Source organism: Alteromonas sp. AWJ4_197 (assembly GCF_056160285.1).
On record NZ_JBSWWW010000001.1, the window covers coordinates 576,221 to 632,308 of the forward strand.

General features: G+C 49.9%; 61 protein-coding genes and 2 pseudogenes (2 of these 63 only partly in view). 26 read left to right on the forward strand and 37 right to left on the reverse strand.

Annotated elements, in window-relative coordinates; genetic code table 11:
- The 7 genes and pseudogenes from gspH to ACXAGC_RS02505 form a co-directional block, all read left to right on the forward strand.
- Positions 1-148: the end of a type II secretion system minor pseudopilin GspH gene (gene gspH, locus ACXAGC_RS02475; RefSeq protein ID WP_474842113.1), read on the forward strand. Its footprint begins 491 nt before the window's first position; 148 of the gene's 639 nt are visible here — the last part of the coding sequence; its start codon lies beyond the left edge, outside the window; its stop codon occupies positions 146-148.
- Positions 145-516 (forward strand): annotated as a pseudogene (gene gspI, locus ACXAGC_RS02480) (type II secretion system minor pseudopilin GspI); the annotation flags it as partial. The gene gspH and the pseudogene gspI, both read left to right, overlap by 4 nt.
- Positions 517-599: 83 nt before the next feature.
- Positions 600-1,232, forward strand: a complete 633-nt coding sequence (gene gspJ / locus ACXAGC_RS02485; RefSeq protein WP_474842115.1) for a type II secretion system minor pseudopilin GspJ — start codon at positions 600-602, stop codon at positions 1,230-1,232.
- Entirely contained in the window at positions 1,229-2,221 is a 993-nt protein-coding gene (gene gspK, locus ACXAGC_RS02490) for a type II secretion system minor pseudopilin GspK (protein ID WP_474842117.1), read from the forward strand. The genes gspJ and gspK overlap by 4 nt, the downstream gene beginning before the upstream one ends.
- Positions 2,221-3,414, forward strand: a complete 1,194-nt coding sequence (gspL, locus tag ACXAGC_RS02495; protein ID WP_119503104.1) for a type II secretion system protein GspL — start codon at positions 2,221-2,223, stop codon at positions 3,412-3,414. The genes gspK and gspL overlap by 1 nt, the downstream gene beginning before the upstream one ends.
- Positions 3,414-3,887: a type II secretion system protein GspM gene (gspM, locus tag ACXAGC_RS02500; RefSeq protein WP_474842398.1), complete on the forward strand. Its 474-nt coding sequence runs from the start codon at positions 3,414-3,416 to the stop codon at positions 3,885-3,887. The genes gspL and gspM overlap by 1 nt, the downstream gene beginning before the upstream one ends.
- Positions 3,887-4,642 (forward strand): type II secretion system protein N, encoded by a 756-nt coding sequence (locus tag ACXAGC_RS02505; protein WP_474842119.1) that lies wholly within the window; start codon positions 3,887-3,889, stop codon positions 4,640-4,642. The genes gspM and ACXAGC_RS02505 overlap by 1 nt, the downstream gene beginning before the upstream one ends.
- Positions 4,643-4,726: 84 nt before the next feature.
- Here the strand turns inward: ACXAGC_RS02505 and ACXAGC_RS02510 are convergent, their stop codons facing one another.
- The 5 genes from ACXAGC_RS02510 to yrfG form a co-directional block, all read right to left on the reverse strand.
- Positions 4,727-6,103: an NAD-dependent succinate-semialdehyde dehydrogenase gene (locus ACXAGC_RS02510; RefSeq protein WP_474842121.1), complete on the reverse strand. Its 1,377-nt coding sequence runs from the start codon at positions 6,101-6,103 to the stop codon at positions 4,727-4,729.
- 243 nt (positions 6,104-6,346) lie between these two features.
- Complete coding sequence (locus ACXAGC_RS02515; RefSeq protein ID WP_474842123.1) at positions 6,347-6,742, reverse strand: HVO_A0114 family putative DNA-binding protein; 396 nt, start codon at positions 6,740-6,742, stop codon at positions 6,347-6,349.
- Positions 6,742-7,104, reverse strand: a complete 363-nt coding sequence (locus ACXAGC_RS02520) for a toxin-antitoxin system TumE family protein (protein WP_474842125.1) — start codon at positions 7,102-7,104, stop codon at positions 6,742-6,744. Before ACXAGC_RS02520 ends, ACXAGC_RS02515 begins: the two co-directional genes overlap by 1 nt.
- 97 nt (positions 7,105-7,201) lie before the next feature.
- Positions 7,202-7,747, reverse strand: coding sequence for an inosine/xanthosine triphosphatase (yjjX, locus tag ACXAGC_RS02525; protein ID WP_474842127.1), 546 nt, complete (start codon positions 7,745-7,747; stop codon positions 7,202-7,204).
- A 1-nt stretch (position 7,748) separates the two neighbouring features.
- Positions 7,749-8,432, reverse strand: coding sequence for a GMP/IMP nucleotidase (gene yrfG / locus ACXAGC_RS02530; protein WP_474842129.1), 684 nt, complete (start codon positions 8,430-8,432; stop codon positions 7,749-7,751).
- Between the two features lie 70 nt (positions 8,433-8,502).
- Between yrfG and nudE the strand changes: the two genes are divergently transcribed.
- From nudE to ACXAGC_RS02545, 3 genes are read left to right on the forward strand one after another with little or no spacing between them, the layout of a single operon-like run.
- Positions 8,503-9,066 (forward strand): ADP compounds hydrolase NudE, encoded by a 564-nt coding sequence (gene nudE / locus ACXAGC_RS02535; RefSeq protein WP_474842131.1) that lies wholly within the window; start codon positions 8,503-8,505, stop codon positions 9,064-9,066.
- 4 nt (positions 9,067-9,070) lie between these two features.
- Positions 9,071-9,907 (forward strand): 3'(2'),5'-bisphosphate nucleotidase CysQ, encoded by an 837-nt coding sequence (gene cysQ, locus ACXAGC_RS02540; RefSeq protein ID WP_303572421.1) that lies wholly within the window; start codon positions 9,071-9,073, stop codon positions 9,905-9,907.
- The gene (locus ACXAGC_RS02545; protein WP_474842133.1) at positions 9,904-10,473 is read left to right on the forward strand and encodes a YceI family protein; all 570 of its coding nucleotides are present in this window, start codon (positions 9,904-9,906) and stop codon (positions 10,471-10,473) included. Before cysQ ends, ACXAGC_RS02545 begins: the two co-directional genes overlap by 4 nt.
- 62 nt (positions 10,474-10,535) lie before the next feature.
- On the opposite strand, the gene ACXAGC_RS02550 is transcribed toward ACXAGC_RS02545, so the two are convergent.
- The 3 genes from ACXAGC_RS02550 to ACXAGC_RS02560 form a co-directional block, all read right to left on the reverse strand.
- Positions 10,536-11,759, reverse strand: coding sequence for an NHL repeat-containing protein (locus ACXAGC_RS02550; protein ID WP_474842135.1), 1,224 nt, complete (start codon positions 11,757-11,759; stop codon positions 10,536-10,538).
- Positions 11,760-11,919: 160 nt separating this feature from the next.
- A complete protein-coding gene (gene mdoH / locus ACXAGC_RS02555; protein ID WP_474842137.1) occupies positions 11,920-13,926 on the reverse strand; it encodes a glucans biosynthesis glucosyltransferase MdoH in 2,007 nt (668 codons plus the stop codon).
- Complete coding sequence (locus ACXAGC_RS02560) at positions 13,913-15,559, reverse strand: OpgD/OpgG family glucan biosynthesis protein (protein ID WP_474842139.1); 1,647 nt, start codon at positions 15,557-15,559, stop codon at positions 13,913-13,915. The genes mdoH and ACXAGC_RS02560 overlap by 14 nt, the downstream gene beginning before the upstream one ends.
- A gap of 436 nt (positions 15,560-15,995) precedes the next feature.
- Here ACXAGC_RS02560 and ACXAGC_RS02565 point away from each other — a divergent pair, with 436 nt between their 5' ends.
- Positions 15,996-16,538 carry an outer membrane beta-barrel protein gene (locus ACXAGC_RS02565; RefSeq protein ID WP_119503113.1) on the forward strand — a complete coding sequence of 181 codons (543 nt, stop codon included), beginning with the start codon at positions 15,996-15,998 and terminating at the stop codon, positions 16,536-16,538.
- Between the two features lie 178 nt (positions 16,539-16,716).
- On the opposite strand, the gene ACXAGC_RS02570 is transcribed toward ACXAGC_RS02565, so the two are convergent.
- From ACXAGC_RS02570 to ACXAGC_RS02585, 4 genes are read right to left on the reverse strand one after another with little or no spacing between them, the layout of a single operon-like run.
- The gene (locus ACXAGC_RS02570) at positions 16,717-16,950 is read right to left on the reverse strand and encodes a YheU family protein (RefSeq protein WP_303572428.1); all 234 of its coding nucleotides are present in this window, start codon (positions 16,948-16,950) and stop codon (positions 16,717-16,719) included.
- A 7-nt stretch (positions 16,951-16,957) separates the two neighbouring features.
- Positions 16,958-17,977, reverse strand: coding sequence for a hydrolase (locus ACXAGC_RS02575; protein WP_474842142.1), 1,020 nt, complete (start codon positions 17,975-17,977; stop codon positions 16,958-16,960).
- 3 nt (positions 17,978-17,980) lie between these two features.
- Positions 17,981-18,469 (reverse strand): TIGR02444 family protein, encoded by a 489-nt coding sequence (locus tag ACXAGC_RS02580; protein ID WP_161599196.1) that lies wholly within the window; start codon positions 18,467-18,469, stop codon positions 17,981-17,983.
- Positions 18,453-20,360, reverse strand: a complete 1,908-nt coding sequence (locus tag ACXAGC_RS02585) for an ATP-binding cassette domain-containing protein (protein WP_474842144.1) — start codon at positions 20,358-20,360, stop codon at positions 18,453-18,455. The genes ACXAGC_RS02580 and ACXAGC_RS02585 overlap by 17 nt, the downstream gene beginning before the upstream one ends.
- Before the next feature lie 125 nt (positions 20,361-20,485).
- Between ACXAGC_RS02585 and ACXAGC_RS02590 the strand changes: the two genes are divergently transcribed.
- Together ACXAGC_RS02590 and ACXAGC_RS02595 are read left to right on the forward strand one after the other, a co-directional pair.
- On the forward strand, positions 20,486-20,692 hold the full coding sequence (locus tag ACXAGC_RS02590) for a YheV family putative zinc ribbon protein (RefSeq protein WP_119503119.1): 207 nt from the start codon (positions 20,486-20,488) through the stop codon (positions 20,690-20,692).
- A gap of 214 nt (positions 20,693-20,906) precedes the next feature.
- A complete protein-coding gene (locus ACXAGC_RS02595; protein ID WP_474842147.1) occupies positions 20,907-22,049 on the forward strand; it encodes a DUF748 domain-containing protein in 1,143 nt (380 codons plus the stop codon).
- Between the two features lie 41 nt (positions 22,050-22,090).
- Here ACXAGC_RS02595 and ACXAGC_RS02600 read toward each other — a convergent pair whose 3' ends face one another.
- From ACXAGC_RS02600 to ACXAGC_RS02610, 3 genes are all read right to left on the reverse strand, one after another.
- On the reverse strand, positions 22,091-22,786 hold the full coding sequence (locus ACXAGC_RS02600) for a transposase (RefSeq protein WP_474842149.1): 696 nt from the start codon (positions 22,784-22,786) through the stop codon (positions 22,091-22,093).
- Positions 22,787-22,907: 121 nt separating this feature from the next.
- Positions 22,908-23,138 carry a SlyX family protein gene (locus ACXAGC_RS02605; RefSeq protein ID WP_303572434.1) on the reverse strand — a complete coding sequence of 77 codons (231 nt, stop codon included), beginning with the start codon at positions 23,136-23,138 and terminating at the stop codon, positions 22,908-22,910.
- Entirely contained in the window at positions 23,135-24,100 is a 966-nt protein-coding gene (locus ACXAGC_RS02610) for a WD40 repeat domain-containing protein (protein ID WP_474842400.1), read from the reverse strand. Before ACXAGC_RS02610 ends, ACXAGC_RS02605 begins: the two co-directional genes overlap by 4 nt.
- A gap of 221 nt (positions 24,101-24,321) precedes the next feature.
- On the opposite strand from ACXAGC_RS02610, the gene fkpA reads away from it, so the two are divergent.
- Positions 24,322-25,104, forward strand: a complete 783-nt coding sequence (gene fkpA, locus ACXAGC_RS02615; RefSeq protein WP_303572435.1) for an FKBP-type peptidyl-prolyl cis-trans isomerase — start codon at positions 24,322-24,324, stop codon at positions 25,102-25,104.
- A gap of 63 nt (positions 25,105-25,167) precedes the next feature.
- On the opposite strand, the gene ACXAGC_RS02620 is transcribed toward fkpA, so the two are convergent.
- Positions 25,168-26,250: an alkene reductase gene (locus tag ACXAGC_RS02620; RefSeq protein WP_474842152.1), complete on the reverse strand. Its 1,083-nt coding sequence runs from the start codon at positions 26,248-26,250 to the stop codon at positions 25,168-25,170.
- Positions 26,251-26,417: 167 nt separating this feature from the next.
- On the reverse strand, positions 26,418-26,708 hold the full coding sequence (locus ACXAGC_RS02625; RefSeq protein WP_474842154.1) for a hypothetical protein: 291 nt from the start codon (positions 26,706-26,708) through the stop codon (positions 26,418-26,420).
- Positions 26,709-26,893: 185 nt separating this feature from the next.
- Here ACXAGC_RS02625 and greB point away from each other — a divergent pair, with 185 nt between their 5' ends.
- From greB to ACXAGC_RS02640, 3 genes are all read left to right on the forward strand, one after another.
- Positions 26,894-27,379 carry a transcription elongation factor GreB gene (gene greB, locus ACXAGC_RS02630; RefSeq protein ID WP_474842156.1) on the forward strand — a complete coding sequence of 162 codons (486 nt, stop codon included), beginning with the start codon at positions 26,894-26,896 and terminating at the stop codon, positions 27,377-27,379.
- A 192-nt stretch (positions 27,380-27,571) separates the two neighbouring features.
- Positions 27,572-29,914 (forward strand): Tex family protein, encoded by a 2,343-nt coding sequence (locus ACXAGC_RS02635; protein WP_474842157.1) that lies wholly within the window; start codon positions 27,572-27,574, stop codon positions 29,912-29,914.
- A 105-nt stretch (positions 29,915-30,019) separates the two neighbouring features.
- Complete coding sequence (locus ACXAGC_RS02640; RefSeq protein ID WP_474842159.1) at positions 30,020-32,545, forward strand: hybrid sensor histidine kinase/response regulator; 2,526 nt, start codon at positions 30,020-30,022, stop codon at positions 32,543-32,545.
- A gap of 33 nt (positions 32,546-32,578) precedes the next feature.
- On the opposite strand, the gene ACXAGC_RS02645 is transcribed toward ACXAGC_RS02640, so the two are convergent.
- From ACXAGC_RS02645 to bioH, 3 genes are all read right to left on the reverse strand, one after another.
- The gene (locus ACXAGC_RS02645; protein ID WP_474842161.1) at positions 32,579-33,442 is read right to left on the reverse strand and encodes a putative metalloprotease CJM1_0395 family protein; all 864 of its coding nucleotides are present in this window, start codon (positions 33,440-33,442) and stop codon (positions 32,579-32,581) included.
- Between the two features lie 16 nt (positions 33,443-33,458).
- Entirely contained in the window at positions 33,459-33,791 is a 333-nt protein-coding gene (locus ACXAGC_RS02650) for a hypothetical protein (protein WP_119503133.1), read from the reverse strand.
- A 190-nt stretch (positions 33,792-33,981) separates the two neighbouring features.
- Complete coding sequence (gene bioH / locus ACXAGC_RS02655) at positions 33,982-34,788, reverse strand: pimeloyl-ACP methyl ester esterase BioH (protein ID WP_474842163.1); 807 nt, start codon at positions 34,786-34,788, stop codon at positions 33,982-33,984.
- 9 nt (positions 34,789-34,797) lie between these two features.
- On the opposite strand from bioH, the gene ACXAGC_RS02660 reads away from it, so the two are divergent.
- Positions 34,798-35,523, forward strand: coding sequence for a ComF family protein (locus ACXAGC_RS02660; protein WP_474842165.1), 726 nt, complete (start codon positions 34,798-34,800; stop codon positions 35,521-35,523).
- On the opposite strand, the gene ACXAGC_RS02665 is transcribed toward ACXAGC_RS02660, so the two are convergent.
- Positions 35,512-38,100, reverse strand: coding sequence for a M14 family metallopeptidase (locus ACXAGC_RS02665; protein ID WP_474842167.1), 2,589 nt, complete (start codon positions 38,098-38,100; stop codon positions 35,512-35,514). The genes ACXAGC_RS02660 and ACXAGC_RS02665 overlap by 12 nt on opposite strands.
- A gap of 126 nt (positions 38,101-38,226) precedes the next feature.
- On the opposite strand from ACXAGC_RS02665, the gene nfuA reads away from it, so the two are divergent.
- Positions 38,227-38,805, forward strand: coding sequence for a Fe-S biogenesis protein NfuA (nfuA, locus tag ACXAGC_RS02670; protein WP_119503141.1), 579 nt, complete (start codon positions 38,227-38,229; stop codon positions 38,803-38,805).
- Positions 38,762-39,049: a hypothetical protein gene (locus ACXAGC_RS02675; RefSeq protein WP_474842170.1), complete on the forward strand. Its 288-nt coding sequence runs from the start codon at positions 38,762-38,764 to the stop codon at positions 39,047-39,049. The genes nfuA and ACXAGC_RS02675 overlap by 44 nt, the downstream gene beginning before the upstream one ends.
- Here ACXAGC_RS02675 and ACXAGC_RS02680 read toward each other — a convergent pair.
- Positions 39,006-40,334 carry an MATE family efflux transporter gene (locus ACXAGC_RS02680; RefSeq protein WP_474842402.1) on the reverse strand — a complete coding sequence of 443 codons (1,329 nt, stop codon included), beginning with the start codon at positions 40,332-40,334 and terminating at the stop codon, positions 39,006-39,008. The genes ACXAGC_RS02675 and ACXAGC_RS02680 overlap by 44 nt on opposite strands.
- 21 nt (positions 40,335-40,355) lie before the next feature.
- Here ACXAGC_RS02680 and ACXAGC_RS02685 point away from each other — a divergent pair, with 21 nt between their 5' ends.
- Entirely contained in the window at positions 40,356-41,441 is a 1,086-nt protein-coding gene (locus ACXAGC_RS02685) for a polysaccharide deacetylase family protein (RefSeq protein ID WP_474842172.1), read from the forward strand.
- Here the strand turns inward: ACXAGC_RS02685 and ACXAGC_RS02690 are convergent.
- The 6 genes from ACXAGC_RS02690 to ACXAGC_RS02715 are packed head-to-tail and all read right to left on the reverse strand — an operon-like array spanning position 41,438 to position 45,889.
- Complete coding sequence (locus ACXAGC_RS02690; protein WP_474842174.1) at positions 41,438-42,040, reverse strand: GNAT family N-acetyltransferase; 603 nt, start codon at positions 42,038-42,040, stop codon at positions 41,438-41,440. The two genes, ACXAGC_RS02685 and ACXAGC_RS02690, sit on opposite strands and share 4 nt — an antisense overlap.
- Before the next feature lie 5 nt (positions 42,041-42,045).
- Positions 42,046-42,693 (reverse strand): SCO family protein, encoded by a 648-nt coding sequence (locus tag ACXAGC_RS02695; protein ID WP_474842176.1) that lies wholly within the window; start codon positions 42,691-42,693, stop codon positions 42,046-42,048.
- Positions 42,690-43,607, reverse strand: a complete 918-nt coding sequence (gene cyoE, locus ACXAGC_RS02700) for a heme o synthase (protein ID WP_349590776.1) — start codon at positions 43,605-43,607, stop codon at positions 42,690-42,692. Before cyoE ends, ACXAGC_RS02695 begins: the two co-directional genes overlap by 4 nt.
- The gene (locus tag ACXAGC_RS02705; protein ID WP_474842179.1) at positions 43,600-44,601 is read right to left on the reverse strand and encodes a COX15/CtaA family protein; all 1,002 of its coding nucleotides are present in this window, start codon (positions 44,599-44,601) and stop codon (positions 43,600-43,602) included. The genes cyoE and ACXAGC_RS02705 overlap by 8 nt, the downstream gene beginning before the upstream one ends.
- Before the next feature lie 14 nt (positions 44,602-44,615).
- Positions 44,616-45,173: a hypothetical protein gene (locus ACXAGC_RS02710; RefSeq protein WP_474842181.1), complete on the reverse strand. Its 558-nt coding sequence runs from the start codon at positions 45,171-45,173 to the stop codon at positions 44,616-44,618.
- A 5-nt stretch (positions 45,174-45,178) separates the two neighbouring features.
- Positions 45,179-45,889 (reverse strand): SURF1 family protein, encoded by a 711-nt coding sequence (locus ACXAGC_RS02715; RefSeq protein ID WP_474842183.1) that lies wholly within the window; start codon positions 45,887-45,889, stop codon positions 45,179-45,181.
- Positions 45,890-45,919: 30 nt separating this feature from the next.
- Here ACXAGC_RS02715 and ACXAGC_RS02720 point away from each other — a divergent pair, with 30 nt between their 5' ends.
- Entirely contained in the window at positions 45,920-46,129 is a 210-nt protein-coding gene (locus tag ACXAGC_RS02720; RefSeq protein ID WP_303572462.1) for a DUF2909 domain-containing protein, read from the forward strand.
- 21 nt (positions 46,130-46,150) lie between these two features.
- Here the strand turns inward: ACXAGC_RS02720 and ACXAGC_RS02725 are convergent, their stop codons facing one another.
- Genes ACXAGC_RS02725 through coxB form a run of 4 tightly spaced genes read right to left on the reverse strand, consistent with a single transcriptional unit; the run spans position 46,151 to position 50,368 of the window.
- A complete protein-coding gene (locus ACXAGC_RS02725) occupies positions 46,151-47,029 on the reverse strand; it encodes a cytochrome c oxidase subunit 3 (RefSeq protein WP_474842186.1) in 879 nt (292 codons plus the stop codon).
- Between the two features lie 21 nt (positions 47,030-47,050).
- Positions 47,051-47,641: a cytochrome c oxidase assembly protein gene (locus tag ACXAGC_RS02730; RefSeq protein ID WP_119503150.1), complete on the reverse strand. Its 591-nt coding sequence runs from the start codon at positions 47,639-47,641 to the stop codon at positions 47,051-47,053.
- 9 nt (positions 47,642-47,650) lie between these two features.
- Positions 47,651-49,273 carry a cytochrome c oxidase subunit I gene (ctaD, locus tag ACXAGC_RS02735; RefSeq protein ID WP_119503151.1) on the reverse strand — a complete coding sequence of 541 codons (1,623 nt, stop codon included), beginning with the start codon at positions 49,271-49,273 and terminating at the stop codon, positions 47,651-47,653.
- A gap of 9 nt (positions 49,274-49,282) precedes the next feature.
- Positions 49,283-50,368, reverse strand: a complete 1,086-nt coding sequence (coxB, locus tag ACXAGC_RS02740) for a cytochrome c oxidase subunit II (RefSeq protein WP_474842404.1) — start codon at positions 50,366-50,368, stop codon at positions 49,283-49,285.
- Between the two features lie 407 nt (positions 50,369-50,775).
- On the opposite strand from coxB, the gene ACXAGC_RS02745 reads away from it, so the two are divergent.
- Both ACXAGC_RS02745 and ACXAGC_RS02750 read left to right on the forward strand, forming a co-directional pair.
- Entirely contained in the window at positions 50,776-51,348 is a 573-nt protein-coding gene (locus tag ACXAGC_RS02745; protein WP_119503152.1) for a YceI family protein, read from the forward strand.
- Between the two features lie 109 nt (positions 51,349-51,457).
- Positions 51,458-52,597 (forward strand): serine hydrolase domain-containing protein, encoded by a 1,140-nt coding sequence (locus ACXAGC_RS02750; RefSeq protein ID WP_474842189.1) that lies wholly within the window; start codon positions 51,458-51,460, stop codon positions 52,595-52,597.
- Positions 52,598-52,698: 101 nt separating this feature from the next.
- Here ACXAGC_RS02750 and lexA read toward each other — a convergent pair whose 3' ends face one another.
- The 5 genes from lexA to ACXAGC_RS02775 form a co-directional block, all read right to left on the reverse strand.
- Entirely contained in the window at positions 52,699-53,325 is a 627-nt protein-coding gene (gene lexA / locus ACXAGC_RS02755; RefSeq protein WP_119503154.1) for a transcriptional repressor LexA, read from the reverse strand.
- Positions 53,326-53,582: 257 nt separating this feature from the next.
- Positions 53,583-54,260, reverse strand: coding sequence for a type 1 glutamine amidotransferase domain-containing protein (locus ACXAGC_RS02760; protein WP_474842192.1), 678 nt, complete (start codon positions 54,258-54,260; stop codon positions 53,583-53,585).
- Between the two features lie 41 nt (positions 54,261-54,301).
- Positions 54,302-54,565 (reverse strand): aldehyde dehydrogenase family protein, encoded by a 264-nt coding sequence (locus ACXAGC_RS02765; RefSeq protein ID WP_474842194.1) that lies wholly within the window; start codon positions 54,563-54,565, stop codon positions 54,302-54,304.
- A 61-nt stretch (positions 54,566-54,626) separates the two neighbouring features.
- Positions 54,627-55,106: an aldehyde dehydrogenase family protein gene (locus ACXAGC_RS02770; protein WP_474842196.1), complete on the reverse strand. Its 480-nt coding sequence runs from the start codon at positions 55,104-55,106 to the stop codon at positions 54,627-54,629.
- The gene (locus tag ACXAGC_RS02775; RefSeq protein ID WP_474842406.1) at positions 55,033-55,509 is read right to left on the reverse strand and encodes an aldehyde dehydrogenase family protein; all 477 of its coding nucleotides are present in this window, start codon (positions 55,507-55,509) and stop codon (positions 55,033-55,035) included. The genes ACXAGC_RS02770 and ACXAGC_RS02775 overlap by 74 nt, the downstream gene beginning before the upstream one ends.
- Before the next feature lie 15 nt (positions 55,510-55,524).
- Here ACXAGC_RS02775 and ACXAGC_RS02780 point away from each other — a divergent pair.
- Positions 55,525-55,692: pseudogene (locus tag ACXAGC_RS02780) on the forward strand (helix-turn-helix domain-containing protein); the annotation flags it as partial.
- A gap of 15 nt (positions 55,693-55,707) precedes the next feature.
- Positions 55,708-56,088, forward strand: partial view of a LysR substrate-binding domain-containing protein gene (locus tag ACXAGC_RS02785; protein ID WP_474842198.1) — the 5' portion only. 87 nt of this gene lie beyond the right edge of the window; only the first 381 of its 468 coding nucleotides appear in the window; it begins with the start codon at positions 55,708-55,710; the stop codon falls past the right edge of the window.

Sequence of the window (56,088 nt, forward strand, 5' to 3'; positions counted from 1 at the left end):
TATGTCCAGTGGTGAAATCACCCCGTTTACCCTGGTGTTCAGCTATGAACCCTCATTCAGCACCGACGCACCGGCGTATTTTCAGTTATTAAATCAGGATGTACCGCCGCTTACGCTTAATGGTCCACTGGAGCAGCCACCAGAATGATCACACCGGTAAAACAACGGGGTATGACCCTGCTGGAAGTTATGGCGGCGCTGGTGATTTTTGCACTGGCCGGTACTGCGGTAATGAAATCTGCAGCGGAACATCTGAGCAGCGTGAGCAGAGTGGAAGAAACCACCTTTGCTACCTGGGTGGCCAATAACCGCTTAAATGAGATAAAACTCACCGGCAAATGGCCCCCTGCGAATAACGCTAAAGGCACCATGGATATGGCAGATCGTACCTGGTACTGGCAACAGAAGGTCACCAAAACTACCGACAACGATTTACGTGCCGTTGAAGTCAGCGTCGGGCTGGACGATCAATACGAATTTTTTGAAACCTCGGTGACCACCTTTGTGGCAAAACCTGCTGAAATTGCAGCAACAGCCGGCTCATCAAACTCCCGCGCCACCGGCACCAGCAGCGCCTCAGACGATGATGACGGGACACCATGAGGCAACGGGGATTCACGCTGGTTGAAATACTCATTGCCATCGCTATCTTTGCCTTTATCGGCGTGGCGTCTACGGCAGTGCTGACCACGGTTATCGACAGCGATGAACTGTCTTCTGCCCGGTTCGAAAAGTTTCAGCGCCTGCAACGCGCTGTCACCACCATCGAGCGGGATATGCAGCAGGCTGTGCCACGGGCAGTACGCACCGACGGTCAGACAAACACCATTGTTATGCGTGGCGGTGAGTCAGATGAAAGCGATAATGACGGCCTCGCTTTTGTGCGCAGCGGCTGGCAAAACCCGCAAATGATGTTGCCGCGAAGTACTCTGCAGGCCGTGGCCTACCGTGTAAGAGACGGCAAACTGGAACGGCTGTACACCAATTACGTGGATAATGTAGTGGGCACAGAGCCGAAAGTGCGCGTGCTGCTGGAAGATATCAGCGATTTTAAAATTGAATTTATTGCCGATATTGATGAAGAAGAAAACTCCCTGTCAGACAACGACGAACTGAACTGGCGTGAGAGTTTTGTCGGAGCCACCCTGCCCAAAGCCATCGCGTTTGAATTTGTCAGCGATGATTTTGGCCGCATCCGCCGTGAATTTACCCTCAGCGGAGCCAGCTTATGAAGGGGCTTCAAAAGCAGCGTGGCGTAGCACTTATCATCGTATTTATGATTGTGGCTATTGTCGTGGTTATAGCTACAGACATGGGCTCCCGCCTGCAAATACAAATTCAGCGGGCTGCTAACTTAAAAGATAATAATCAGGCTTACTGGTATGCCATGGGAGCAGAAGCCTTCGCCCGCAAGTCGATTAAAACCATTTTTGATGAAACCGGCGATAAAATTGTAATTACCCAGCCCTGGTCGCAAAAATTTGCTTATCCGCTGGATAACGGCGGTATTGAGGCGCAGCTGGAAGACGCCCAAAGCTGCTTCAACCTGAATGCGCTGGGTGAAAGTGACGATAACAACAATCAGAGCAGTGCGACACAAACAACTGAAGCCATGGAAGCTTTCGGCCGTATGCTCGAGGCCACCGGCGATAACATCGACAATTACACCGCAGAAACTGTCCGCGACAGTCTGGCTGACTGGCTCGACAGCGATACGCGCATGCGTACCTACGGTGCTGAAGACAGTGAATATGAAAGTCGTGAGCATCCTTATCTGGCTGCCAACAGCTTAATGACCAATCAATCGGAGCTGAGGCTTATAAACGGTGTCAGCCCTGTGTGGTTAAATGCTATTCTGCCTCTTGTGTGCGTGCTGCCGGAAGATACCGCTCTGGCTATCAATGTGAATACGCTCACAGAAGAGCGGGCGGCCATTCTGGCGGGACTAACCGGACTGGATATGTCTCAGGCCACCAGCCTTATCAGCAGCCGGCCACAGGATGGCTGGGCAGACGTTGACAGTTTTCTGGGTGAGCCCGTGCTGGCGGCACTGGATTTAAGTGATGAACAGCGAAGCTGGTTCACCGTGACCACCGGATATTTTATTTTGCATACGAAGACCAGCTACAATAAAGCCACTTTTTCGCTCAGTACGCTGTTTAAAGCTCAGGGTGGAGAGAACGTAAGCGTTATCCGACGTGAATTTGGAGGAGTAAAGTAATGGAACAATTACTGGTCAGGCTGGGCTCCCGGCATGAAGATCCGGTGCAGTGGCTGGTATGGTCGGGCGGTGAACAGGAGATCATTGCGTCCGGCGAATTACCTGATGCCTCGCAACTTACCACCCTGAAGGAACGCGCAGGCCAACGTGCCGTTATTGCTCTGGCACCTGCCAGTGACGTGTTATTGCGTTGGGTGACACTTCCTCCCCGCGCCAGCCGTAAAGTACTCACTGCAATCCCTTTCATGCTGGAAGATGAGCTGGCACAGGATATCCACAAACAGTTTTTTGCCATGGGTCCGAAAAAAGGTGACCAGCAGGCAGTTGCTGTTGTCAGCCGTGAGAAAATGGATGAATGGCAACAATGGCTGAGTGACGCAGGGTTATTTTGCGACAAACTCATTCCTGATGTTCTGGCTGTCCCCCATACGCCGGGTGCCTGGAGCGTACTGACTATCGGTGATGCATTGCTGGTCCGTGAAGACGAATGGCAGGGGATGCAGGGGGAACTGAGCTGGTTGCTTCCGGCGTTCGCAAGCCAGTTACGTCGTTCTGATACCCTGGTGCCGGTGAAAAACTATTCCGACATCGATTTAGTCTCAGTACCAAATGCAGATATCCAGCAAACAGAGCTGGAATTGCCCATGCACATACTGGCAACGGAAGCCGTTAAGACAGACTTTAATCTGTTTCAGGGCGATTACCGCATTAAACGTAAAAAGGCCGGTCAGTGGCATCAGTGGCGGGTCGCCGCAGTACTGGCGGTTGTCGCTCTGACCACCAGCCTCATTGATAAAGGCGTGAGTATTTATCAGCTTAAGCAGGAAAATGCCCGCCTGAGTGCACAAATCGATCAGGTTGTTAAGGCCGGATTTCCCGGGCTGGGTCCTTACCGGGATCTCAGGCTGAAGATCCGCAGTGAGATGGCATCAATGGAACAGGGAGGCGGTGGCGCTTCCATGCTGGTGATGATGGATCAGCTCACTAATGCGTTCTCCTCATCACAAATCAAACCGCAAACGTTGCGTTTCGATGCCTCAAGAACGGAAATCCGTATGCAGGCACAGGGCAGAAATTTTGAGTCGCTGGAGCAGTTCCGCAGGCAGGCTGAGACCGCCGGATTCGAAATAGAGCAGGGTGCAATTAATAACCGCGATGACATGGTCATCGGCACAGTCGCGATACGGGGTTAATCATGAAGTTAATGGATAAATACCGTGCATTGAGTGAGCGTGAGCAGCGCCTGGTGATCATTACCGGTGTAGTCATGATTATCGCAATGTTCTACTGGCTGATCTGGCACCCCTTATCTGACGGATTAGCGCAGGAGAAAGCCCGTCTTGATAACCAGCAGGAGTTGCTGCTGTGGGTGCAGGAAAATGCAAACCGCGCACAACAACTTCGTCGCAGCGGCGGGATTAAAACCTTTAATGGCTCACTGCCACAGGCGGTCAATACTACCTCGGCCCGTTTTAAAGTCGCCATAGCCCGTATGCAGCCCCAGGACGAACAGATTCAGGTGACGGTGGATGAAGCGCCGTTCAATGATGTGCTGGCATGGCTGCAAACCATGGAAGAAATGGGGATCCTCATTCTTCAGGCCGACCTTACCGAAGGGAACGCCCCGGGCATGATCCGCATCCGTCGACTGCAATTGGGTAAATAATGAAATCGAAAATACTCTGGACCCTCGCTGCTGTTTTTGTGTTTCTTTTCTTTGTGGTGGCTTACATGCCCGCCGTTCACCTTATACAGAGTCAGACACTCCCGAAAGGCGTAAAAATTTATGGTGTCAGCGGTACTGTCTGGCACGGTAAAGCGCAGGCGGTAGTTGTAGAAGGCATTCCGGTAACCAACGTGGAATGGGATATTGCGGGCTTACCCATGCTGATTGGCAGCGTGCACGCCGACATTAAAGGCGGCAATTTACGTGATTCCGACGAAGTGTCGTTTAAAGGCGAACTGCGCACCAGCCTGCTGAATCCTGAAACCGTGGAGTCGGACGACTTTTTGCTGTTTCTGCCGGTAGACCGTGTGTTAGCGGAAGTGCAACTGCCACTGCCGGTTAACGCCGGCGGCCGGTTCAGAGCCAGAGTCGAAGCATTATCTTTCGGTCCCGACTGTAACGAACTCACAGGCTTCGGCGACTGGCTGAATGCCACCGTAGCCGGCACCCGTGGCCCCATCGACTTTGGTAACTATTCAGCACAGCTACGCTGCGAAGGGAAAGGTATCGGTATTACCGTTAAAGAGCCCAACATGCTGGGTCTCTCACTGGATGCTATCCTGGAACAGGGTTTCTCAAACTTCTCAATTAAAGGCAAATTTAAGCCCGACCCGTCATTACCTGAAGAAGTGCATCAGGCCGCTGCCATTTTCGGCGCTCCCGGTCCAGACGGGTATACTGAAATTCAGCTTTAGGCTGTTTAAAGAGCAAAGCCCCGGACGTCACCTGACTCTGGGGCTAATTCTTATTCAGGCCTTATTTTTGGCCGTCAGACTGGCCTACTCAGCGATGAAAATCGTTTTCTCATTCACGAATTCACGCATACCGAAACCGCCGTGTTCACGGCCATAACCGCTGTCTTTCACACCGCCAAATGGCAGGTTAGGCTGTGCCAGTGAATAACCATTAATATTCACCATACCGGTATCGAACTCTTCTCGGGCCAAACGGATAGCTTTCTCTTTATCCGTGGTGAAGATACCGCCGCCCAGACCGTAACGGGAGTCATTGGCAATGCGCATGGCATCCGCATCGTTTTTCGCACGGATAAATGATGCCACAGGGCCAAACAGTTCATCATCATACGCAGGCATGCCCGGTTTGATATTTTCCAGAATAGTGACCGGATAGAACCAACCTGTGGTGTCAGGGATCTCGCCGCCTAATGTGACTGTGGCACCGTTTTTCACTGACTCCTCAACCTGCTCGTGCAACTTGTCACGCAAATCTTCACGGGCCATAGGGCCAAGATCGGTTTCAGGATCGGTGGGGTCGCCCACTTTCAACGCTTTAAATGCAGCGACGAATTTCTCACGGAAGGCATCATAAACACTGTCAACAATGATAAAACGCTTAGCCGCTACACACGTCTCGCCGTTATTGACGATTCGCCCCTGAACACAGGCTTCCACCGCGGTATCGATATCAGCATCAGATAACACCACAAAGGCATCGTTACTACCCAGTTCCAGCACGGTTTTCTTAGACAGACCGGCTGCGGTTTCGGCCACCGTTTTACCAACGTTATCACTGCCTGTGAAAGTCACGCCGCGCACCTTATCGTGCTCAATGAGCTTGCTGGCAGTTTTGCCGTCAATCAGTAACGACTGATACACGTTTTTCGGGAAACCGGCGTCCAGATACAGTTTTTCAATAAACTCTGCCATACCAAACACATTGGCGGCATGCTTCATCACCGTTGTATTACCCGCCATGACATTGGCTGCGCTGTAACGGATGACCTGATAAAGCGGGAAGTTCCAGGGCTGGATACCCAGAATAACGCCAATCGGCTGGAAAGTAATAATGGCGCTGCCACCGTCATATACCCGGTTTTCATCTTCCAGCACTTTTTCGCCGTTTTCAGCGGTGTAGCGACAAATAGAAGCACAGAGCGCAATTTCCTGCTTACCGTGTTCAGTCACCTTACCCATTTCTTTGGTCATCAAATCAAGAATGGTGTCCGCGTTATTCTCAATCTGATCAGCGAGGTTATTCATCAATTTAGCCCGCTCGTCGAAACTGGTCTTCTTCCATGACAGAAAGGCTTCATGGGCATTATCAACGGCTTGATTCGCGTCCGCTTCGGACATCAGCGTATATTCGGCAACGGTTTCTTCTGTTGCAGGATTAATCGTTTGTACTTTATCAGACATGCTCTGTCTCCTGTTTTCAACATGAACAGAAGGCGGTGCAAAGGTGAGGCCAGGGTAAGATTAAATTATTAAATTGATTTATTTTCAGCCAGTTAGCGCTTAGGGAGAGGCAATCATCATCAAAGGCAAGTGATAACCAATTAACAGATAAGGAATTTTTTTCACACCATGTTTATGAATTATTCAGATGAAAAAACCAAAAGTGCGCTTAGAAGATTTATGGAAATTAGTCAGCACAACAAGCTATGCAGCATGCAGTTGTAACTCTGCGAGTAAATCTTCAATTTCCTGCGTAATGACGATTTCAAAATCTGTGAAGAGTGCCACAGGCTTAAGACTACGTCCCGGTCCTTTTTCAAGGCGCACAAACCCCTTGTCACTCAGACCTTTTAAAGTATTTGAAAGATTAGACTTATTACGTCCGGACAACTCAGCGAGTGCAGACACACTATCAGGACGTTCGCGTTCAATGAGCCTCAACAATGCAACATTGTCCGGATTCAGAATCTGAGATATTCCGTTAAGGGAAGTGTACCAAATTTTTGGCTCATCCTTAGCAGGTTTATATTTTCCCTGAGCAATAGCTATTGCTCTTACCCGAATGAGCTGTTCTGACATGATACCGATTCTAGCCTTCATCACCTTTTACCTTCTATTGCTTCAATGGTTTGATCAACACCAGTGAAAAAATCATTGAGCAGTGTAGCTGCGTCTTTGAAAACATAGGGTGTCCCCTTGTCAATGGCCGACTTATGCACATGATCATAATCGTAGCGTTTCCCAGTAAATCCTCTCTTTTTGACAGGCTTTACTGCATGAGCATTGTCCATACCAAACACACGTTTATTATATTTATTGTGCAAGGTCAGGTTATAACGAATACCATGGGGTCTTTCCTTACTATGCTGTACTTCCCACGCCTCGATTTTCCACCAGTAGCCATCATCTCTGTGAGCTTCGGTATTGTGTAATGCAAGAAGATTAGCTAATCCATTATCCAAATCAGTTCTCACCGCCCAAGTTATGACCAGATCATAACTTAGTAATATATATTCGTCCAGTATCGGGAGTTGTGTACAGTCCGCGCTTGTCTTGTATTTATTTTATGAACAAATCCGGATAATTAAACTTCGCCATGGCCAGTGTGATGGCGAGTTCGTAAACACTCTGGCGTGTGGCGAGGTGGTTGGTCAGCAGGCCGATTGCCCCGCCTTTCTGTTTAATGTTGTCCGTATCGAACAGCTTATCCATCAACGGGCCCAATTCTTCACCGGCCTCTAGTGCGGTGAAGACTGAGGGAGGCAAAGGCAGGTTTGCACTGCGTCCCACAGACCAGGTGCCCTGATGATAAATGGCAACAAAAGCGAAGGTGGCCGGGCCGTCGTCAAACATATCGACACCGCCTTCAATGGCGATGAACCAGTCCTGTGATTTGGACCGCTCGTCTGCTTCAGCAAGACAGGCTTTGACCCTGTTTACAGCTCCGTCGCGGGTTTGCGCGGTATTCATGGGCTGGTCCGGCACACCACTTGGCACATTCACGCCAATGGCTTCAAGGGCAGGCAATTGCAGGGATAAACTTAACGCATTACGGGCTGCATTCAGCTTTACCGGATTTTTCGAACCCACAATGCAAACCGTCATGTTAGTTCTCCACCGGAAACTGGCGAATTTCGTCCAGCAATGTGCGGTAATCGGTTACGGCAGGGAATGCGTCAATGTCCCGGACTGGTTGCTGACTGTCCGGGTTACTTACGGCCAGAAGGTGGCCGATCCCGAACTTTTTCGCCGCCTGTAAAATAGTGATGCTGTCATCGACAAATAATGTGCGGGCGGGATCAAATTGCAGTTTCGCCTGAAGCTGCTTCCATAAGTTCTGAGACTCCTTCGTCACACCAAACTCATGGGTACTGATCAACGTATCAATGTGAGCATCCAGCCGCGTATGTTCCACCTTCAATGAAAGGCTGTCCGGATGAGCATTGGTTACCAGCACCACATTCCGGCCGGTTTCATGAAGGGCATCAAGGAAAGGCAATGTATCATCGCGCATGGAAATTAAGTGCTCAACTTCCCGTTTGGCGGCCATAATATCCATGTTTAACTGCTCTGCCCAGTAATCCAGACAATACCATTGGATCTGCCCCATCACCCGCTGGTAATGCGCCATCATTGTGGCTTTGCACTCTTCAACGGGCTTTCCGCTCCGTTCAGCGATTTTCTTTGGTAAATGTTCGATCCAAAAGTGATTATCGAAGTGTAAATCCAGTAAGGTTCCGTCCATGTCGAGCAGAACTGTGTCGATTTCACTCCAGGGTAGAAATGGCAAGCGATTTTCCTTCAAATACATTAAGCTTAAGCATTGGTTGTCATCATAACGAAAGTTGTAACGGATAAACATGAGTAAAATCGATCCCGCCAAAACATTGCCGCAAATCAAACACCGGGAAATTGTTGCCCGCAGTCGTTTATTTAAAGTCGAAAGGCTGGATCTTACTTTCTCAAACGGTGCCGAACGTCAGTTCGAGCGCATGGCTGGTAGCGGCCGTGGCGCTGTAATGATTGTGCCGATGTTAGATGACAATACTATGGTGCTTATCCGCGAATATGCGGCGGGCACGCATACCTACGAGCTTGGTTTTCCGAAGGGTTTGATTGATCCGGGTGAAACGCCCGTTGAGGCAGCAAACCGTGAGCTCCAGGAAGAAGCAGGTTACGCCGCCCGCGACCTGAACGTAATTCATACCGTCAGCATGGCCCCCACATTTTTCAATGCAGAAATGACCATTGTTCTCGCCCGGGATTTATATCCGCAAACACTTGAAGGTGATGAACCGGAGCCGCTGGAGGTGGTCAACTGGCCTCTCAGCCAGGCAGATGAACTTCTCGGCCAGGAAGATTTCAAAGAAGCCCGCTGCGTCGCCGCCTTGTTCTTAGCTCAGAAGTGGTTAAAGGAGCAATAACATTATGCCAGACGACACCCGCGCCTCCTTACTGGAGATAGCCAAACGTATTGCTGTTGAAGCCGGCGAAGCGGTACTTAAAGTTTACGACAAAGGCGATTTCGACGCCTACACCAAAGATGATGAGTCACCGGTAACCAGTGCCGACTACCTCGCCAACGACATCATCAACAAGCGCCTGATTGAAGCCACCCCTGATATTCCGATCCTGTCTGAAGAAAATAAACATGCCAGCCTCGCTGAGCGCGAGACATGGGAGCGTTACTGGCTTATCGATCCCATTGACGGCACGCAGGAGTTTATCGCCCGAAGCGGTGACTTCGCCGTGAATATTGCCCTTATCGAGAACAATGAACCTACTATAGGTGTCATATTCTGGCCTCCCGGACAGTCGCTTTATTACGCCAGCAAAGACGCAGGCGCATTTAAGGAAAGTCCGGATGAACACAAACAGATCCACGTCAGGAAGCTGGATGATCCCCATGAGAGTGTGGTGATGATTGCCATCAGCCGCCGTCAGTCAAGGGACAAAGTGTTTTCCCGCATGTGTGCAAAACGGGTTTATCAAACGTTACCTCTGGGTAGCTGCTCGTTGAAATCATGCTTTATTGCCGAAGGCAAAGCTGATGTATTCATGCGTATAGGCATTACCGGCGAATGGGATACAGGTGCATCGCAATGCATCGTGTCGGAAGCCGGTGGCAGCATCCTGGCGGCGAATTTTGAGCCACTGACTTATAACCAGCGTCATACGCTGGAAAACCCGGACTTTGTGGTGCTTGGTGATCAACGGGTCCCCTGGCAGGACATTGTCCAATATGAAAAAGGAGCGAAGGAATGATGAAACGAACGTTACTGGCATTATCGGCGTGTATTGCTTTACCGGCCTCAGCGGCATGGACTTTAGACAGCGATACGTCCAGCCTGCATTTTTTGTCTACCAAGAATGCCCAGATAACGGAAGTTCACAGCTTCGATGAATTATCCGGCACGCTCAGCGATGGTGGTAAGTTATCTGTTACCGTTCCGCTGACCAGTGTGAACACCAGCATTGAATTGCGTGATACCCGCATGCAGGAAATGCTGTTTGATACCCCGAACTTTGCTAATGCCACCTTCACTGCAGATGTTCCTGCTGAACTGATGAAGCTGAAAAAAGGTAGCAGCAAGACTGGCTCTGTAACCGGTGAACTGGATTTACACGGAGTAAAAGCGCCGGCTACCTTTCAGGTGATTGTCAGCAAGCTGGCCAATGACAAGTTAACGGTATCCACCACAGCCCCGACTGTGATTAACGCTTCTTCTTTTAAACTGGAAGGCGGCATTCAGGCACTTCAGGATGTCGCCAAGTTAAGCAGCATCACACTGGCTGTCCCGGTGACATTCTCGGTCACGTTTGAAGAGTAACATTCTCTTTTTGCCATTTATAACGGACAAAGCCGGCAACACGCTTTGTCCGTTACCATTATTTACGCATCTGGCTTACTGAGCCCTGTCAGAACGAACTTCTGAACCCGCTGTCCGGTAGACACTTCAGACGTGTACAGATTGCCGTCCTTATCCGTCTCAATGCTGTGTAACCAGGTAAACTCACCGGCATAACGACCGTTTCTGCCAATACTTCCCAATACCTCGTAGGTGTCGTGCCAGAGGATCCAGATACGCCCGTTCATCATATCTGCCACGTAGAGATACTTATTGTCGGGAGAGAAAGCGACATCTGTGGCGGTGCCCAGACCGCCCGTTTCAGCGGCAATTTCCAGATTTTTTTCGAACAGAACCTGTCCTTCTTCATTTTTTCTGAAGATCTGAAGGCGGTTGTTTCGCCGGTCGCACACATAAATTCTGCCATCCTGAGATTTATCAACACAGTGGACAATATCACCAAAATGCTTAGCCCCCGTGGACAAATCTCCGTTTCCGGATGCTGCCTGAGAAGTATCAAAACTTCCTTCACGGGTACCGCCGCCGGGCGCGTTACCCCATGCCCCCCAGGCCTGTACAAAGTCCAGATCCTGTTTACCTAGCCTGACTACACGCTTGTTAATATAACCATCAGCAATCATCACATCCGTGCCATCAACCACAATGTCTGCCGGGTTGCCAAGATAGTGTTCAGACGTATTACCATCCGTTTTTCCTGCTTCCCCGAACGCCTTTACAAATTCACCGTCGCGGGTATAGCTGAAAATTTGATGATCGCTTTTCCCATTGCCGCCTATCCACACTTTGCCCTCAGCATCGACATATAAACCATGCACATTCTCAGGCCATGGACGGTCGCCTTCCGGCCCTCCCCATGAATTAAGTAACTTACCTTCAACAGAAAACTGCATGACGAAAGGTGCCGGCTCACAACAACTGGCAGAACCATTTGTCAGACCCAGTGACAGATTTGGAATAGATGCCGGGCGGTGCAATACCCAAACGGTATTATCATGTTTATCCACAGCCAGCCCCGGCACCTGGCCCGTTAACCAGGTTTCCGGTAATGCAGGCCATGCGGGATCCACTGCAAATTGAGGAATGGCATAACCGGGAGAAACATTATTTGAGTGACTGACAACGGGAATTGTCGTCGTACTTTCGCTTTGTAACGGCTGAGCCTGAACACTCAGCCACGCGCCACTGATGGCCCATAGCATAGCTGCAGGACGCAGCTTTGCAGGTGATGAAATTGAAACAGCTCTCATAAGCACACTCCCCCGAGGTTGACGAATTTTTAGCCTAAGGGTTCAGTCTGCTATTGTGTACAAGAATTCGACGAGTAGCCGGTTTCTTCTGCTATTTTATGAGTTTACTGTATTTGATGACGGAAGGGTTACCAGGCAGTAACCCCCGTCAGAAAGGATATCAGGCTGCGTGTTTCGCCTTCGGCCGGCTTTGAGCAAATTCCGCAATCTGGCCGTCTGTTAAGCGTTTTGGTAAAGGAGGGGCTTTGAGATCCTGCACGAACATGGTCTGATGGGTTTCGTCGGGTAAAACCGGTTGCAATGCAGGAAAACCTGCAATTTCTTCTGCTGAAATAGTCGCCATGTGCTCACGCACTTCCACCAGTACCGGAGCTTCGTTTATCTCTTCCTGAATCACAAAGATCCCCAACCTCCGGCAGGTTTTGCCAAACGACAAGCTGCTGGTTAAACGGATAATGGGCGCTGCGAACACCATACCGGTTAATACCGGCAGCAACCACAGGAACAGCGAAGGCGTGAAGTAGAAAGTCACACCGGCCCAGATTAACCCCAAAGTGGTCATTGTTGCGGCTTTAGAAATAGCGACTTTCCATGGCACCATACGTCCTTCACGGGTTTGCGCTTCCCACTTTACCTGGTGACCAATGAATACACTGATCACGAAGTAACTGTGGAAGAACATCATCATAGGTGCGATAAGTACGGCCATAAACAGCTCGATAAGCGCACCGGACATGAGCCTGAAAGCACCACCAAAATCTTTTCTGCGCTGTATAAGCGCCAGAATAACGCCCAGCATTTTCGGCATGAACAGCAAGGCAATGGTGCCGTAAAGCGTGGCTATCATTAACCCCTCGTGGACAATTTGCCATTCGGGGAATAACTGGTGGGCAGATGTAAAATAAACCGGGTCGATAAGCGCTTTAACCAGCGCATCGGCAGTCCCCGCCATGAGCATCATAAACAACAGCAGCGACGACATGTAAGCAAAGGCACCGAAAGCAAAGTGCAACCGGTTTGTAGCTTTAAGCCCCTTTGTGCTTAACAATCCTAAGTGCTGAATATTCCCCTGCACCCAGCGACGGTCGCGGATAGCGTAATCTACCATGTTACCCGGAACTTCTTCGTATGAGCCGTCAGTGTCGGTGATGAGATAACACTCCCAGCCGGCCCGGCGCAATAGTGCCGCTTCCACAAAATCGTGACTCAGTACATCGCCGCCAAACGGTGCCCGGCCTTTTAGGGTGGGTAAGCCACAGTGCTGCATAAAAGGTTGCACACGGATGATGGCATTATGACCCCAATAATTTGCGCTGTCTGTCTGCCAGAACGACAAGCCGGTGGCCAGCATCGGGCTGTAAAGGTGCGCCGCAAACTGCACAAAACGCCCGAAAAAAGTGTCCTGACGGACAGGCATGGGAATAGTCTGAATCATTGCCGCTTCAGGATTAGCTTCAATGCGGCGGGTCATATCCAGCACGCGATGTGCAGACATGACACTGTCCGCATCCAGCACCAACATTGATTCGTACTGATTGCCCCAGCGCTCGCAAAAATCGGTGATGTTACCTACCTTGCGGCCCCAGTTATCCTCGCGGCGTCGATAAAAAATCTGCTGGCTTTGTTCGCCAAGACGGGAAATAAGACGCTGCCAGGCTTTAAGCTCTGCTTCGGCTTTCGCCTTATCCTGGGTATCGCTCAACATATAAAAATCGTATTTGTCAGCGTACGGGGTATCAAGAATGGCTTTAACGCAGGCTTCGAACCCGACGATAATGCGGTCAGTATCCTCGTTGTACACCGGCATGACGATAGCGTGGCGTTGGGTGACGGGCGCCTGCTCATCAGAGGCCTTCAATTCCCGGCGAAGTGATAACGGGTCGATATGAAAAAGCTTCAGCAGAAAGCCGATAACAGAGGTCCAGAATGACCAGGTCAGCCAGATGAACAGCACCATGCTCAGTGCCAGCTGTATCATTTCCAGCGGCGTAAACCGGTTGGGCCTGAAAATTTCAAACAGGCTGTAACCGGCAAGGGCCGTAGACACTATGGTCAACAGCCCCATCAGCACCAGCCGCCACCGGCGGCCGTTTACTTTTAAAATTTTATCTTTCGTGGCTATGTTGTCCGGTGCCACGGTGCTTTCCCCGGGATCATTGTGGCTCATACACATAGCTCCAAATTTCGCTCATTTGCGTTTCGTTCTGATTTAAAAACATGCGCATATCGACAACCGCTTCGCCGTCAGGAATGACCAGAAATGTCACGCGAACGCTTTTATCACCATCTACCTTATACACTCTGGCCTGCTCGACCTTGCCGTTAGTGGCGTCTAAAATCAGATCTACCTCATCAGGATTCAGCTTCATGCCTTCCGGTAAAGTGAAATCAACAACAAACCGGCGCACATTTCGCTCTTCCGTTGTTTCAAAGCCGGGCAGTTGACTGATCCCCTGACGGGTTCTTTCCACTGTCGCCAGACCATAAGGCATAGGCTGCTTTTCAACAGTCTTCAATTCATATTCAAAGTAGCGGTTTTCACCGGCATTGAACGGCTTCTCAGGCACCCAGTAAGCCACGATATTGTCGTTCACTTCTGAGTCAGTAGGAATTTCCACGATTTCCAGCTTACCTTTGCCGAACCCTTTTTTCGGGGTTACCCACAAGCTCGGGCGCAGATGATAGTTCGCCTCGGCATCGAGATAATTAGCAAAGTCTGTATCCCGCTGCAGCACACCAAAGCCTTTGGGAGCCACATCGCTCAGCGAAGTGATTTGTAATTTGGTCGGGTTAGTCAGAGGACGCCAGATAATTTCCCCGCTATTGTTGAGCATCATCACCCCGTCACTGTCATGCACTTCAGGGCGATAGTCATCGCGGCGGATTTGCGAGTTTTCGCCGTAAAGGAACATGCTGGTGAATGGTGCGACGCCAAGCTTACCCACATTCTCCCGGGCAAATATCCAGCTTTTTACCTGCATGGTGGTATCTTTACCCGGCATGATTTCAAAACTGTAAGCACCCGCAACAGACGGGCTTTCTAAACGTGCGTAAATTTTAATGGGTTGCCCTTCACGGGGCTCAACCACCCAGAACTTGGTAAAGTGGGGAAATTCCTCACCATCCGGCATCGCCGTATCGATAGCAAGGCCGCGGGCAGAAATGCCATAAACCTGATTTTTGCCTACTAAACGAAAATACGAAGCGCCGAGAAAAACGGCGAATTCGTCTTTGTATTCTTTGTTTTTAATAGGGTAATGCAAACGAAATCCGGCATAGCCGGATTTTGCATCGGTCAGACCGGCCAGCGGCTCAGCATTCTTTTCATAGATGAAATTATTGCTGTCAAAGGGTACGGTATGTTCACTGTTGTCCGGAGCAATGGTGACCACTGTGACAGGTTGCTGATAGAGAAAGCCCGGGTGAAAAAATTGCATTTCATAATCATGCTCACCGTGCCACAAGGATTTCTCAGGGTTAAAACGGATTTGACGGTAGGTTTCGTAACCGATGTTTTTCAATTCCTCTGCCAGATTGTGATCATTAACCACATAATCACGTGTAGCATTTTTTTGCGCCGATTCAATAACGCGATTCAATATAGGTTTGCCTTCAGGCAGGTTTCCGGTAGCCGTTTCATCCGCCAGGCTTAATGTACTGAAGCCCACACAAATGCAATATACAAAGGCGCGCATTACCGCGGGACTGATTGAGAAAAAAGCGCAAAATGATGCGACGAATGAAGTAAAAGATGGTGTCGTAATTTCCGTGTTATTCGCTAACTGTAATTGCGGCAGCATGGTTGACTGACTCCGGTTCAAATTTTCCTAACGGGAATATTCCGTTTCTTATTGACCGGATGACTGCAAAAGGTGATCCATGTCGTTCGGATCACATATTTACGATATTTTTCATAACCTTACCGAATCCGTCCGTAAAAGTGTGTAGAGAGTGCACAGCAAGTATTACAGACCACCGGGTAAAACAGGGGAACCTGTCTGCTCAGACAGACACTAAGGTAGTATGAACATTGAACACCATGCTTCAGACTTAGACGATCCCTCCTAACCTCACGTTAAAACACCAGCCTCCCGGCAATTAATATTGACATATAAAACATAGCCTTACGGAATTATACAAGTAGAAAATAGCGCCAACGAAGACCGGATTGGCAAAAAGATTGCTGAACAGGCCACTGACAGTGGATTTTCTTTTTGCATATTTAAGGAGTTTTCTATGCGCTTCACTAAAACTTTTACCGCTTTTGTTGCTGCCACCACACTATCTTCTGCGGCAATGGCTGCATCACCGAACTGGCGCTTCGCTGAGGGCGGGTATACAAATGCCGAAATTGGCCGGGCAGATTTTGACGGACTTGACCTGGGTGCCACATATTTACTGGAAAACAATATTTATGTTACCGGCGATTACAGCATGCTGGATGAAAGTGGTACCGATTTGGACTTACTGACATTGGGTGCTGGTTACCGGCTGCCTCTGAACAGTTTCACCGATGCCTATTTCGGTCTCAACTATGAACGTGCAGAGGTGGAAAACAACGAAGACAGCGGTTATTCCCTGAATGCCGGCGTGAGATCCATGGTAACTGAACAGGTAGAGCTGCAGGGTGAACTGGGTTACTACGATATCGATGACGGTGATGTCACGGTAAAAGTCGGTGCCAATTACTACTTCTCACCCCGCTGGGCTGTGGGTGCAAGCTATGAAAAAATTGATGATTTGGACATTACGCAACTGAACGCCCGTTATACGTTCTGAGTAAGAACGCAGTTTGACCGGAAGGACGTGTATTCACGTCCTTTTTTATTATGTGCTGTAGGAAATGTCCAGATCGTTCAGGTACGCGAATGACTGGATTTGGCAGCATCAGCGCAACTCACCGGTGAGATTTACAACCCTGTTTGCGAGTCTGAAAGATGCGTGAGGACGGACAGCTTCAGGCGTCTTCTTCACTTTCCCGGTAATCACCTTTTTCGCGGATATTTACCGAGTCGTGAAGCTCTGAATAAACCAGCACAACGTCACCCTGCTTCAGTGCTGCCAGTACCTGTTCCACTTTGTCTTCAAAGCTCGCTTCAACTTCGCCGTAATCAGTACCTTCACGAAGTACAAAGGATTCGACAATGTTACGCAGCGTGTCTTTCTCTAATGCGTCAATGGGGATAATCATGCTTGCCTCACTTTGCTGGCCGGACTGGCAGAAACTCAGAAAAATAGTCTACGGCGCGCTGCTGCAGCCAGACCACCGGTCGCAGAAAGCCGCCTTGCATAAAGCCTACATGGCCACCAAACTCACTGAGTTCAAGGGTTACATTGCGGGACAGTGCAGTTGCATCCGGCACAATGGACGGACTCATAAAAGGATCGTCCAGACTGTGGACAATTAACGTGGGACAATGAATGGCACTCAGGAAAGGATACGCACTGCATTTGTCGTAGTAATCCTGCGCATCCTTAAAGCCGTGTAAGGGTGCCGTCACTTTTTCATCGAACTCCCGGAACGAAGACAGCTTGCCTGCCTGCTCAACCGTCAGCGATAACAAATCTTTGTAGTCAAGCTTACGCATTTTACTGGTCAGCGTGGCCTTCATACTCTTTAACAGGTAGTTCTGATAAACCTTCGAAAAACCCTCGCCAATGCTGTCACTGCACGCATCCAGCTTTACCGGCGCCGACACAGCCATGGCGGCCTGCAGCCATTTCTGACCGGGGTTTTCACCCAGCAATTTAAGCAACATGTTGCCGCCCAGCGAAAAGCCGATGGCGACTTTGGGCACGTCCGGGAAACGTTTGTCCAGCCAGTCTAAAAAGAACGCCGGGTCTTCTGTTTCGCCGGAATGATAAGCGCGGGGCTGACGGTTGACTTCACCACTGCAACTCCTGAAGTGCATCATAACCACCTGCCAGCCCTGTTCGCTGAGCGCGGCCATCATATCGTTGGCATAGTGAGAACGAATACTGCCTTCAAGGCCGTGAAACATCACAACCATGCCCTGCATGTTTTGTGGTTCAGGTCCCCAGGCGAGATCAAGAAAGTCGTCGTCGGGCGTGTTTATCCGCTGCCAGGTGTAAGAAACCGGTCTGCGTTTCTGAAAAAATCGCGGCCAGATAGTTTGAATATGACGGTTACGGGCCCACCATGATGGTTCGAAATGACTGCGGCGAACAACGCCATGACCATGTTCAGGTGTATGCATGCATTACTTCGCGGTGCTGTGCAGAGACTGAATCACTGACGTAAGGTATTTAACCGCCTGAGGTTGCTGGCGCAACTTGAATAAATTCACGAAACTGGCAATGCTGCCGTTCACCCCCTGAACCGGCACATATTCTACAGACAGCCGGTTGTACATGGTAGTAAGTGCTTCCTGCTGCTGCATTTCAAGATCCAGTTCTTCCCGCTTCAGGGCGTCATAGGCTTTTTCATTAAACGGACTGGCCTGCCTTGCTGCACGGCGTTTTTCACGGTGAGCCACAAGTAAACTCTCAGTTTCAGCGATAGCCGCATGCAGCACCTGCCACTGGTTCAATGTAACAATACCGCCGTTGTCCATACACCAGCACAACAGCAGCAACATATTCACGTTTACGCCGAAGTCATCCTGCAACGCAATCGCTGTGGCAGCGACGTTATCCCGTCCGTAAACATCTAAACTGTATTGCCAGAAGGTGTCAGTATTCAGATTCATAAGTGGCTTTTGCCGCCTCCATTGCTTCCTGGGCGTCGAGCCATGCCATTTCATGCTCTTCCATCGCCTGTTTCAACGTTGTCTGTTCATCAAGCAGTGCCATCAGCCTGGCCTTGTTTTGCTCTTCGTATAACGTGGTATCGCTTAACGACGTTTCCACTTCAGAGAGTTTGGCTGACGTGGCTTCCATGGCTTTTTCATGCTTTTCAATCGCCTTTTTCAGCGGTGCGACTGACTGACGAAACTCAGCTTCACGACGTTTTTCCGCTTTGCGATCTACCTTCGGTTTATCGGTTTGCTGCTTCGCCGCTTTCTCTTCATTTTGTTGGGATAAAATCCAACTGCGGTAATCTTCCAAATCACCGTTAAAAGGCTCAACCTGACCGCTGTCGACCAGATAAAAGTCTTCACAAACAGAGGTCAGCAGGAAGCGGTCGTGTGATACCAGTACCATCGCGCCTTCGAACCCCTGCAAGGCCATGTTCAGTGCATGACGCATTTCCAGATCGAGGTGGTTGGTCGGCTCATCGAGTAACAATAAATTGGGCTTCTGATAAACGATCAACGCCAGTACCAGACGTGCTTTCTCGCCGCCGGACATAGGTGCAACAGGTTCCAGGGCCTGATCACCATGAAAACCGAAGCCTCCCAGATAATCCCGTAACTGTTGTTCGGTAGCCTGCTTATCTAACCGCTGAAGATGCAAAATGGCAGAAGCTTTGGGATCCAGGGTTTCCAACTGATGCTGGGCAAAGTAGCCCACGTTAAGCCCTTTGGCAGTAGTAAACGTGCCCTGCATAGGATCGTGCACACAAGCGAGCAGTTTGATCAGTGTCGACTTACCCTGACCATTGCGTCCCAGTAACCCGATGCGGCTGCCCGGCACCAGGTTAAGTTTAACGTTATTAAGAATAACCTTGTCACCATAGCCCAGTTGAATATCCCGCATCTGAATAAGCGGGTTAGGCAGACCGGTTGGCTCAGCGAATTCGAAATTAAAGGCACTGGCAGCATGGGCCGGCAAAATCTGCTCCATCCGCTCGAGTTGCTTAATCCGGCTTTGCGCCTGTTTAGCTTTACTGGCTTTGGCTTTGAAGCGTGTAATGAAAGACTCAAGATGAGCGATTTTATCCTGCTGTTTCTGGAATTCGATATTCTGTAAGCGGAGTCGTTCTGCGCGCTGCTTTTCGTAGGAAGAGTAATTGCCTGTGTAGGCAATAAGTTGTTGCTGTTCGACACTGACGATTTGCGCCACAGTGTTATCAATAAATGCCTTATCGTGAGAGATAAGAATCAGCGTTCCTGAATAGCGTTGCAGCCATTTTTCTAACCAGATAACGGCATCTAAATCGAGGTGGTTGGTCGGTTCGTCCAGCAACAGCAGATCAGAAGGACAAAGCAGTGCCTGCGCCAGATTGAGCCGCATGCGCCATCCACCTGAAAAATCAGTCACCGGTGCTGACAGCTGAGCGGTTGAGAAGCCCAGACCAGCCAGAATGGTAGCCGCCCGCGCCTCTACATCGTAAGCGCCTGCATGTTCCAGCTGACCATGCAGCTGTCCCATAGCTTCGCCATCCTGCTTCGCTTCGGCTTCAGCCAGTTTAGCCTGTAATCCGCGCAGTAATTTGTCACCGTCAATCACGTAATCAATCGCACAGCGATCGGTGGCCGGCGTTTCCTGCGCCACACTGACGATGCGCCAGTGTGCAGGCACCTGACAATCGCCGGCATCAACCTGTAATTCTCCGCGAAGTAAAGCAAATAAACTCGACTTACCACAGCCATTGCTGCCGATCAGAGCGGTTTTATGTCCGGGGAATATTTGTGTACTGGCGTTTTCAAGTAGCACTTTGCTACCACGCATCAATGTAACGTCAGATAAGGTGATCATGCCTGCGCAGTTGTCCTGTTATTTAAGCGGCGTATGATAGCAAACTCACCCGGCAATGGCTTGTATTTCACTCATTAGTCGCCATAATCCAGCATGAAGAAATTGTTGTAACCTGCGGAGTAATCATGGCTGAACGCAAAAGAAAACGTTTTATCGCCGGCGCAACCTGTCCCAAGTGTCAGGCATTAGATTCCATCATGTTGTTTTTTGAGAACAATGTGGAAAAACTGGAATGCGTTAAGTGCGGATATTCGCAATCGCAAACCGACGACAAAGTAGAAGCAAAAACCCGATCGGATGAAAATGTGATTGGTGTATTTAAGCCACACTGATTTGTTAAAGTTACCCGCCGGAGCAGGAAAATGGTGAGCGTTTTTGCCGCACGGACCTGCCCGGGTGCCTGCCTCACATTAGTTTTTCCTGCTAAAACAAACCGTTAACCCTATAGCCCTGCAGCATTTTCCTCTTTACATTCACTGGCACGCCACTTGAATTGTTAATAAATACCTCCGGATTATTTATTTTTCATTTAAGCGCGGACTGACCATGGCCAGACATAAAACCAGAACCACATTAAAAGCACTCGCGATCCTCGCCGGGCTGCTGATAGTCGTCCGCATCAGTTTGCCCTTTGCAGCTCAGTGGTACATCAACGACGTACTGGATGAAGGAGAAGAATTTACCGGTAGTGTTGGCGATGTGGACATTATGCTGTGGCGTGGCGCTTACAGTCTGGATGATGTGGTGATTCTGAAACGGACCGGTGAGGTAGAACAACCGTTCTTTGAAGCAAAGCAGGTAGAATTCAGCCTGTTGTGGAATGCCTTGCTGGATAAAGCACTGGTAGCGCAGGTCGACCTTACCGCACCGGAACTAAACTTCGTAGATGGCAAAAGTGATGCTGAAAGTCAGTCAGGTGAAAATGAGAACTGGCTTTATCTGGCGGATCAGTTAGTGCCGCTTAAAGTTGACCGCTTTGAAATCCGCCGGGGTATTGTCCGTTTCATCAATCCGGATTCAGAGCCCGCCGTTAACATTGAGCTGCACGATATTCATGCTGTAGCAAGAAATCTGGTTAACAGCCGCTCTTTGTCAAAAGATCTCATTGCCACCATCGAAGCCAGCGGAAATACAGAGCAACAAGGGACCATTACGCTGTCGGGCTCACTGAATCCGGCTACTAAGAATCCAACCTTCGATGTCAATCTGCAGGCCAACGATGTGGCGCTGGTGAATTTTAAAAACTTCCTCGATACCTACGCACCCTTCGATTTAGAAGCCGGTACATTAGAACTGGCGCTGGAACTGGCCAGCGACGACGGAGAAATTTCAGGCTACGCCAAGCCTATTCTGCATCAGGTTGAGGTTTTTTCATGGAAAGGAGACATCGAAGAGGATGATGATGGCTTCTTTCGCGGACTTGCCGAAGCACTGTCAGCTTTTATTGCGGAATTGTTCGAAAACCAGAGTGAAGATCAGATAGCCACACGCATTCCCATTTCCGGCTCACTGAATAATGTAGACACACCGGTTCTCGCGACCATAGGTGGCATTCTAAAAAATGCATTTATTCAGGCTATCAACGGTAATCTTGAAGATAGTGTGCAATGGAGCGACGCCGAAGAGGCAAAAGAAGAGAAAGAACAGGAAGCCGCCGGTGAAGAAAACCCGCGCCCTGATCCACAGTAACCGGCAGGGGTGAATCAGTTTACCATCACCCGCTCAGCTGCTCAGGACGTCACAGCCTTCTTGCGCGGACGACCGCGCTTACCTTCCGTCAAACGACGACCGGTAACCTGTTCAATGCGCTTGATGAAACCGGGATCTCCCATAGCCAGTCCCATTTTCAGTGACTTGGCAATATCTGCATCCAGATCGTTATTCTGGTGCTGCAAGTGCTGCAAATGCAGTGCTCTTCGTTGTTCCGGTTGTTTTGCTGTCCGTTCGTAGGCACTGTGAGGCGTCACCATGGTGTTGGGTAACCCCAGTGCATTGGCACTGACACTTGACCAGGCGTATTGTTCAGGCGTACTGCACAACGCTTCATTTACCGGCTTCTGCTCTATGAAGCGGTACACTTCCAAAAGCAGCTCATCATCTAAAACCAGTGCTGATTTATAACGATCACGCCAGATTGCTCCGCTGGTGCCATACCGCTGGTGAAAGTACTGCGCATAAAGTCGTCCGGTTGCCTGCAACATTAACGAGATACCGTCACCGGCCGCGGGAGTGCACAGAAAAAGAATGCTGTCTTTACCTGCCGACCAGGCATGCATTGCCACATTATAACGCTGTGCATAACGGCCGAGATAATCGAGATAGGTCAGCCTGTCTGTGTCATCCCGAAACGGGGACACACCTTTTCGTCCTGTTCGCTGGACGAGTTGCGGAATACCTGCCGGAGACGTTCTTAACTTTCTGGCCATGAAAAGTGCTTCGTTATGTCATTTAACGGGTCGTTTTCTTAGCTTAGACAAGATTCATGCAATTATCTAAAACAATCAACAGATTATTTCACTGCCTGCACTGACAGGTGTTGCAGACAGATTAATAGTGAGGAGGCGGAGTTTCGTCTGACAGCTTAGCAATATTAGACGGTTCAAAGCCTTTGACTTTCTCCATCATAAAACGCAACTGTACCTGCATTTTTTCGATTTGATATTGTTGAGACGTCAGTGCTTCATTCAACGTATCAATTGTGTGTTCCTGGAACGCTACCTTGGTCTGCAGTTCTTCAATTTCCTGCATGGCGTGTTCCAGCGTAAGTGTGTCGCTCATTCTTCAATTGCCCATAATTCAGCTAAACCACTGCTGCTTTCAGAGAGCAGTGTGTTGTTACCCATAAACCCGACGGCATACACCACGGCAGTTGCCGGCCTCGTGCCTTCTTTCGCCGCCACTTTCCATTCACCGGTCTGCTCACCGGTTTTAACATCCCACATGTAGATACTGCGTGAGGGTGAACCGGTAAGTAAATGCTTACCATCTTCAGAGAAGACGGCATCAGTAAATATTTTCTGGCGCGCAATATACTTCAGGTTGCTGATCTGCGCACCTGTTTGTGCATCCCACACCTTAGAGCCCTGTTTACTGTCTGCAGTAAATACGTAGCGTCCGGCATCATCCAGCGCCACTTTAGAAATACGGCTGCTGTGAGTAAAGGTATGGATAATTTGTCCTGTCTGCGTACTCCATAGATACGCCACATAGTCGTTACCACCGGTAAGGGCATATTCACCGTTGGGTGAAATATCCACAGAGTTGATGCGTTCCTGGTGACCCAGAAACTCAAGTCGCCGTCCGGTTTCCGGCTCAAAGTACATGACTTTACCGCTGGAGCGGCCAACGAGGATCCCTTTTCCATTATTGGTTACCGCCACATCGCGGATTGTCGATTCATCAATGCGCCAGAATCCTACCGGCTCACCACTTTCAATGCTCCATAACGCAAAAGCTTCGCGGTCTGATGTCACCACAAATTTATTGTCAGCGGAAATATGAATAGCCAGGACCAGATTGTTGCCTTCGCTCTGGTGCTGCCAGTGAAACAGCACATTGTCATCTAAATTGTGCCAAACGTTGATACCGTTATCGACACCGGATACCACGCTGTACTCACCGTTCGGGGATATGTCTGCGGCGTAAGCGCCGTCTTCTGCATGCCACCACTGGTTAACCGGGGTGGTATCAGGCACAGTACATCCGGTTACTGAAAAAAGTAAAAACGCCAGTAATGGCATTGTTTGGAACAATCGTCGATGAATCATGTCTTACAGGTTTCGCTTTATATGCAGCCGTGTTTACCATAGCATGGAACAGTTAGGGTCGGATGACCTTAATATCAATTTAGCAAAATGATTTTACTTTGATCGGTTTGCTAAATTGATTAGTTTATACCTTATAACACAAGCCAGTCGTCCCCGTGCGGTGCGACGAACATAATATTAGAATGGAGAAGTTTATGCGTAAGTCGCTTGTCGCCTTATCAACCGTTGCTGCTTTAGGTCTTTTTGCCTGTCAGCCAAATACAAATGAGCAGTCTAAAGAAGCTGCGGCAAAAGAAGCACCTGCACAAGGTACAGCCGCTGCGGACATGACAGACGAACAGAAGCACGCCTACGCAATGGGTGCAAGCATGGGCGTATTCATCACGACCCGCGCAAAGCAGCAGGAACAGGTTGGTTTACCGCTGGATATTGAAACGCTGAAACAGGGTTTCACTGACGCTCTGGGCGAAAACATGAAGTTCAGCCGTGCTGAAATTCAGCAATTTGCTCAGGCCGGTGAAGAAGCCATGCGTGCAAAGCAGCAGGAAATGGCAGCAAAAGCAGCGGAAGAGAATATTCAGCTGGGCGCTGATTACCTGGCAGAAAACGCTAAGAAAGAAGGCGTGACTGTGACTGATTCAGGTCTTCAGTACGAAGTGATTGAAGAAGGCACCGGTAAGAGCCCTGAAGCCACTGACACAGTTAAAGTTCACTACCACGGTACGTTGATTGACGGTACTGTGTTCGATTCTTCATACGAGCGTAATGAGCCGGTTACTTTCCCGCTTAACCGCGTTATCCCCGGCTGGACCGAAGGTGTTCAGTTAATGAAAGAAGGTTCAAAATTCCGTTTCGTTATTCCAGCGGAGCTGGCTTACGGCGAACGTTCTACCGGTCTGATCACACCTAACTCAACGCTTATCTTCGATGTTGAGTTGATTGAAGTAGTGGACACTGAAGAAGGCGAAACAGAGTAATTTGTTTCTCTCTCCGGCCGCGCCGGAAACAGAATTGAAAACGGCCCTTAACGGGCCGTTTTGTTATTCACTGTAAAACGGGTAATCGATATATCCCTTCTCTTCACCTGCGTAGAATGTATCCGGATCCGGCTCGTTCAACGCAACGCCTTTTTCAAGACGCAATGCCAAATCGGGGTTAGCAATGTAAGGCCGGCCAAAAGCGACGGCATCAGCGTAACCAGATTCCACAGCCTGTTTGGCTGACAGGTAATCATAGTCCCCGTTAGCGATATAAAATCCCTGCCAGTGTTCCCGCAATGTGACAAGCGTCGCAAGATCTTCGTTACTGGCGGGCATACCCGGGAAGCGCTCAACCATATGCAGGTAAGCCAGATTCAACGGATTTAAGAAGTTTATCACCTCTCTGAACGTCGCCAGCGGATCGCTGTCAGCGATATCATTCTGATTACCAACCGGCGACAGCCGGATACCCACCTGCGACGCATCCCAGACTTTGAGTACCGCACGGGTGACTTCTTTTAGAAAGCGCAGTCTGTTTTCGATACTGCCACCATATTCGTCGTCCCGCAAATTCGTTTTATCACGGATGAACTGGTCAATCAGATAGCCGTTGGCAGCATGTATTTCCACACCGTCGAAACCGGCCTCACGGGCATTCTCAGCAGCTTTCTGATAATCAGCAATGGTTAACTGAATGTCGCTGACAGTCATCGCCTCCGGTTCAGACGCCGGACGCTTTTCGCCATCAAAAAACACATCAACATCTGGTTTCACCGCTGACGGAGCCAGCGGCTTCTGATTATCAGGCTGAAAGTGGCTGTGACTGATACGGCCTACATGCCACAGCTGAAGAAACACTTTTCCTCCCTCAGCATGCACAGCTTCTGTGATTTCCCGCCATTTCGATACCTGGTCAGCGCTGTAAATGCCGGGAGTCCGGATATATCCCTTACCCTGCGGATTGATTTGGGTGGCTTCGCAAATGATGAGTCCTGCCGTAGCACGCTGCTGATAATAAGTCAGGGCCATATCTGCAGGCACATCGGTGGTATCGTCAGCGCGACTACGGGTGAGCGGCGCCATAAAGATGCGGTTATACACATCCACATTGCCCATACGGGCAGATTCAAATAGTGATTTCATATTAGCTTCCCTGAAATTAACTGTGATGGATAGCAGGTAATTTCCCTACGCACCTGATCATCGGGAAGTTTAGTTACAAACATTAAATCTGCCGGTGGCCAGAACGAAACAACCCCCTCACGAAGGAGGGGGTTGTTGTATCAAAAGTTACATCTGTCAGCCCTGTATCAGCTGTTACCTGACAATAAATGTCTGCGACGCTCCGGTCTCTTCCTTAACGTAGCGCAGTGGCGGATCATCATATGACCAACTTTATAAGCGGCGATACCACCCACCAGTAACGCTGCGGTTTTCACACTGTTAATGTGAACTAAAATATCTATCATCCCGATGGAGAACAGAATAACGCCGGTGAGAAACAGCAGAAAGCCGGCAATAGTAATACCGTTTGACGTGAAGGACTGACCACCACGTTTTACTTCTGTCTGAGTTTGCTCATGCTGCATAATGTTATTCACTCGATTTATTCCATGTTAATAATGGATATTACTACGACATTTTATTTACAAATTTGTTCAATATTCATGCAAACAATCTGCATAAGCTTGTAAAAGTTATGCACAATTACCACATTGCAAACTAGTTATCGACGTAATTTTAGTTTTGATTAGCTGAAAAAACAAAAACATAGCGAAAAAGGCAAATGCGAACACCGCTTATTACCCGGAATGGGTACCGAAAATTACAGGCAGAGCTGGATCATCTCTGGCGTGAAGAAAGACCGGAGACAACACGCAAAGTCACCTGGGCAGCGAGTCTCGGGGATCGTAGTGAGAATGCTGACTATCAGTACAATAAAAAACGTTTGCGGGAAATCGACCGCAGGGTCCGCTATTTGCGTAAGTGTCTGGAAAATCTGAAAGTTGTGGATTACTCGCCGCAACAGGAAGGCAAAGTGTTTTTTGGTGCCTGGGTCGAAATTGAAAATGAAGACGGCAAAACCATGACCCTCCGCATTGTCGGCTATGATGAAATTTTCGGCCGCAAGGACTATATCTCGGTGGATGCGCCGATGGCCCGCGCACTCATCGGAAAAACCACCGAAGATGAAATTTTTGTCAAAACCGAAGCAGGCAACTTTGAGTGGTGGATAAATAAAATTTGGTACGACACGACGGATAAGATATAGCAAACCCGCTAAAAGAGGCATGAAATGAAGTTCGCTGAGACAAAAGCCCTTCTGACATAAGCCATCGGTGATATACTTACGCCTCTTTTTTGCACCCTATTTAGGTAACAGCTGGCAGCGACTCGGGGCAGAGTGCTCATCTCCCTTTTTTAATCCAGCAGGACACAAATTAAAACGCCACAGAGCTTATTTATGATTATCAACAAAATTGCCGAAGAACTTGCCGTTAATGCCAATCAGGTGCAGGCGGCTGTTTCATTACTCGATGAGGGTGCTACGGTTCCTTTTATCGCCCGTTACCGGAAAGAGGCAACGCAAGGACTGGACGATACTCAGCTTCGTAACCTCGAACAGCGACTGACATACCTGCGTGAATTAGAAGATCGCCGCAGCGTGATTTTAAAGTCCATTGAAGAACAGGGTAAGCTTACCGATGCGCTGAGAAAGGACATCACCACGGCGGACAGCAAAACGACGCTGGAAGATTTATACCTGCCCTACAAGCCACGTCGCCGCACTAAAGGTCAGATCGCTATTGAAGCCGGGCTTGAGCCTTTAGCTGATAAACTGTTTAACGACCCGTCGCTGACACCGGAAGCCGAAGCAGAAGCATTTGTTTCTGCTGACAAAGGCGTAGCCGATACCAAAGCCGCACTGGAAGGTGCCCGCTTTATCCTGATGGAACGGTTTGCCGAAGACGCTTCTCTGCTGGCGAAAGTACGCCGCTATCTGAATGACAATGCCTTCGTAACCAGTACAGTGGCTCCCGGTAAAGAGCAGGAAGCCATTAAGTACAAAGATTATTTCGACCATCAGGAAAAACTGAAAAGCGTGCCGTCTCACCGTGCTCTTGCCATGTTCCGTGGCCGCAATGAGGGCATGCTGCATATTCAGTTGAACGCAGACCCGCAAAATGAAGATGCCACGGCACCGTCACACTGCGAATTCATCATTGCCGATCATTACAATATCAGTGACAAAGGCCGTGCTGCTGATGCGTTTTTAAAGCAGGTTGTACAGTGGACCTGGAAAATCAAAATTGCTCTGCACATGGAAACCGAACTGTTTTCGGGCTTACGTGAGCAGGCTGAAGAAGAAGCCATCAGCGTATTCGCTAAAAACCTTAATGATCTGCTGATGGCGGCGCCGGCCGGCGCGAAAACCACCATGGGTCTGGATCCGGGCTTGCGTACCGGGGTCAAAGTCGCGGTGGTAGATAGAACCGGTAAGGTGGTAGCCACAAATACGATTTTCCCCCACGCGCCGCAAAACGCCTGGGATAAGTCTATGCGCACACTGATTAATGTGTGCAAACAGCATAAAGTAGAGCTCATCAGTATCGGTAACGGTACCGGCTCCCGCGAAACGGATAAACTGGTTGCTGAAATGCTGAAAGCAGCGCCGGAGCTGGGTGCTCAGAAAATCATGGTCAGTGAAGCCGGAGCATCGGTGTACTCGGCGTCGGAACTGGCATCGAAAGAACTGCCGGATATGGACGTATCGCTGCGTGGCGCAGTATCAATTGCCCGTCGTCTGCAGGATCCTCTCGCCGAACTGGTAAAAATTGAGCCGAAGGCTATTGGTGTTGGCCAGTATCAGCACGACGTAAGCCAGAGTCAGTTAGGCAAATCACTGGATCGCGTTATCGAGGACTGTGTAAACGCCGTAGGCGTCGACCTGAACACCGCGTCTCCTGCACTGCTGTCTTATGTATCGGGCCTGAACAAAACACTGGCACAAAATATCGTTGCATTTCGCGATAACAACGGCGCTTTTGGCGACCGTAAATCCTTATTAAAGGTTGAACGGTTAGGTCCTAAAGCCTTTGAACAGGCAGCCGGCTTCCTGCGTATCACCGCAGGCACAAACCCGCTGGATGCCTCCGCCGTTCACCCGGAAGCCTATCCGGTTATTGACAGCATTGTTGACCGTACGCAGGTCGCCGTAAACGACCTGATTGGTAACACCGATCTGCTGCGTAAGCTGGCACCGGAGGACTTCACCAGTGAAGCATTCGGTTTGCCAACCGTAAAAGATATCCTGAAAGAGCTGGACAAACCCGGCCGTGACCCCCGTCCTGAATTTAAAACAGCGACCTTCAAAGAAGGCGTTGAAACCATCAGCGATCTGAAGCCGGGCATGATTCTGGAAGGTATTGTCAGTAACGTGGCAAACTTCGGTGCTTTCGTTGACGTGGGTGTGCATCAGGATGGTCTGGTTCACATCTCGGCACTGACCAACAAGTTCATCTCGGATCCCCGTGAAGTAGTAAAAGCCGGTGATATCGTAAAAGTGAAAGTGCTGGAAGTAGACGTACAGCGCAAGCGTATCTCTTTTACCATGCGCCTTGACGATACCCCTGCGCCGGCCGCCGAAAAGCGCCAGAGCGGCACCGGAAAACCTGCCGGGAAGCAAGGTAAAGGACGCCAGCCCGGCCGCAATGGCGGTGGCAATAACCGTCAGGCGCAAGCGCCGGCTAATGCTGCCATGGGCAATGCGTTCGCGGATGCATTTGCTAAAGCAAAGCAGAAGTAACCCCGGACAGAACCTTCAGAAAGCCGGCATGATGCCGGCTTTCTTGCTTTTACCCGCCGCTCTAAGTAAATTTAATAAAACATTCAGGACAGGCTATATGTCACTGTGAACACCATTAAATTTATCTGGCGCCCGCTGGCTGTTGCGCTCTGGTTTATCAGCCTGACTGTATCTGCCACCAACCTGACTTCAGAACTGGAAAGCTTTGAGCAAAGACTCCGGCAGGAAACCCCTATGCCGGTCGGTGAAGTGCTCGACACACTGGAATCCCGGTTACTGAGCGACGACTATACACAGACAGAAAAAGCCCGCATCGGGGCGCTTTACGTCGTTTACATGCTAAAGATTCATCATTCTGCGTCTGATAACGTACTCGCGGTGCTGGAAACTGTCTCGCAGGACAAAGAATCCGGCCCGGTTATCCGCGTTGGCCTGGCCAGAATGTATGGCATCAATGCTGAATACAGTAAAAGCTATTACCTGTTCGAAGGGCTCCTGAAGCAAGCTTCCCTTGCACCTGACGTCCACGCACTCGCCATCGCCTACCTGATTGTGACCTACAGCGAAAACCAGGTATTTGCTTCTAACGCCAGGCTCATTAATACGCTCAGCGAGCTTATATTCAGTAATCAGCTGGAACAGTTACTCCCCCTGCACAATTACATGGTTGCTGATTACTATCATTCCATTAATTCGCTGGATATAGCGCTGGAGTATTATGAGAAGTCACTCAACGGGGCGCTCAGTCAGCAAGACTGGCTGCTGGTCAGTGACAACTTGTATGACATAGGGATATTGCACCGTAACCGGGGCAACTACGATGCCGCCATCAGCTACTTCAGAAAAGCGGAGGCCAACGATAAGAACATCGATATCAACTACTCTGAATACCTTGCTCTTTATGGTATGGCAACGACCTATTTCAATTCAGGACAGTACGATCTCGCACTACCTCTTTCGGAAGCCGTTACCTCTCATCCGCTGACATCTGCATTTTACGATACCGAAATTTATAAATGGCGGGCAAAAGCGTTTCTGGATATGAAGCAATATGCAGAGGCAGAAGAGGCTCTGGATATTTCCCGTAAAATGTACGACGAAGACAGAACTGCTGAGCAGACGACCTGGCGTGCAGAGCTGGAACAGATTGCTGCTCATATAACAGCGGCCAGAGGAGATTACAAAACCGCATTTGCTCAGTACGAACAATTTCATGAAGACTATCTGGATGCAAAGAAGTACGAAGACCTGGAATTAATTGAGAGTGCGAACCTGGTACATCAGATAGAGCAGGAAAGAGAGAAAGCCAGTGAACTGGAGAAAGAAAATGAGTCTATATCGGCACTTCTCACGGCCATAGAATCGGCCAGAGCAACCCAGCAACGTTACAATCAGTGGTTAGTTGTGGTTATCGTTCTGGGTATTGTCACACTGCTCATCATTCTCTATCTGCTTCGCAAATCACGCCACACTAACCAGTTATACGCAGATGCAAAAGCCAAAGCTGAACTTCAGGACAAGCTGAAAACCGATTTCCTGTCGAATATCAGTCACGAAATCCGTACTCCGTTAAACGCTATTATCGGTTTTGGACAGGTGCTGACCGAAAAACTGGATAACCCGAAACATAAACGCCTGACGAATCAGATCGTTAACTCTTCAGAAATGCTGCTGCAATTGATTAATGACCTGCTCGACTTCTCTAAAATTGAAGCCGGCAAGCTGGAGCTTGATGCCGAACAGTACAACATTCGCCATAGTCTGAAAAAACTGGCGGATATCTTCCACGGTCAGGCTCAGAATAAAGGGCTAAAGCTGGTTTTCTCTATCGATCCTGAGTTGCCTCCGGTACTGATATTCGACGAATTGAGATTCAAGCAGATCCTGGCGAATCTGATCAGTAACGCCATTAAATTTTCATCTGAAGGCAAAATTGAAATCAGGCTGAAACTACTGCGTATTGACGAGGAAAGCTGCACATTTGAGGCCGGCGTGAAAGATACCGGCATCGGTATCAGTGAAGCACAGAAAGAAACCCTGTTTGAACCCTTTATTCAGGCTGAAAGCTCAACCGCCCGCAAGTATGGCGGCTCAGGTCTGGGACTGCATATCTGTAATCAGCTGTTGTCGCTGATGGACTCTAAGCTTGAACTGGAAAGTGAAACAGGCAAAGGCTCTGACTTCTTTTTCACCGTCACCATGCCTTACGCAACACAGATAAAGCCCGTTAAACCAGTAACAAAAACGTCAGACAATACTTTTTCGGGGCAGCGGTTACTGCTGGTAGAAGACAACGATATTAACGTGGAAGTGATTCTGGCTATGCTTTCAACCACCAGCCTTCAAATCACCCGCGCTGCTAACGGCCGTGAGGCTGTGCAACAGATGGTAGACAACACCTTTGATATTGTTCTGATGGATATTCAGATGCCGGAAATGGATGGCTATGAGGCAACCCGTCATATCAGACAGGAAATGGGTATTACCACACCGGTTATTGCCCTGACGGCAAACGCCATGAGTCAGGACATTGAAGCCTGCTGTGCAGCGGGTATGAATGACCACATCAGTAAGCCGGTGCAGAAAGACACCTTACTGGACACAATAATGAAGTATCTGAGCAACGACTAAATGCCGGTTAAAAATAAATACCGCTAAAACGCATCAGGCGCTGGCGGAGAAACCACCTGCTTTAGGGGTCACAGTGGCCTGATAGAATTGCTGAATTACGCCAACACGTGACTGTATGGCCGGAGACTGGTAAGTATCGCCGCCAATTTCCAGCGAACGGTCAGCAACAGCGTCGACAGAAAATGCTTCTGCACTATCCCCGCTCTCAGACCCTGTTGAGCCCGGGTTACCGTTGGATGACAATTCCTGACGGGCTTCATTTGCTTTGCGGGATGCCTCTGCGGCCACTTTTAAATCTTGCGAAGATGGCTCAGCCGGTGCTAAAGCGGCAGCGCGCACCTGCTCCATTTTCTGAACGGTCTGCTCAGGCGTTTCAGCATCGGACACATCAATGCTGACTTCCCCGTCAGTTACGTATCGCTGACCATCCGGGCCTGTTTCATACTGATATTGAGGAGAACCTGCATACTGGCCACCACGGGCTGCATGAGCCTGCTCGTGCTGACGCACTTCCTGGTCACGGGATTTTAGCTCTTCAACTTCCTGCTGCTGAGCCTGCTGTTGCTGCTTCTCTTCCGCCGATTCTTTACCTGCGCTTTCCTGATTAGCGTTATCGGTAGCAGCTTCAGGGTTGTCTGCATTTTCATTCTGCTGCAGTGCATCAGCACGGGCATCAACCTGAATTTGCGGGCGTTCATAGGTTACGGGAGCAGGTTTCTGACCGGGCAGTCTTGCACGGTCTGATTCAGAACCTAATCCTTGCTCAGACGCACTCTGATCTGCATCTTTAGAAGGAGGAATGGTGTCTTTCAGTAAGTTGTCACGGCGTGCAGACTCGGTGTTCACATTTGCGGTGGTGAACACTAACGAAGTCGGAACGGGCGTGACAATATTCATGATATTGAAGCTGTGATCAGGTCAGCGTATCGATAATGGTGCCGACGGTATCAAACGCCGTATCGACCACTTTTGCAGAAGCAAGGGCATTGTTGCGGTTGTACTGCAATGACATTAAATCAGACGTCAGGCTGTCACCACCGGTGGGCAATGTGTTGCGGATATTCGACAAATTGTTCAGCGATGCATTAGTCAGCACCTGACTGGTGCCATTTAATTCAACACTGGTTTGCGCTGCGCGCTGGGCAATATTCACGGATGCCTGTGTCATGCCCTGATAGGCATTCTGAATGCCGCTCATGCCAGACACGATCGCCGAATTGATATTATTACCAATAATACTCGACATGACTGATACCTCTTTTTTGCATATTGGCTACCACACCAATCTGCACCTCATACTCTCTCACGGTTAATTATTGACCAAAATGAGTAAAATGAGAAGTACCGGAGATAAAAAAACGCGCCTCCTGTAAACCGCTGGAGGCGCGTTTCTCATTAAGATGCTGATATCACATCAATATATAGCTCAAGGTACTTCAGAAGGTTGCTACCAGAAACTGACGAATAATATCGGCAGACTGTTGCGGATGAGAAATAAAAGGGGCGTGAGATGCGTGAGGCAATACAACCGTGTCACTTTGCGGGTGCAGCTCGCAGATACGGTCAATGCCGCTGGTCGGTACCAGGCTGTCCAGCCGTCCGTATATCCTTAATGTCGGCTGCCTGATACGACCGATATGTTCGCGGAGATCTTCACTGGAAAGCAGCGCCAGAGAAGCTTTCAGGGCCTCTTCTGCCGGTGAAGGCCATGCAGTAATACTTTGTCTGATGGCTTTCATATCCTGGCGGGCGGTATCACTGCCCATGGCCTGAATGGCGAGAAACCGCTCCAGGGTTTTGCCGTAATCTTTTGCCAGCTGAGTTTCAAACTGGGCAAGCAATTCGGCATCAATACCCGGCCAGCAGGGACCGTTAACAAATCTGGGCGTTGAGGCAATGGTGATGAGGGCACTTACATGCTCCGGTAAATCCAGAGCCAGTTGCTGTGCAACCAGACCGCCCAGTGACCATCCTGCGACCACGCAGTTTTCCGGCAGATACGGCGTTATCATTTTCGCCACAGATGCCACGGTATAAGGCTCTTCCGGCAGCACACCGTTGTTTTCACCAAAGCCCGGCAAATCAATGGTGGTCACTTTGAATTCGCTTTCCAGCAACGGAATGAAGTGTTCAAACACACCACTGTTCATGCCCCAGCCGTGAAGCAAAACCAGATCTTTTCCTGTACCCCGGGTACGGCTGACGAGATTTTCTGAGACGTTAGCATTTAACACTGATGACATCCTTTGACTATGCCTGCAATTTTGCCGCTGCAGAGCACCACTGCCGGGCTGACAGAGTACTTAACCATGCGACTTCCCAACTTAGCTTGTTTGCTGTGTAATCAGTACAGTGACGTACCTGTGTGTACGTTCTGCAAATTTGATACCCGCTTTTTATTACAGCTTGGCTATCAGGGTAATTTACTGCGCTACAAAAAAATCAGCCAGCAATTTTTACCGCCCTCCTACAGTGCGTTAAGGGCCTGCGGAGAATATCGCTGGCCATTTGACCAGCTTATCAAAGCCATGAAATTCCGGCGCTGTCAGATAAGCCCGGCAATTCTTGGCAACTGGTTCACCTCACAGTGTATCGATGAAGACACACTATTACCGGATGCCTTACTCCCCGTTCCCGTACCACTACACCGCTTTTTTCGCCGGCAGTTCAACCAGGCAACAGAACTGGCCCGTCACATCGGACGCCGGATAGACAGACCGGTCATCGCTGACTGGGCCCGCCGCACCGGCGGACGATCACAACACACGCTGAAAAAGGACCACCGGATGCATAACCTGCACAGCGCTTTTCGGGTGAATCCCTGTAAGGAGCTGCGTCACGTAGCCATCATTGATGATGTTATGACCACAGGCGCGACGGCTAATGTACTCGCCGGTCAGCTGCGTCAACATCACCCTGACCTCATCATAGAAGTCTGGGTGATGGCGCTGACCTGCCGGTTCCCCTTAGCGGACTAAGTGACCTGACTGATAGATCGCGTTTGACATCAGCTTACCGGTACCATACCAGTAACCCCGGAAAAGCAGGTTGTCAGTAAAGCCAATCACCACGCCACGACCTTTTGGCTGAGTCAGCACAGATGCCGTGCCGCCAATCATGGTTTCCAGTTGTTTTGCACTGAATCCGGCCATTAACGGACTGCCGGAATAGTAACCGGGCCTGGTGAACGGGTCGGCGTCAGCATGCACAATCATATTACTGGTTTTAAATACCGGCAGTGTTTTACCCGTGTAACCAAAGAAAATTGGATGGGTCGGGTCAATACCGGTTTCGTACACGGCACCGGCAATAATTTTACTGGCACCCAGCGCAGATTTATCTGCATAGGTCAGCTTATCTACCGGAAAAACACTGTCGACTTTATCGCGGGATACGATTTCCGCATCCAGCCAGCCTTTTTGTGCAAAGAATTTTACCGCCGATTTCTGTCCAATCAGCACCCCGCCATTATTCACCCAGTCACTGATATCATTGTTGAGCTTGTCGCTCAGACCACTGTAACTGCCACTGACGAAAATAATATGGGAGTAGTCAGCCAGGCGGATAGTGCTCAGACGGTCCTGCTCCACAATGACCGGCGCGGTGCCTACACGGGTGTCCAGATAGTGCCAGATTTCTCCGGCTTCCGATGAACTGGTGCCGTTACCGCCCACCAGCAGAATTGATGGCGCTTTTACCGGTGCAAGAGTACGACCGCCAAGATCCGAGCCCTGCGGCGTCAGTCCGCTTTTTATACCAAACACTTCCACACCGGTTAAGGCCGACGCATCCTGTAACAGGCTGAGCAGATCATCAGGCTGTGATAATGGTGTAGGCACAATAATGGTTCCGGCTGCGAAATCACGATTCCGGCCATCAGTCAGTTTGGCGGTAAAGGGCGTTTCAGCACTGCGCACTGTGGCCCCGTTTTCCAGCAGCTGTTGCAACATTGCCGGCGCATAGTAACTTTTCCATTCAAATGCATAGGCGTACGCTTCACCGTCAACGAGCGGTACCGGCATTTTCACCGGCCCGGCTTCCGTTTTGATGCCACGCCCGGCGCGTTTGCTCAGCACGTCGTAATCAAGATTAAACGCCAGCGCGATATTCCAGTTAGACACGTCATAGAAGGTGTTCTCAGCAAATTGCTGACGGGTAGAAAACAGGCTCTTTACCAGGCGGTATTTTGGCTGATTAAAAGGCACAACCAGACTGCCTTTGCTGTAGCGCTTGTTATCAATTTCCTCGTCATCTCTTGCGTAACTGTATTGGATCTCATGTTGATTGAGGATCGACAGTAAAGCCTCTTTACGGCCACTGTCATCCGGCATAGCCACAATCACCCCGAAGTGCTCATCCTTATCAATCGCGTCAGCCGTCTCAGAGAAAAATGTATTCTGGTAATTCAGAATGGCTGGCTTATTGGCCAGCGAACCGGCAATCGTACTCAGACTGGTAGTCACATGGTTCTGGATAGTTTGTGCAAAGGTCAGCTCTCCGTTCACCGTATCCTGTACGTGTCCGCGGCTGCTTGCCTGTTCAAACAGAATACCGATGCTGCCCATGGAATCGGGATACGATGAGCCTTTCCCGTAGTAAAAATCGTCAAAACCTTCTTCCGAGAAGTATAACTGACCTGCGTCATCAAACGCTTTGGCGTGAAAAGCTGCCAGCGCTTCTGTAAGCCTCACATTGCCGTCAGGCGTATTCGGGTTTTTCCGCGACGGCACACCGGGCTGGAAGAAATAGGTGCTGTCCGGCCCCATCTCATGATGATCGGTCAGTACATGAGGACGCCATTTCTGAAACTGTTTGATCCGCGCCTGTGACTCAGGATGGGTCAGCAATAACCAGTCACGGTTTAAGTCGAACCAGTAATGATTCGTTCTGCCGGAAGGCCAGTCTTCCTTGTGCTCCCGGTTTTCTCCGTCAGCGACAAGATTTTTGCTTTTATGCATGTTTGCCCACTGTGCGAAACGGGACAAACCGTCAGGATTGAATGAGGGATCCAGCAACACGACATTTTTGCTGAGCAAATCTGTTACCGTTTCATCCTGCGCTGCGGCCAGGTAATACGCCATGACCAGTGCAGCGTTACTTCCGGAAGGCTCATTTCCATGAATGCTGTATCCCATGTACAGAAACAGAGGCGCATCTTTTGCGGCTTTAGCCCCGCTGTTCACTGTTTTAAGATGGTTTTCCCGCCATTGCGGTAACTTGCTGCGGTTTTCCGGTGCAGTAATGGTGAGCAGCAATAACGGACGGTTTTCATGGGTGCGGCCGGTTTCTTCAATGCTGATGCGGTCAGATGCTGCTGCCAGAGTATACATGTACCCGGCCAGCTGATCATGGCGTACATGCCAGGTACCCACTTCAGTACCAAGATAAGATTCAGGGGTCGGAATAGCAGGGTCATAGCTGGTATTTGCCGGCAGATAAGCGGTAACCGGTTTACCTCCGGTATCTTTAAATACCGGTGCTGCTGATGCTGAATACACGACAAAAGCAATAAGGGCGAACACCCATTTTCCTGCGCGTCTGAAACTTGAATCCATTTTTCTTTTTCCTGTTGTTTTTTGTACTTTTGACCACACCTGTATAAAAGCATGCAATACTTGACTGTTTTAGTCAGGTAAATTTGTTATTATATGCGCTATCACGATGCAACGTAGGATTTGTTAATGATCAATATATCAGAAGACGCACAGGCTCACTTCGCAAAACTGCTGGAAAAACAAGATGCCGGGACGAACATCAGAGTGTTCGTGGTTAACCCCGGAACCTCAACAGCGGAATGCGGTGTGTCTTATTGTCCTCCGTCTGCTGTTGAACCCGGCGACATCCGTTTAAACTTCAACGGATTCGACGCCATTGTTGACGCAGAGAGTGCGCCGTTTCTGGAAGAAGCAGAGATTGACTACGTGACGGACCAGATGGGTTCTCAGCTCACTCTGAAAGCGCCAAATGCAAAAGCCAGAAAAGTGGACGACAATGCGCCTCTGGTTGACCGTGTAAGCTATGTCATTGAGTCGGAAGTTAACCCGCAACTGGCCAGCCACGGCGGTAAAGTAGTATTGCTTGAAATCACTGAAGAAGGTTTCGCCATTCTGCAATTTGGTGGCGGCTGTAACGGTTGTTCAATGGTCGATGTCACCCTGAAAGAAGGGATTGAAAAGCAGTTGCTTGAACAGTTCCCGGGAGAACTGACAGGTGTGCGTGACGCCACCGAGCACGAAGCCGGCGAGCACTCGTATTATTAATCCGTCTGACGCGTCGCTGACTGCACTACACCGCAGCTGGCGACGGTTCAAAACAGGCCTGGCACTCTTTATCGCGGGTGCCACGGCGCTGATGACCATCAGCTCTTACCATCCCGCGCTGTATTTTATCTCGCTTATTGTTCTGTTCAGTGGTTTTGTCATCGCCATGAGTGGCTATCTGGCCATACTTTGGCAACGTCTTAAAGTGATGAATCCCGCCGCCAGAAAACGAAACCGAGAGTGATACCTCTCGCCAGCAGGAAAGCCAGCATGGCATACCAGAGCGCCACATTCCCCTGTGACTGACACACCCACCAAACCGGAAAAAACACAAAAGCCGCACTGACAAGCATGGTATTTCGCATGGCGTCTGAGCGGGTAAGCCCAACAAATACGCCGTCAAAGAAAAAGCACCAGTGTGCCACCAGCGGCAACAACACCATGAGGGGCAAATAAGCCTGCGCAGCGGTTTGCAACGCAGCAATCCCCGTGAGAGATGCGATAATAAAATCACCGGCAAGGTAAAACAAAGCGGCATACACGAGGGCAAAAGCCGAAGACCAGAATAATCCCCGCTTCACATGCCCGCCCAGGCGTTCCTTGTCATTTGCGCCGGCCGCTTCGCCGATAAGCGCTTCAACAGCATAGGCAACGCCGTCCAGCCCCAGTGCAATTAACACGAAAAACTGCATGAGAATGGCATTCACCGCTGCCGCGGTTTCACCGATCCTCGCCCCCTGAATGGTCAGAAATGCAATGCAGGCCTGAAGCGCCAGGTTCCGGATTAACATATCGCTGTTAAGCTTCAGCAGAATTTTTTGTGCTGCGCGGTTAAACCAGTCTGCCTGCGGACGCCACCCTGTAGTGAGCTTAAGGGCGCACACCACGCCCGATAACATCATGGTGTATTCAGCCAGCACACTGGCCAGCGCCACACCACCAACAGACATATCAAGGCCATACACAAACAGAATATCCAGCGCAGCATTCAACAGGTTGCCTGCCACCTGTATCCATAACACATGACGGGTTTTCTGTTGACCTACCAGCCAGCCGGTTAATGCCATGTTGAGCATCGCAGCCGGTGCGCCCCATACCCGGATATTAAAGTACTCCCGGGTATAAGAACCCACTTCAGCACCGGATGAGGCTAACGCAAGCCCTGCCTGCAATACAGGCACTTGCAGAGCAACGATAAGTAAGCCGGCAACGAAGGCAACCGCGCCTGTTTGCCACAGTACTTTTGCGGAGAGTAAGCCGGGCTGTTTAGGATCGCCTTTTGCCTGTGCACTCAGGCCAGTGGACGACATTCTGAGAAAGCCGCACACCCAGTAGATTTGCGTGAGGATCAATGTTCCAATAGATGCACCGGCCAGCATGGCAGATGAATCCATATGCCCCATTACGGCCGTATCAACCAGCCCGAGTAAGGGAGTGGTAATATTGGCCAGGATCATGGGAAAAGCGATGGCCAGTAAGGTTTTATGGGCTGGCCAGCCAGCAGTGGCGGTCGTGGTCAAAACGGAAATAACACAGTTTAAGGAATATGCATGCAGCTTATCAGAAACCGCGCAATGAAGTGGGGAAAAGGTGTGTTTGCCAGCGTTGTGACGCTGTTAGTGATGGCACAATCTGCGGCCGCTGCCGGGCAGGACAGTGCAGTGGTTTTACTTTACCACCACGTATCTGAAGACACGCCGGCAAGCACCAGTGTTACACCTGAACAATTTAAAACCCACATGACCTGGCTGGCGGAAAATTACAAAGTCATGCCCCTTCAGGACATTACAGAAGCGCTGAAAAACAAGCAGACATTGCCGGAAAATGCCGTTGCGGTCACCTTTGATGACGGCTACCGGAATATTCTTGAAAACGGTCACTCTGTGATGCAGTCATTGAAACTTCCCTACACCGTATTTATCAATCCTGATGAAATTGGCCGCTTGAAAAACCAGTTAAGCTGGGATGATGTAAAAGCCATGCACAAAGACGGTGTGGATTTTGCCAACCATACACTGGACCATTTGCACATGCTGGACCGTCAGCAGGATGAGTCCAAAGAGGCCTGGTTAGAACGGGTATGGCAAAATGTAGAAGAAGCGGAGAAGAAACTCACGGCACAAACCGGTGAGTCACTGAAATACCTGGCGTATCCCTTCGGTGAATACAATAAAACACTGGCTGATAAACTGGCAAAAGAGGGATACACCGGATTCGGACAGCATTCCGGCGGCATCAGCAGTTACAGTGATTTTACCGCATTACCACGCTTTCCCGCGGCTGGCCGTTTTGCCAATATGGCGCCTTTGAAAGTGAAAATTGCAAGTTTGGGTATGCCGGTGACACACAACGATATCGATAACCCTGAGCGCACTGCCAGAGTCATCGATGAAACACTGTCGTTCACCACTAACAGCGACGATGTGGGCTTGACCCGCGCCGCCTGTTACTACCAGGGTGAATCACTGCCGGTTAACATCAACGGCAAAACCTTGTCATACACGCTGAATACCGTGCTGCCGGTTGGCCGTTCACGTATTAACTGTACCGCACCGTCGAATTCGCAAAACGGTCGCTACTATTGGTTTTCGCAACCGTTCTTTATTTCCGGCGAAGACGGCACCTATCCGGATTAAGTGATAACCGGCGCAATACCTTTAGTGAATTGAATGAAAGGCGGGATCCCCTGCCTTGATTTGAAGCCCATGGATTTATAGAAATCGATGGCTCTGGTGTTGTGTTCCTCTACGTCCAGGACGAGAGATAATTTGCCCAGTTCACGTGCCATGCTTTCCATGTACCTGACGAGGATGGTGGCAACACCACTTCGTCTGGCTCCGGCTGCTACAGCCAGATGTCCGATAGACATTTCCAGCACCATAGGCGGGTTAAGCGCGATGGTGTAAGTTTGACTTCGCATCACCACATCAATAGCCTCATCAAGACCAAAGAAATCGGTAATCGATGTCAATGTATCCCGATCAAAGTGCTGCGGAAGGCTGTCATGCCAGCATGAAATAATGCCGACAATTTCGTCTTCTATACACGCCAGCCAGTGATTGGCAAAACCATATTGTCCCGTGCCGCGAAGCCAGGCCGCTGACAGGAAAGCAAACGCCGTATCACGGTCGCCGTCCCCATATATTTTCGTAAGTAAATGCTCTCCCGCATCCAGTAACAACGGCACCGCATAAGTCGCATCCCTTGCGGTTGCCTGACGTACTACTACTGTCATGAATACTACCGGGTGATAACCACCTTAGGCATATCTGCAAGAATTTGCTCGCTGTCTATGATCGCTAACTTCCCGGGCTCCATTATTGGTTTGAACCTTCCGAGCACTTCCGCTTCGGGGCTGATGAGAACCACCGACGCGCTATGATCGACCAGATAGTCAGCTTTATCAGTGTCCTCAGTTAATGAGTACATCAATCCCATGTTCCTGACAAGGGGGAATATTTCGGCGTGCGGACCGGTTGCAGCGATGAAGTCTTTATTAAAAAAACTTATATAACTTTTAAGCCTTTGAAAAGTATCCCTTTTGGGATCCACAGACAAAAATAGTACTTGAGTATTAGCCCCGGGTTTTATATACGAAAGTTCAGGCCATATTTTATTTAAAGACGCCATCGTTGTGGGGCACACATCCGGACAATAAGTGTAGCCTAAAAATACTAATGTCCAGGCGCCGGTCAGATTTTCCCTGGTAAAAGGCTGTCCGTCAGCATCTGTAAGAGAAAAATCGTCCAGTGGTTTGGGCTGAGGATAAGCCTGAAAGTACTCCGGTGCCCGGCTTTCACCGGAAGGCGGAGCGATATAAAGGGCACCTGCAATGCCGGCGATCAACGCTACCACAGCGATGATGCCGGTTAAGGTTCTTTGAGTCATAGTGTTACGGGTAAGTAGTGGTCAATTAAGAGCACCACAAACAATAACATGAGATGGTAAATAGAATAGCGGAATGTTTTCATTGCCGTGTCGGGCTTAGCCGCAAACTTTAACCTGCATGCCCACAAACAGAACCCTGCATTCAATACCAGCGATCCCGCCAGATAAATTAGGTGAGACATACCGGTAAGGTAGGGCAGCAAACACACCAGAACCAGCAGCACGGTGTAAGCCAGCACCGAGGTTTTGGTGAACGATTCCCCGTGGGTAACCGGCAGCATAGGCACGTTTGCCCGTGCGTAGTCCTTTTGCCTGTGTATCGCCAGCGCCCAGAAGTGAGGGGGGGTCCAGGTAAAAACAATTAATACCAGCAGCAAAGCATGGGCGTGAATCTCGCCGGTAACCGCTGTCCAGCCCAGCAGCGGCGGTGCTGCACCTGCCAGTCCGCCGATAACAATATTCTGAGGCGTCGCCCGCTTGAGGAACATGGTGTAGATAACCGCATACCCGACCAGACTGGCCAGTGTTAGCATGGCGGTAAGGGCATTCACGAAAAACCACAGTAATGCGAATCCGGCGAGCCCCAGTACAGCGGCAAAAAACAGCGCCTGAGATACACTCACCTTACCCTTCACGACCGGCCGGTTAACAGTCCGGGCCATCATACCGTCGATGCGGTGATCAACCACATGATTAATCACTGCTGCTGAAGAAGCCAGCATACCAATCCCCGCCATACCGGCAATAAGTGCATTTGCCGGCACCAGCGACTCGGTGGCCAGGCACATACCGACCAGGGCTGTGAGCAACAGCAGCATAACCACCTTAGGCTTGGTTAACTCATAATAGTCACGCCAGCTGACCGGCTGAGATGTCGCTAAGCGGCGCTGATGAACAGAAACAGATTTAGCCATGTGCTCCTCCCTGTTGCGGATCACCCTGATAACGGGACACCTGATAAGTGATCCATACCATTACCAGTAATAAACAGGCAGCGACGATGTTGTGAGCAACGGCCACAATGACGGGCAGACTCAGCACGACGTTGCTTACGCCCAGTGTTACCTGAATCATCAGCACCCCGATGAGCAGCAGCGCGGCACTTTTCACCGGCGCAGCCACCTCCCGGCTGTACAGCCTGAAGCCGAGCCAGAGTAAATATAAAAACGTAATGACCGCGCCGGCTCTGTGCACAATATGCATTGTCATGCGTTCACCGTATCCGTGGGCGCCATATTCGTAGGTTTCGGCATAAGGCACACTGAATGCACCGGAAAAGTCGAGCCTGGAGGCCCAGCCATCTTCACACACCGGAAAGTCAGTACAGGCAAGTGCGGCATAGTTTGCTGATGTCCATCCCCCCAGGCCAATCTGCATCAGCAGAATAGCCATGCCAAACAGTGCAAATTTGGTGATGCTGTTAATACGCCGGGGCTTTCGTTTACTCTCCCGTAATTTGAGATGCAGTAAAAACAGGCACGCCAGTATGGTGAAGCCGCCGAGCAGATGCCCCATAACCACAACCGGCAGTAAATTCAGCGTCACCGTCCACATGCCCAGGGCAGCCTGAAAGATAACCAGTGCAACAAGTAACAGTGGCAGGCGTACGGTACGGCCGCTGTGACGCTGCTTCACAGCGATGGCAGCGATAGTAAAAATACATAAACCCAGTGCACCGGCAAAGTAACGGTGAATCATTTCATTCCAGGCTTTGGCCGCTTCTACCGGACGTTCGGGGAAAGCGGCATTCGCCGCCTCAACATGATGGTCTTGTAACGGAACGGTGAGCAACCCGTAGCATCCCGGCCAGTCAGGACAGCCCAGCCCGGCATCGGTGAGCCGCGTGTAGGCCCCGAGAATAATAACAACCACCGCGAGGATCAGACTAAACAGGACTAACTTTCTCATGCTTGCCTCCCGGATTATCCGATACGTGACAGTTTCAGCAGTTTTTTCACGTCAGCCAGAATGTCCCGGCTATGCTGTATTGCCATTTGCTTGTCGGTAAAGGTGGGGTAACGAAGCATGGCATTATTCAGGGTGTCGACGAGCAAAATAGACCCTGCATCACTGACATTAAGTGCTGCCTGCTGACGACTGTCTGCCACCTTTACAACATGCAGGTTTTGTTCTGAATGCAACTTCTCAGCAATGGCGGCATCACTGTTACCGGTAAGCAATACCGTTGCCTCCACCCGGTCAGTCTCCCGGCCAAGGGCAATCCACACCTGATGAATACTGTATATCGCATTCTGGCAGGCGGCATCGCATTGCTCCGGCACAGAGTACACAATGCGCCATTTAGGCTTTTCAGCGGCAAACACCGGGGTCAGATCCCTCACAGGCTGCAGCAGCTCTCCTTTGTTAGTGGCTGCATTGGTAAACCACTGATTGTCCAGGGCCAGCTTTGCCAGCATAACCGGAAGTACAAATACGGCGGCAACGCCTAACATAGTCAACTTGCTGTTTTTTCCTGCCATACTGATCATCCTTTTTTATTCGAATTCATTGAAAAGTAACTGACTGCAGCCGCAGCGATGGCCAGCCCGAACCATTGAATGGCATAACCCAGGTGCTTCTGCGGCGGCATGACAACGGGCTGCCAGTTGCGGACAAACGCACTTTTTTCCGGTGCAGTTAACTCAACCACAAAGGGTTGCAGAGGCTGTCCGGTCAGGCGGCGGATAAAGGGGATATCCAGCGCCTGCACCACCACGGGAAACGTAGCATCAGACGACAGCGTTTCGCGCACCACCGGATTGTGTCCCGGCATAGTTATACGGCCATGAAAGTGCTGGAACTTGCTTTCTACATCCACTCCGGGCAGTTCATTCCGGCTTAACGGCGCCTCCACCCATCCAAAATTCACCAGCACCGTGCCTTCACTGCTATGTACAGGCACGATAACGTCATACCCCACGCGCCCGTTTTCCACCCTGTTATCCAGAAACAGGATCTGAGTTGTATCTGCGCGGCCGTTAAATCCCACCTGATAATCACGGATATCTTCCCGCACAGGATCCAGCTGACTGAGAGAGATTGACCCTTCGCTGCTTTTTTGCGCTATGCTAGCCAGACGCTGTTCTTTCTGGTGCATCCGGTCGAGTTGCCAGAAGCCCAGAGAAATCATGCAGATAACCGCTGTCAGTACCACAACAGCGAGAGGTAAGGAACGGAACCGGTTTGCCTGATTCATAATTGGCTCCCCTTATTGACGGAGAAAAAAATGATTATAAAAATCGTCCTTGTATGCTTAGTGATTTACATGATCGCTAACTTGTTTCTCGCCATGCGGGTAATGATGAAAGATGACCCGGACGGCGAACCTATGAGCAAATACATCGGCCGCCGTGTTTTAACTTCTGTCATCATTGTTACCCTGATCCTTGTGGCACTGGCTACCGGACTTATCAGTCCGAATCCCGCCCCTTACTGAGGCGGGCCGGTGCGCTGTCACTTAAAGCACATACACAAACAGATACAGCATTACCCAAACCACATCGACAAAATGCCAGTACCAGCTGCCGGCCTGAAACGCGAAGTGGCTTTTGGGTGTAAAGTGCCCTTTCAGCACCCTTAAAAACAAAACAATCAGAATGATGGTACCCAGCGTCACATGCATTCCGTGGAAGCCGGTGAGCATGAAAAAGGTGTTGCCGTACACGCCGGACTGCAGTGTCAGACCCAGCTCCTGATATGCATGGATATATTCTTCGACTTGCAGTGTCAGAAAGCCCAGTCCCAGTAATATGGTTACGCTCAGCATCACGGTCAGCTGTTTACGTTTGTTCTGCTCAAGGCCCACGTGAGCAAAGTGCAGGGTAACGGACGAAATCAGCAGAATAATGGTGTTAATGGTAGGCAATCCGGCAGCACTCATTTCCTGAGTAGTCGTGCCCCCGGGCGTGGTAACAAGGGGCCACATGGCTTCAAATGCCGGCCACAACACGTCATTGGTCATCGCATTGTTCGAGGCGCCTCCGAGCCAGGGCACCGAAATCATGCGCGCGTAAAACAGTGCCCCGAAAAAGGCGGCAAAAAACATCACCTCAGAGAAGATAAACCAGCTCATCCCCTGACGGTAAGAGCGGCCAAGCTGATCGCTGTATAACCCGCCCATGGATTCATCAATCTGATTTTTAAACCAGCCAAACAACATCACCAACAGCGTGACGATGCCCGCCGCCAGAACATGCGGCCCGTAGCCGCCTTCCCCTTTGGTACTTTCAATGACGGTGTTGCCGGCTCCCACCGCAATCAGAAATAAGGCTACCGCCCCGACAATGGGCCAGGGACTTTGTGCAGGCACATAATACCGTTGATATTCTTGTTGCATGGCTACTCTCCTTCCGGCCTGTCAGCGGCTGCCGCTTACAGGCTGTCGTAAATAAGGGTTGTCACTGCCGCTCAGATCGCCGGCCCTGGCGGTCACGTCGTACAGTGTGTACTGCAAGGTAAAATAGGTAATATCCTCCGGCAGCCCGGCATCCACGTAGAACGACATAGGCATCCACGCTTCCTGACCAGCCTGTAAGGGCTGCTGGTTAAAGCAAAAGCACTCTGTTTTATTCAGATAAAGGGCCGCCTGTCCCGGACTGACAGAGGGAATTGCCTGAGCAATGATGTTACTGGCAGCCGGGTTTCTGACGTAAAACGCCACGGTATTCACTTCCCCGGGGTGCACCTTCACACGCTGTGTTTCTGCACGAAATTCCCAGGGCATACCGCTGTTTGTGCGGGTAATAAATTCTACGGTCACTGTGCGGCTGGTATCGATATCTTTGCCCTGCCACACTGCGGCCCGGTTAGCCGTTTTTCCGTTGATACCGGTGATATCACAGAACACGTCATACAAAGGCACCAGAGCGAAACCGAAGCCAAACATTCCCGCTACGACCACAAGCAGTCGCAGGGTAAGGGTGCGGTTACCGGCTGCGCGGTTGTCCATTTTGATAACTCACTTCACAACCGGAGGCGTTTCAAACGTGTGGTAAGGAGCAGGAGAGGGAATTTCCCACTCCAGACCTTCTGCACCTTCCCACACTTGTGACGTAACCGGTTCGCCCTGCTTTTTGCAGGCTTTAATGAGCAGTACCAGGAAAATCAGCTGGGATAACCCGAAAGCAAACCCGCCAATACTGATCCACTGGTTGTAATCAGCAAATTGCAGCGAGTAATCAGGGATCCGCCGCGGCATACCCGCCAGTCCCACAAAATGCATAGGGAAGAACAGCACATTCACGGAAATCAGTGAGCACCAGAAATGCCACTTAGCCAGCGTGATATCAAACATTTTACCGGTCCACTTGGGCAGCCAGTAATACACCGCAGCCATAATGGAAAACACCGCTCCGGTCACCAGAACATAATGGAAATGGGCCACGACAAAGTAAGTATCGTGGTACTGAAAATCCACAGGGGTGATTGCCAGCATCAATCCGGACAGGCCACCGATGGTGAACAGCACAATGAAGGCCAGAGCAAATAACATGGGGATTTCAAAGGTCATGGAACCCCGCCACATGGTGGCCACCCAGTTAAACACTTTCACGCCGGTGGGTACGGAGATCAGCATGGTGGCGAACATAAAGAACATTTCAGCGAACACCGGCATACCTGTGGTAAACATATGGTGAGCCCAGACAATGAATGAGAGCAGGGCGATGGAGGCAGTGGCGTACACCATGGAGGCATAGCCGAACAGGCGCTTGCGGGCGAAGGTCGGCACAATCTGCGAGATAATGCCAAAAGCAGGCAAGATCATGATGTAGACTTCAGGGTGCCCGAAGAACCAGAAAATATGCTGGAACATCACCGGATCACCGCCGCCGGCAGCATCAAAGAAACTCGTCCCGAAGAATTTATCGGTAAGCACCATGGTCACTGCACCAGCCAGTACAGGCATTACAGCAATCAGCAGGAATGCAGTAATAAGCCAGGTCCAGACGAACAGTGGCATTTTCATCCACGTCATACCCGGCGCACGCATATTAAAGATAGTCACGATTACGTTGATTGCGCCCATGATGGAGGAAATCCCCATAATATGGACTGAGAACACAAACAGCGCGGTACTGTCGCTGCTGTATGTCGTCGACAGCGGCGCATAGAAGGTCCAGCCGAAAGCCGGGCCACCGCCTTCCATGAACAGTGAACCTAACAACATGGAAAATGCAAACGGCAGGATCCAGAAGCTCCAGTTGTTCATTCTGGGCAATGCCATATCCGGTGCGCCAATCATCATGGGGATCAGCCAGTTAGCCAGACCGGTAAACGCCGGCATGACAGCACCGAATACCATGATCAGGCCGTGCACTGTGGTCATCTGATTAAAGAAATTCGGGTCTACGATTTGTAAACCGGGCTGGAACAGTTCGGCGCGGATCACCATCGCCATCGCGCCGCCAGTAAGAAACATGATGAAGGCGAACCACAGATATAACGTACCGATATCTTTGTGGTTAGTTGTCAGCACCCAACGCATCAGGCCTGCCGGAGCGCCGTGTCCGTGGTGATCATCGTGATGTTCATCATGTGCCGCAGTGTGCTCCGGCGTCATAGTTTCAGTTGCTTTACTCATCGCACGCTCCTATTTACCGGTTGCTACTGCATTAACGTCTTTAGGCTGGATCACATCGCCGGTGTTATTTCCCCAGGCATTACGCTCGTAGGTAATCACCGCAGCGATATCTTTCAGGGACAGCATCTTGCCAAACGCCTGCATGGCCGTGCCTGCTTTACCGTTAAGCACAATATCGATGTGCGCTTTCTGATCCTCCAATACCATCTGACTGCCTTTAAGTGCAGGGAAAACGCCCGGCAACCCCTGACCGTTAGGCATATGGCAGGCTGCGCATGTCGCGTTGTACACTTTCTCGCCGGTACTCATCAGCTCTTCTTTGCTCATGCTCATGGCCAGCAGGCGCTGCTCTTCTTCTTTCGCCTGTTTCACAATGGCTTCCTGCTCTGTCATCCAGTTTTTATATTCATCCGGGCTCTTCGCAATCACCACTACCGGCATGAAACCATGATCCTTCCCGCACAGTTCAGCGCACTGTCCACGGTAGATACCGGGCTCATTCACTTTGGTCCACGCCTCATTGATGAAGCCCGGATTAGCATCTTTCTTTACTGCGAAATCTGGCACCCACCAGGAATGGATAACGTCGTCAGAGGTGATCAGGAAGCGGACTTTTTGTCCGGTAGGAATGACCAGAGGACGATCTACCTCAAGCAGGTAGTTTTCCCCTTTTTCGAATTTGTTCTCAATCTGCTCACGCTGTGTGGCCATGATGGAGTAAAAGGACACATCGCTGTCCATGTACTTGTAATGCCATTTCCACTGGGAACCGGTGACAAGAACCGTCATTTCAGGTTCACTGGCATCTTCCATCGCGATGAGGGTTTGTGCTGCCGGGACGGCCATAAATATCAGGATCAGGAAAGGAATGACTGTCCAGGCGATTTCTACTTTCACGTTTTCGTGGAAGTGCGCCGGTTTGGCGCCCCGGGATTTACGGTGCTTGAACATGGAGTAAAACATCACACCGAACACCACCACAGCGATGGCCACACAAATTGAGAACATCAGCATATGCAGGTCGTACACCTGTCCACTGATGTCTGTGACACCTTGTCTCAGGTTGATTTCACCTGCCCGGTCTGATGTTGCCATGGTTTCTGCTTGCAGCGACGCCGGAATAACAGACATCGCTAACCCCCAAACCATCATTGCGTTACATACGAGTTTCTTCACTCAACACCTCCGTGATGGAGGATCTTGTGTAATACCCTGCTCACAGGACCCTGTCGTATCAGGCTATCCGCCTGTTAATTTTTATCTCTTTTTGTTATTTTTTCGTTAACAACGGTATAAGAATTAAACAGATTTCATCTTGTGTCTAGTCTTTCTGAAAAAATAAATGGCCGGGGTGGCCTCAGAAACAGGGTCAAAGCACTTCATTCTGATATTTCGAATGTTTCGTTCAGATCTTCGACACATCCGTATTTAAGGAACGCCGTATTATAGGTAAGTAAATCGTCCTCACACTTGTGACATCAACGTTATGAAAGGAATGTGTAATGAATAAATTTATCCCGGCAGTATTAGTTTCAGGTTTAATCAGTGCAGGCGCATTCGCGGCGCCTGTGAGCTATCAGATTGATCCTACTCACACCAGCGTTATCGCTTCATGGAATCACTTCGGATTCTCTAACCCGACAGCCGCCATCAACGGCGCTGAAGGCACCATCGTGTTTGACAAAGACGCGCCGGAAGACAGCAAAATCGATGTGTCGGTGAAAATTGATACCATTGATTCATTTGTTAAAAAGCTGAATGAAGAATTTGTCGGTGCTGACTGGTTCAATGCAGCGAAGTTTCCTTCTGCCACCTTCACCAGTACAGATGTTGAAATGACAGGTGATAAGACGATGGAAGTGACCGGCGATCTGACGATCAAAGGTGTGACTAAGTCCGTCACTATGGATGTCACTCTGAATGGTTCAGGTGTACACCCGATGACACAGAAAGAAGCGATAGGTTTTGATGCAATGACCACCATCAAGCGTTCTGACTTCGGGATTGATATGTATGTACCGAATGTGAGTGACGAAGTCACGCTGCACATCACCACAGAAGCACAAGCTAAATAAGTTTTCGCATCACCGTCCAGATGCCCGGCCCGCGCGAGCGGGCTTTTTTATTGGTAGCGGCCTGTTAACTGCGGTAGTCTGATTGTTTTTATTGTCAGGGATTGCTTCTATGTTGCGCCGCGCTGTTTTCTCCTCTTTTCTGTTATTTTTAACACCCTCTGTTTTTGCCAAAGCTCTTCCTTCCGGCGCTATTAACGCTCTGTTTGAAGAAGCGGTAAGTCATGACACAGTGCCGGGTATAACCATGGCACTGGGCAACGATAAGGGCATGCTGATGGCTAAAGGCTACGGTTTTGCCGACGTGGAAAACCATGTACCGATGACGACAGATCACAAGGTGCGTATCGGCAGTGTCTCTAAACTCATCGCTACGGCCGGATTAATGCGTCTTGCGGAAGCGGGCAACATTGATCTGGATAAACCGGTAACTGAATACGTCAGCGCATGGCCTGCTGATAAACCGGTCATTACTCTGCGCCAGCTTACCTCACATACAGCAGGCATCAGGCACTACAAAGAAGGTGCCAATGAATTCCTTCTGAATGAAAGTTATCCGGATATCGACAGTGCACTGGCGATGTTTAAAGATGATCCACTGCTGTTTGCACCCGGCACAGATCACCGTTATTCAACGTTTGCCTGGACACTGGTCAGTGCCGCAATGGAAGGGGCTGACGCGTCCCGGGATTTCCGCGCCATCATAAACGAAGAAGTGTTCGCGCCGCTGAAACTGGACAACACGGTATTTGACGACCAGTACACCATCATCGATCACCGGGCGAGACCTTACACCGTACACGAAGGTGAGCTGATTAATGCGCCACAAACGGATCACAGCTATAAATGGGCCGGCGGCGGTTTTATTTCTACGCCGTCAGATATTGTCCGGTTTGCTGTAGCCCATGTGGCAAGCGATTACCTGAAACCAGAGACTACCCGCGCCATGTTTACTCCTGCCAGGCTTAACAATGGTGAAACCGTGGGCTTCGGCATAGGCTGGAAAACCGGTTTTGGCGATTACAAAAAACGTAAAGCGTATAAAGATAACGTGAGCGCGCTGGCTTTGATGGACGATATTCCTGATGCAGTGATGCACTCAGGTGGCAGTATGGGCGGCATTACAATGACCATTCTTTGCCGTGAACATAAAACAGCGGTTACTGTAGTAAAAAATGTCAGTGGTGAAGACAATGCTGATGTTTTTCTGCTGGCGCTCAAGACACTGCACTTTGCACATACCAGCCAATAGTAAAGAAAAAGGGCGATGATGGTTTATATCATCGCCCTTCCAATTTTTAGCGCTGTGGCCAGCGCACACAATAGTTATTGCACCGCGCTTAGCGAAAGGACTTACATCCAGTCAGCATTGCGGATTACACCTACAGCCAGACCTTCAATGTTGAATGGTTCAGCAGCAAGATCCACCTTTATGGTATCGAATTCTTCATTTTCTGCATGCAGCCAAACTTCGCGGCCGCGTTTTTCCAGACGTTTTACCGTGACATCCTCATCAACCCTGGCAACAACTACCTGCCCATTGTGCACGTCAGTAGTTCGGTGAACGGCAAGTAGATCACCATCCAGAATACCGATATCTTTCATACTCATACCGTTTACACGTAACAGGAAATCCGCACGGGGGTGGAACAGATCAGGGTCGACCTTGTAATGCATTTCCACATGTTCCTGCGCCAGAATAGGTTCACCTGCCGCAACACGGCCGATTAACGGTAAGCCTGCGTCTTCATCGTTTTCTGCTTCCAGCGGAATATTCAGCTTTATACCCCGTGAGGTACCCGCCAGAATTTCGATTACACCTTTACGGGCCAGCGCCTTTAAATGCTCTTCTGCTGCATTAGCTGATTTAAACCCTAATTGCTTCGCAATTTCCGCACGGGTGGGCGGCATGCCGGTTTCCAGCATGGTGGTTTTGATCAGTTCGAGAACTTCCGTTTGTCTTGGAGTAAGTGGACGCATAAACAGCCCTGTTTTTCTATACAGTTCCTGTGAGTATATACAGTTGCGCTGGTTTGACAAGGGCTGCCGGCGAAATTATTACGCTTATTCAGGGGGCGCAGTTAACAGCGCCTGGTTTTCATTGCAACGATATGCATTAGTTGTACATTGTAATACGCTGTTTTAGTTCTCCTTGGGAATAAAAAGGTATCTTCTTATCAAGAAATTTTAGCCAGGGGCCTCCTAATCAGAACGCCACCGGCTAAATTTGAGGGAAATTATGCAAGTTGTTTAATCAAGGCTTGCGCGACAGCTTCGGAGCTGGCTGGATTTTGGCCTGTAATCAATCGGCCATCTTCAACTACGTGAGGCTCCCAGTCCGCACCTTTTTCATAGTAACCGCCAAGACGAATGAATTCATCTTCTATCAAGAATGGCACCACATCAGTCAACTCCACCCCCGCTTCTTCTCCGTTAGTAAAGCCAGTAACTTTACGACCTTTGATAAGCGGCTCGCCGTTATCAGTTTTTACATGACGCAGGACCCCAGGGGCATGACACACAAAACTGATTGGCTTGCCTGCCCGCTCAAACGCTTCGATCAGTGAAACAGACTGTTCTGACTCAGCAAGATCCCACAGGGGGCCATGGCCGCCCGGATAAAACACCGCATCAAAATCTGTGTGTGACACGTTTTCAAGTTTGACAGTGTTCGCCAGTACTTGCTGCGCCTGTTGGTCTTGCTTAAATCGCTCAGTCGCAGGGGTTTGAAAATCAGGCAAATCACTTTTCGGATCCAGAGGTGGTTGTCCCCCCAGAGGTGAAGCCAACACCAGCTCAGCACCAGCATCTGTAAAGGTGTAGTAAGGCGCTGCAAACTCCTCCAACCAAAAGCCTGTTTTTTCACCGGTGTTACCCAGCTCATTATGCGATGTAAGTACCATTAAGATTTTCATATAAACCTCTCTATCTTTTAACAATATGGATGAATCAATGATTAAAAAAAAGCGTCTACGGCTGCTTGTTTGTCTGCATACGGTGCTCGCAATCGAAGATTTGATACACCCGCTTCGCTTTGTACTACCACCGCCCTGGCATGAGAGAACTGGCGGAAGCCATGAATACCATGGTAAGCCCCCATACCTGACGCGCCCACACCACCAAAAGGCAGCTCATCAATAGATACATGGGTCATGACGTCGTTGATGACCAGCGCTCCGGAAGTCGTTTGTTGTGCAAATACTTGCTGTGCTGTCCTCATTGAAGTAATAGGCGGCTAAAGGGCGAGGGTGTTGATTGATGTAATCAATTGCCTCGTCCTCTTATTGATACAGACGAATGGGCAATAATGGACCAAATATTTCTTCCTGTATGATTGCCATATCGTCGGTTGTCCCAATCACTAGTTGCGGAGCGATTTTACGGCTTGAGGCGTCATAAGCCGGTTCATTTTGCGGCGCAAGATTGATGATCTCTGCGCCTTTTTGACGTGCATCTTCTAATAGATCGACTAAGCGCTGGTAATGGTGTTCGTTAATGATTGCGGTGTAATCGGTATTTTCTTGAATGCTTGGGAAGGTTTGTCCCATAAATTCTCGCGCTTGAGCTTTGAACGCTTGAGTTTGCTCTGCAGGCAGCAAAACGTAATCTGGTGACAGGCAAATTTGACCTGCATTAAAGGATTTAATCGTTAATGTGCGCTCAACTGCTTTGCTCAGGTCAGCACCTTTAGCCACCATAACAGGCGACTTTCCACCCAGTTCCAGAGTCACTGGCACAAGGTTCTCTGCAGCAGCACGCATCCCCTAGTACTACGGTTAGCTCTTCAGGGCCGAAGTAACGGGCCACTAACTCAGCCAATAATTCTGAAGTCTCAGGCGTCAGTTCAGAAGGTTTTAACATGGCGCTATTACCCGCTGAAAATACACCAGCTAACGGTCCAAATGCTAAATTGATTGGAAAATTCCAGGGACTAATGACACCAACAATCCCTAACGGTTGAAACTGTATTTCAGTGTGCATTTCAGGATCAGGTGAGGCGGTTTGTTCTGCCTCCATCCAGGTATCGAGATTATCGATGGCGTGTTGCAACATATTACTGGTTGTTACCATATCGGCCACGTAAGACTGATATAAGCTACGGTGTCCAAAATCTTCGCTCATGGCAGAAGCAATGGCTTTATGGTTATCACGGATTAATTTTATACAGCGCGGTCACTTAACTTGACGCAACCTGCTGTATCACAACACATTGCAGGACTAGAGGTGGCCATTGGGCGACCTTTATTTGAGCGTTCTTCTAGTGGCGTCGAGCCTACCTCCACAGCGGATGAATTAGCCATGGACATTGGTGATAAGCTGGAAGTAGCTGAGGCGGCTTTGGCTTAAGCAAGAGCTCGATCAATGGACATCTCTGGTGTCTTGCAGATAGTCGGACATGCGGATTTTATAGCTGAGATACTCAGTGTACCGATGCTACCGTTATTGGAGTCGGGGGTGAAAATTCGTATGCACACCGGTAACGGCAGTATGGTGTCGGACATGTTACTTGAGGGGCACTGTGATCTGGGAATCTCAGCCCACCCAGCCTTAGATGATCGTTTAAAAAGCGAGCTGATTTATACCAGTAAATTACTCCCAGTGGCCGCTCCAAGTACCGTAAAGCGCATATTGTCAGCACAAGACTTTGGTTGGTCTGTTATGCCCGAGTTCTTATGTCAGCAGCAAATTGCTCAAAGCGAACTCATGGAGATCCCTTCGCCAGTTGGTACACATGAAATTCAC

Coding starts and splice junctions, on each gene's coding strand:
- ACXAGC_RS02510 (WP_474842121.1), bottom strand. CDS start 6,103: ATGTCTGATAAAGTACAAACGATTAATCCTGCAACAGAAGAAACCGTT.
- lexA (WP_119503154.1), bottom strand. CDS start 53,325: ATGCGTCCACTTACTCCAAGACAAACGGAAGTTCTCGAACTGATCAAA.
- ACXAGC_RS02585 (WP_474842144.1), bottom strand. CDS start 20,360: ATGATCACCTTATCTGACGTTACATTGATGCGTGGTAGCAAAGTGCTA.
- bioH (WP_474842163.1), bottom strand. CDS start 34,788: ATGTCATCAGTGTTAAATGCTAACGTCTCAGAAAATCTCGTCAGCCGT.
- ACXAGC_RS02620 (WP_474842152.1), bottom strand. CDS start 26,250: ATGAAATCACTATTTGAATCTGCCCGTATGGGCAATGTGGATGTGTAT.
- gspK (WP_474842117.1), top strand. CDS start 1,229: ATGAAGGGGCTTCAAAAGCAGCGTGGCGTAGCACTTATCATCGTATTT.
- ACXAGC_RS02710 (WP_474842181.1), bottom strand. CDS start 45,173: ATGGCAGGAAAAAACAGCAAGTTGACTATGTTAGGCGTTGCCGCCGTA.
- ACXAGC_RS02550 (WP_474842135.1), bottom strand. CDS start 11,759: ATGAGAGCTGTTTCAATTTCATCACCTGCAAAGCTGCGTCCTGCAGCT.
- ACXAGC_RS02570 (WP_303572428.1), bottom strand. CDS start 16,950: ATGATTATCCCCATTGACGCATTAGAGAAAGACACGCTGCGTAACATT.
- ctaD (WP_119503151.1), bottom strand. CDS start 49,273: ATGAGTAAAGCAACTGAAACTATGACGCCGGAGCACACTGCGGCACAT.
- ACXAGC_RS02565 (WP_119503113.1), top strand. CDS start 15,996: ATGCGCTTCACTAAAACTTTTACCGCTTTTGTTGCTGCCACCACACTA.
- ACXAGC_RS02770 (WP_474842196.1), bottom strand. CDS start 55,106: ATGCGTGCTGCTGCAGAGAACCTTGTGCCAGTGACTCTGGAACTGGGT.
- nudE (WP_474842131.1), top strand. CDS start 8,503: ATGAGTAAAATCGATCCCGCCAAAACATTGCCGCAAATCAAACACCGG.
- fkpA (WP_303572435.1), top strand. CDS start 24,322: ATGCGTAAGTCGCTTGTCGCCTTATCAACCGTTGCTGCTTTAGGTCTT.
- ACXAGC_RS02595 (WP_474842147.1), top strand. CDS start 20,907: ATGGCCAGACATAAAACCAGAACCACATTAAAAGCACTCGCGATCCTC.
- ACXAGC_RS02705 (WP_474842179.1), bottom strand. CDS start 44,601: ATGAGAAAGTTAGTCCTGTTTAGTCTGATCCTCGCGGTGGTTGTTATT.
- ACXAGC_RS02560 (WP_474842139.1), bottom strand. CDS start 15,559: ATGCTGCCGCAATTACAGTTAGCGAATAACACGGAAATTACGACACCA.
- ACXAGC_RS02760 (WP_474842192.1), bottom strand. CDS start 54,260: ATGAAAATCTTAATGGTACTTACATCGCATAATGAGCTGGGTAACACC.
- ACXAGC_RS02575 (WP_474842142.1), bottom strand. CDS start 17,977: ATGCATACACCTGAACATGGTCATGGCGTTGTTCGCCGCAGTCATTTC.
- ACXAGC_RS02765 (WP_474842194.1), bottom strand. CDS start 54,565: ATGAGGACAGCACAGCAAGTATTTGCACAACAAACGACTTCCGGAGCG.
- ACXAGC_RS02745 (WP_119503152.1), top strand. CDS start 50,776: ATGAATAAATTTATCCCGGCAGTATTAGTTTCAGGTTTAATCAGTGCA.
- ACXAGC_RS02505 (WP_474842119.1), top strand. CDS start 3,887: ATGAAATCGAAAATACTCTGGACCCTCGCTGCTGTTTTTGTGTTTCTT.
- mdoH (WP_474842137.1), bottom strand. CDS start 13,926: ATGAGCCACAATGATCCCGGGGAAAGCACCGTGGCACCGGACAACATA.
- ACXAGC_RS02610 (WP_474842400.1), bottom strand. CDS start 24,100: ATGCCATTACTGGCGTTTTTACTTTTTTCAGTAACCGGATGTACTGTG.
- nfuA (WP_119503141.1), top strand. CDS start 38,227: ATGATCAATATATCAGAAGACGCACAGGCTCACTTCGCAAAACTGCTG.
- ACXAGC_RS02605 (WP_303572434.1), bottom strand. CDS start 23,138: ATGAGCGACACACTTACGCTGGAACACGCCATGCAGGAAATTGAAGAA.
- ACXAGC_RS02685 (WP_474842172.1), top strand. CDS start 40,356: ATGCAGCTTATCAGAAACCGCGCAATGAAGTGGGGAAAAGGTGTGTTT.
- ACXAGC_RS02645 (WP_474842161.1), bottom strand. CDS start 33,442: ATGAATATTGTCACGCCCGTTCCGACTTCGTTAGTGTTCACCACCGCA.
- gspJ (WP_474842115.1), top strand. CDS start 600: ATGAGGCAACGGGGATTCACGCTGGTTGAAATACTCATTGCCATCGCT.
- ACXAGC_RS02720 (WP_303572462.1), top strand. CDS start 45,920: ATGATTATAAAAATCGTCCTTGTATGCTTAGTGATTTACATGATCGCT.
- ACXAGC_RS02545 (WP_474842133.1), top strand. CDS start 9,904: ATGATGAAACGAACGTTACTGGCATTATCGGCGTGTATTGCTTTACCG.
- yjjX (WP_474842127.1), bottom strand. CDS start 7,747: ATGACGGTTTGCATTGTGGGTTCGAAAAATCCGGTAAAGCTGAATGCA.
- ACXAGC_RS02635 (WP_474842157.1), top strand. CDS start 27,572: ATGATTATCAACAAAATTGCCGAAGAACTTGCCGTTAATGCCAATCAG.
- ACXAGC_RS02600 (WP_474842149.1), bottom strand. CDS start 22,786: ATGGCCAGAAAGTTAAGAACGTCTCCGGCAGGTATTCCGCAACTCGTC.
- ACXAGC_RS02690 (WP_474842174.1), bottom strand. CDS start 42,040: ATGACAGTAGTAGTACGTCAGGCAACCGCAAGGGATGCGACTTATGCG.
- cyoE (WP_349590776.1), bottom strand. CDS start 43,607: ATGGCTAAATCTGTTTCTGTTCATCAGCGCCGCTTAGCGACATCTCAG.
- ACXAGC_RS02715 (WP_474842183.1), bottom strand. CDS start 45,889: ATGAATCAGGCAAACCGGTTCCGTTCCTTACCTCTCGCTGTTGTGGTA.
- greB (WP_474842156.1), top strand. CDS start 26,894: ATGCGAACACCGCTTATTACCCGGAATGGGTACCGAAAATTACAGGCA.
- ACXAGC_RS02750 (WP_474842189.1), top strand. CDS start 51,458: ATGTTGCGCCGCGCTGTTTTCTCCTCTTTTCTGTTATTTTTAACACCC.
- ACXAGC_RS02665 (WP_474842167.1), bottom strand. CDS start 38,100: ATGGATTCAAGTTTCAGACGCGCAGGAAAATGGGTGTTCGCCCTTATT.
- ACXAGC_RS02650 (WP_119503133.1), bottom strand. CDS start 33,791: ATGTCGAGTATTATTGGTAATAATATCAATTCGGCGATCGTGTCTGGC.
- ACXAGC_RS02580 (WP_161599196.1), bottom strand. CDS start 18,469: ATGAATCTGAATACTGACACCTTCTGGCAATACAGTTTAGATGTTTAC.
- gspL (WP_119503104.1), top strand. CDS start 2,221: ATGGAACAATTACTGGTCAGGCTGGGCTCCCGGCATGAAGATCCGGTG.
- ACXAGC_RS02590 (WP_119503119.1), top strand. CDS start 20,486: ATGGCTGAACGCAAAAGAAAACGTTTTATCGCCGGCGCAACCTGTCCC.
- cysQ (WP_303572421.1), top strand. CDS start 9,071: ATGCCAGACGACACCCGCGCCTCCTTACTGGAGATAGCCAAACGTATT.
- ACXAGC_RS02725 (WP_474842186.1), bottom strand. CDS start 47,029: ATGCAACAAGAATATCAACGGTATTATGTGCCTGCACAAAGTCCCTGG.
- ACXAGC_RS02515 (WP_474842123.1), bottom strand. CDS start 6,742: ATGAAGGCTAGAATCGGTATCATGTCAGAACAGCTCATTCGGGTAAGA.
- ACXAGC_RS02695 (WP_474842176.1), bottom strand. CDS start 42,693: ATGACTCAAAGAACCTTAACCGGCATCATCGCTGTGGTAGCGTTGATC.
- coxB (WP_474842404.1), bottom strand. CDS start 50,368: ATGGCAACATCAGACCGGGCAGGTGAAATCAACCTGAGACAAGGTGTC.
- ACXAGC_RS02730 (WP_119503150.1), bottom strand. CDS start 47,641: ATGGACAACCGCGCAGCCGGTAACCGCACCCTTACCCTGCGACTGCTT.
- ACXAGC_RS02660 (WP_474842165.1), top strand. CDS start 34,798: ATGCCTGCAATTTTGCCGCTGCAGAGCACCACTGCCGGGCTGACAGAG.